This window comes from Streptomyces sp. NPDC002911, from assembly GCF_053591835.1.
The window spans coordinates 1-56572 of record NZ_JBSFUO010000018.1 but is presented as its reverse complement, the minus strand read 5'-3'; the positions used below and the strand labels follow the sequence as shown (position 1 = coordinate 56572).

Sequence of the window (56572 nt, the reverse complement as noted above, 5' to 3'; positions counted from 1 at the left end):
GTTCGGCTCCTGAACGGCCGGCCTGCGCCGCCAGGGGTGCAGAAGGGAGGCGACGATCTCGCCGGTACCTGGGAAGGCCGTGGAATCGCTGAGTCCGACCGAGGCGGGTTCGCGGCCGGGATGCCAGGTGAAGCTGCCGAAGAAGTGGTCCCAGCAGGAGAGATCCGACCCGTAGTGACCGGCTTCGGACAGGTCGGTGCTGTGGTGCAGCCGGTGCTGCTCGGGGCTGACGAGCAGATGGTTGAGCCGTCCGATGCGCACATCGATGTTTGCGTGCACGAAGTAGCCCTGGGCGGCGACGAACAGACCCACCACCAACAGTGCCGACCGGGAGAATCCGACCAGGGCCAGGGCCAGCTGGACGAGCCCCTGAGCCAGCACGATGTCCAGCACGTGATTGACGCCGTTGTTGGCGACGTTGACCTTCTGGGGGACGTGGTGCACACCGTGCAGCCGCCACAGAAGGGTGCTGCTGTGGCTCAGCCGGTGCACCAGGTAACTGACCAGCGAGCCGAGGAACAGGGCGGCAGGGATCTCGGCCCACAGCTGACGGGCCGGCTCCGGGCGGGATATCCAGCCGACTGCGGAGGTGACCAGTAGTTGGGCCAGCCCGCTGCCTGCCATGGTGAGGCAGAAGTAGACGCCGTACCAGCGCCACTCGTCACGTCCGGGGTGCCATTCCCGGTCGTAGGGAATCATCCGCTCCAGAACGGCCAGATAAACGAGCGTTCCGACCAGGAAAAGCGGACTGACCAATGCCGGATCCCAGTGCAGCGACAGGGCCGCCGCGCCGACCGTGACCACCGCCAGCACAAGAAGGGGGTAAGCGGTCGCCCTGAGGACAGCATCCCGGCCATTTCCAGCTGCCCGTTTCCCGCCCGCCTGATTCCCGCGTGGCGGATAAACACCCGAGCGAGCACTCGGCGGAACGCCCGGAACACCCGGTGGAATTTCGCCGTCGGCGAATCGATCGCACCTGTCCATACATGACACCCCCACACACGCTGTGACCCAGAAGAGAACCGGAGAGGAAGAAGCACCGTCTGCCCAGGTCGAGGGATGACGCATCGTGTGCCGCCACCCTCGTGCGGCAGGGGCCGCTGATGCACCGGACGCCTGCGGAGGCCCGGTCGACACCGCCGGTCGAACACAGGACCGAGACCCCCGCCACGCCAGCCCTCACTTCGTTTCGATTTCCCCGGCTTCATCCACCGGGCGCCCCACATAACCCAGAGCGACGCACCGACCGACCGTTGCCCGAGACCATTGAAACGGCATTACCTCACGAACGGAATAGGGAAAGCCCACTGTCGTCAATGTGAGCTAAATAGTATGAGTAATTTACGTGTGGGCGCGGCCGAATACCACCGAAAGACGCCTCCGCGTACGCCGTGGCGCACTTATGCAGGGAAAAGCAGCCGCGAGACACACAATGCGCCGTTCGCGCTCCCCCCGATGTGGTCGAGTGCGCCGTTTCGGTGTGGGGAAGTGCGCTCACGAAATCGACGGCGCGGGGCTTCTTGAAGCGGTCGAGGCACTCGGCGCGGAAGGCGGTCAGTTCGTCGGCGGTGACGCCGGCGCTACCGGGGCCCGGTAGGCCTACGGCCCTGACCGCCTCGCCCCACGTCTCGTCGGGGACGCCGACGCCGCAGGCTTCCCGGACGGAGATCACATCGGACGGGGTCGGTGGAGAGCTCGGTGACGATCGCGAACAAGGTGGTCACCGTCGGCACTGCCATGGTCGGCGGCATCACCGCGTGCGTGGTCTGGCTGTGTGCCAGCCGATTGCTGATCTTGCGCCCGTAGTCGAGATTCCACCCGCCGTTCCGTCAGGATTCCGTCGGCGGCGCCCTGCTCGATCAGTCCGTGCAGCGGCGCTTCCTGCCTGTGTCCGGGATGCGGGGTCAAGGCCGGTCAAGGCCGGTCAAGGCCGGTCAAGGCCGGTCAAGGCCGGTCAAGGCCGGTCAAGGTCCTTCGGGCTTCTACCCCTACGAGTGACCCACCTCAGCCGGTGCGGCGGGCTGCACGGAGGTCCCGGGCAGCCCGCCGCACCGGCATGGACGCTCAGCCGAGCTGCATGTGATGGAGCATCAGCAGCCCGGCCGCCATGTTGGCCGCCGGGATCTCACCGCGCGCCACCATGTCCGGGACGAGTTCGAGCGGGACCCACTCCCGGCGCGAGGACTCGAAGTCGTCCGCCGGATGGCCGGTGTAGGTCGCCTCCCGGGACCAGAAGAGGTGGTGCCGGGCGTCGACGAGGCCGTTGGCCGGTTCCACGGTCATCAGCGGGCGCAGCTCGCCGGGGCGCCAGCCGGTCTCCTCCTCCATCTCCCGCGCCGCCGCGGCGGCGATGTCCTCACCGTCCTCGACCACGCCCGCGGCGAGTTCCCAGCCCCAGCTGTCGGTGATGAACCGGTGCCGCCACAGCAGCAGGACCTCGTTGGCCTCGTTGACGACGGTCGCCGCGGCGACGGCACGGAGCCGGATGAGGAAGTGGTCAAGATGCCGGCCGTCAGGAAGTACGACGTCCGCCAAATTGACCCGGAACCAGCGATTCTCGTACACGGTCTGTTCGCTTGAGTTCGTCCACTGCACAGTTCTGCCACCTTCCGACTGGTCGATGGCAACATCGGAGCAGGGTCCGCCTCTCAGTGGAACGTGTGACGGCTCCTTGGGCGAGGCTCACAGAGGCACGCGCAGCGCCCCGTCGATGAGGCCGGCAGCCGCCTCGGCGTCGGCGCTGCCGCTCGCGGCCAGATGCTCGCTCACGGCGCGCAGCCGGTCCCTGAGCCGCTGGGATTCCATACCCCTGGCGCGTTCCGCCATTTCCGAGGCCGTGCGGGCCGCCTTGTCCGCCTCGCCCTGGAGCAGTTCCAGATGGGTGAGCATGGCGAGCCGGTGCACGGTCCCGCGATCGTGCGCCGGGGAGCGTACGGCCGCCGCCGCGTGCTCCCGGGCTCCGGCGAGATCACCGAGACACAGCAGCGCCTCCGCCACCTGCACGTTGACCAGGCCCGGCTGGACGTACCCCGTCTCGTCCGGTTCGCCCCCGCTCCGGATACGGCCGGCCTGGGCCTCGGCGCGGCCGATGCAGTCCATGGCGACGCGGTGATCGCCGAGCTGGGCATAGGCCTTGGCCTGCATCGCGTGCAGATCGGTGGCCAGCGCCGGGGTGATGTGCGGGCCGGCCGCTCGCAGCGCCGCCTCGGCGAAGGCGACGGCCCGGCGGAATTCGGCCAGGTACAGCGACTGGTTCACGAGCAGCGCGATCACATAGCCGCCGAGCCCCCGGTCCCCGCTGGCCTTGGCCAGACGCAGGGCCTGGTGGAAGTAGCGCTGGGCGAGCCCATGGGCGTCGGAGTCGTAGGCGCAGATGCCCGCCACGGCCACCAGCCCGGCGGTCGCGCGATGGAGCCGGCGACCCGTGGCGTCGCCGTACCCGCCGCGCAGCAGGGGCGCGGTCTCGGCGTTGAGGAAGCCGACGATGCGGGACCTGGTCGCGATGCCGCCCGCCTTCCGGTACATCTGCTCGTAGTGCGCGCGGGCCGCGCGGAGCATCGCGATGTCCGCCGTGGTCACACGGGACGGACCTGGCCGGGAGACATCGGTGTCCTCGGGAGGGTTCTCCCACTCCCAGACGGGCATCACGGCTGTCGTGCCCGTGACGGCGGGCACGGCGGCGAGGTGCGGACGCTGCTGTTCGTCGGAACGCCACAGGGCCGTCGCGTGCTCGACGAACCCGGAGAGGCCTGCGCCCGGGGCGGCCGTGTGCGTCATCCCGGGAATTCCCATGCCGATGTCGTCGAGCGTGACGGGCCGGCCCAGCCGGCCCGCGAGGACCTCGCAGATCAGATCGGGGACCTGCCCGCGCGGGCGCTGGCCCTTGAGCCAGCGGGCGACCGCTGTGTGCTCGTAGCGCAGGTACAGCCCGCGGGCGCGGCCGGTCCGGTTGACGTGGCCGGCGAGCCCGGCACGGGACACACCCGCCTCGTCGATCAGGGATTCGAGCAGGACGTTGGGCTCCATTGCCCCCCCATGTGCGCGTCGCAATGAGCCTAGTGGAGCACGATTCACACGGGGTGTGAACGTAATGCCCGAACCATCCTGCTGTGCGCTCTGCCGCGCCGGGGCACGGCCCGCTTGAATGAGTGCCTCGCAAGGGCGGCCGGGTCGTCGGCTCCCCCTCGTACAGTTCGACGACCCGCACCCGCGCCGTCCGTCCTGTCGGCCTGCCCGACACTCCGTGGCAGGGCGGGCGGCGCCGGATCGCACAGCCCACCGCCCCGATGGCAGGAGGGCCCGTGTGCGGCCCCCGGGCCGTCCGGCGAGAACAGGAAGGGGCGTATCCGCTGTCCTGATACGCCCCTTCTCATCACTCGGGTGCTTACGCGCTACGCGCCGCGCAGCACCGCGCCCGTGCGCTCGGTGGCCAGGGCCACCGCCGTGTCGCGGGCCGCGGAGGCCTCCTCGACGGTCAGCGTGCGGTCCGGGGCACGGAACCGCAGCGCGTACGCCAGGGACTTCTTGCCCTCACCGATCTGCTCGCCGGTGAAGACGTCGAACAGCCGAAGCGATTCGAGCAAATCGCCGGCGCCTTCGAGGAGTGCCTTCTCCACGGCGTCGGCGGGCACGTCCGAGGCGACGACGAGCGCGACGTCCTGGGTCGCCACCGGGAAGGTGGAGATCCGGGGTGCCTGGAGCGCACCGTCGACGGCCTGCTCCAGGACGTCGAGCTCGACCTCCATGGCGCAGGTCCGCTCGGGCAGGTGGAGCTCCTTGACGACACGCGGGTGCAGTTCGCCCGCGTGTCCGAAGAGGGTCTCCTCGCCGTCGACCGTGACGTACAGCGCGGCGCAGCGGCCGGGGTGCCACGGGGCGTGACGGTCGGCGCGGACCGTCAGCTCGACACCCGCCTCACGGGCGACGGAGCGCGCCGCCTCGACGGAGTCCGCCCAGTCGGCGGGGCGGCCCTTGCCCCACCAGCCCGCCTGCTCGCGGGCGCCCGCGAGGACGACGGCGGCACGATGCGGCTGGCGCGGGAGTGCCGCGTCAAGACCGGCGATCTCCTCGTCGGTGGGACGGCGGTCAACTGGCAGCCGTACGGCCTTCGTCTCGTGGCCGGTCGGCCTGAAGACCAGGCCGGTTTCGAAGAGCGCCAGGTCGTGGCTGCCGCGGCCGTCGTTGCGCCGTAGTGTCCCGAGCAGACCCGGCAGCAGCGTGGTGCGCAGGGCGGGCTCCTCGTCGGACAGCGGGTTGACGAGGGTGACCGTACGGCGGCGGGCGTCGTCCTGGTCCAGGCCCAGCTGGTCGAGGACGGCGTCGCCGATGAACGGGTAGCTGAGCGCCTCGACGTAACCGGCACCGGCGAGGGCCCGGCCGATGCGTCGGTGCAGCCGCTGGCGGTCGGTGAGCCCGCGGCCGGACGGCGGCGTCGGCAGGGTGGAGGGAAGGTTCTCGTACCCCTCCAGCCGGATGACCTCTTCGGCCAGGTCGTTCTGCGCGGCGAGGTCGGGACGCCAGGACGGCACCGTGACGATCAGCTCGTCCTGCCCGTAGACGTCGCAGCCGACCTGCTGGAGGCGGCGCACGACGGTCTCGCGGCCGTACGCGACACCGGCCACCCGGTCGGGGTGGTTCGCCGGCATCGTGATGGTGCGGGGTGCGGACGGTGCGGTGATCTCCGTGACGCCGGCCTCGGCCGTGCCTCCCGCGAGGAGGACCAGCAGATCGACCGTGCGCTGCGCGGCAGCGGCGGCGGCCAGCGGGTCGACACCACGCTCGAAGCGCTTGGACGCCTCGGAACTCAGCTTGTGGCGGCGCGCGGTCCGGGCGATGGCGATCGCGTCGAAGTGCGCGGCCTCGATGACGACCTCGGTGGTCCCGGTGTCCTCGGCGACGTCGGCGATCTCCGTATCGGCGCCGCCCATGACACCCGCCAGGCCGATCGGCCCGCGGTCGTCGGTGATGACCAGGTCCTGGGCGTCCAGGACGCGCTTGGCTCCGTCGAGCGTGGTGAGCTTCTCGCCCTGCTGGGCGCGGCGCACCCCGATCGGGCCCTCGACACGGGTGCGGTCGTATGCGTGCAGCGGCTGACCGAGCTCCAGCATCACGTAGTTGGTGATGTCGACGGTCAGCGAGACGGTGCGCATCCCGGCCTTCTGCAGCCTGCGCTGCATCCAGATCGGGGAGCGCGCCTCGTGCCGCAGACCGGTGACCGTGCGCGCGGTGAAGTTGCTGCATCCGATCGGGTCGGACACCTTCACCGGGTAGCCGTGCGCGTTGGGCGGCGGTACGTCCAGCAGCGCCGGGTCGCGCAGCGGCAGCCCGTACGCGATGGCCGTCTCACGGGCGACGCCACGCATCGAGAGGCAGTAGCCGCGGTCCGGTGTGACGGCGATGTCGAGGACCTCGTCGACCAGCTCGAGGAGCTCGATCGCGTCCGTTCCGGGCTCGAACTCCGGCGGCAGCACGATGATGCCGTGCGTGCCGTCGTCGCCCATGCCGAGCTCGTCGGTGGAGCAGATCATGCCGTGCGAGGTCTTGCCGTACGTCTTGCGCGCGGCGATCGCGAAGTCACCGGGCAGCACGGCGCCCGGGAGGACCACGACGACCTTGTCGCCGACGGAGAAGTTACGGGCGCCGCAGACGATCTCCTGCGGTTCACCGGTGCCGTTGGCGGTGCCCACGTCGACGGTGCAGAAACGGATGGGCTTCTTGAAGCCCTCCAGCTCCTCGATGGTCAGGACCTGTCCGACGACCAGGGGCCCCTTGAGGCCGGCGCCGGTCTGCTCGACGGTTTCGACTTCGAGGCCGACGGAGACGAGCTTGGCCTGTACGTCACGGCCGGTCTCCGTCGCCGGCAGGTCGACGTATTCCCGGAGCCAGGAAAGCGGGACGCGCATCAGATCTCCATCCCGAACGGCCGGGTGAACCGGACGTCGCCCTCGACCATGTCTCGCATGTCCTCGACGTTGTGGCGGAACATCAGCATCCGCTCGATCCCGAATCCGAAGGCGAATCCGCTGTACTTCTCGGGGTCCACACCGCAGGCGACGAGCACCTTCGGGTTGACCATGCCGCAGCCGCCGAGCTCGATCCAGCCCTCGCTGCCGCAGGTGCGGCAGGGGCGGTCCGGGTTGCCGACGGACGTGCCGCGGCAGACGTAACAGACCATGTCCATCTCGGCGGACGGCTCGGTGAACGGGAAGAAGTTCGGCCGCAGCCGGGTCTTCATGTCCGGGCCGAAGAGCGCCTGGACCATGTGGTCGAGGGTGCCCTTGAGGTCGGCCATGGTGAGGCCCTCGTCGACGGCGAGCAGCTCGATCTGGTGGAAGACCGGGGTGTGCGTGGCGTCGAGCTCGTCGGTGCGGTAGACCCGGCCGGGGCAGACCACGTAGACGGGGGGCTTGCGGCTGAGCAGCGAGCGGGCCTGGACCGGCGAGGTGTGCGTACGCAGCACGACACCTGACTCGTCGCTCCTGGCACCGTCGGCGCCCTGGACGAAGAAGGTGTCCTGCATCTGCCGCGCCGGGTGGTCGGGCACGAAGTTCAGGGCGTCGAAGTTGAACCACTCCGCCTCGACCTCGGGGCCCTCGGCGATCTCGTAGCCCATGGCGACGAAGACGTCGGCGACGCGCTCCATGATGGTCGTCAGGGGGTGGCGCGCACCGGCCGGGGTGCGGTCGTAGGGCAGGGTGACGTCCACCGCCTCCTCGACCAGCACCCGGGCGTCACGCTCGGCCTCCAGCTCTGTCTGCCGGGCGGCGAGCGCCTTGGAGACGGCGCCGCGGGCCTGGCCCACGCGCTTGCCCGCCTCGGCCTTGGCCTGCGGCGGCAGGGCGCCGATCTCGCGGTTGGCGAGCGACAGGGGCGAGGTACCACCGGTGTGCGCGGTCTTCGCCTGGGCGAGCGCGTCGAGGTCGCCCGCGGCGGCGAAGGCGGCGAACGCCTCGTCCCGCATGCGCTCGATCTCTTCCGGTTTCAGTGCCTCGACCTCGACTGGGTCGTACGACTTGTTCGGTGCCGACATCTCTTCCCGTGCTTCCGATTGGCTGGTGGCGACCCTGGTTCGACGACTGAGGACGCAAAGGTGCCAAAAGTCGAGTCTACGGGCCGCCGGGGGGCGAAGAAGCCCGTGGGCCGCTCAAGCCAGATAGGCCGGCGCGCTCACGGGCAGGATAAATCGGAATTCGGCGCCGCCGCCCGGTGCCCGGTCGACCGTGATGGTGCCGCCGTGCGCCTCGACGATGCCTTTGACGATGTACAGGCCCAGGCCGGTCCCACCGCGCTTGCTTCCCCGCCAGAAGCGGGTGAAGACGCGGGCCATCGACTCCTCGGGGATGCCGGGACCTTCGTCGCTCACGGTGACTGCCGTTCCGGTCTCGTCGCTCTTCCCCGGTGCGGGCGCAGGGGCGACCTCGATAGTGACGGTTCCCTCCCCGTGGCGCACCGCGTTTTCCAGGAGGTTACCGAGGACCTGGTCGACCTTGTCCGGGTCGGCCCAGAGATCGGGAAGCGGATGCCGGGTGCGAACGAGGAACCGGTCGGGCGCCTGGCCGTTCGCGGTGAGGGCCTGGATGTGGCGTTCGACGGCGGCGGAGACGTCCACGGGCTGGCGGCGCAGCTCCAGCCGCCCGGAGTCGATACGGGAGATGTCGAGCAGCTCGGCGATGAGCCGGTTGACGCGGTTGGCGTCGGCGTCGACGGTCTCCAGCATCAGCCGCTTCTGGTCGTCGGTGAACCTCTCCCACTTGGCCAGCAGCGTGGCGGTGAAGCCCTTGACCGAGGTCAGCGGGGAGCGCAGCTCATGGGCGACGGTGGCGATCAGCTCGGCGTGGCTGAGCTCGGTGCGGCGGCGGGCCTCGGTGCCGCGCAGCGAGACGACGAGCCGGCGGACCGGCCCGGTCGGGGTCTCGCGCACGTACCGGGCGGAGACCAGGACCTCACGGCCTCCGGGGAGCAGCAGGTTCCGCTCGGGCTGCCCGACCCTGATGGCGAGCCCGCCGTACGGATCGGTCAGGTCCCACCAGCGTCGCCCTTTGAGGTCCTCGAGGGGCAGTGCCTGGTGCAGGGAGCGGCCGAGTGCGGCGGCCCCTGGCGTGGCGGTGATCCGGGCCGCGGCCGCGTTGAAGCAGATGACCGTGCCGGCCTCGTCGGCGACGACGAGACCGTCGGGCAGATCGTCCGGGTCGATACCCGTCGGGGGGGCCCCGACGGTCCGGCTCGCGGCGGCTCCGTCGGAAAGGGCGCGCACGGCGGCCGTGTGTGTCTCTCGCGGCCTGCTCATGCCGACAGCCATCTTCCCGTACCCCACCTCTCGAACCGGCGCAGTGGGCCCCCGAGTTCGTCCACCCTACTAGGCGCCGGCGGCCGTGCGACACCCTCCGGGCGGGCACCGGCGGCCTGTGGCTCGTATCGATCGGTGGGGCGCCGGCAGGATCAGCCGGTGTGCCGGGGGCGTTGCGCTCGCGCGGAGGCGTAGAGGCACACGGCGGCGGCGGTGGCGAGGTTGAGGCTCTCGGCCTTGCCGTGGATCGGGACCCGGACCACGGCGTCGGCCAGGGCACGCGTCTCCTCCGGGAGACCCCACGCCTCGTTGCCGAACACCCATGCGGTGGGCCCGCCCATGGTGCCCGCGTCGAGTTCGTCGTCGAGGTCGTCCTCGCCGGCACCGTCCGCCGCCAGGATGCGCACACCGGCCTCCCGGAGCCCGCGCACGGCCTGCTCCACGGGTACGCCGACGGTCACCGGCAGATGGAAGAGCGAGCCGACGGAGGCCCGGACCGATTTGGGGTTGTACAGGTCCACGGAGGCGTCGGTGAGCACGACGGCGTCCGCGCCCGCGGCGTCCGCGCAGCGCAGCACCGTGCCCGCGTTCCCGGGGTCGCGTACGTGGGCGAGAACGGCGACCAGGGTGGGCTTCGCCGCGAGGATGTCCTCGAAGGGCGAGTCCAGGAAGCGGCAGACGCCGATCAGGCCCTGCGGGGTGACGGTCTGCGAGACGTCGGCGAGGGTGGCGCCGTCCGCGAGGTGCACACGGGCGCCCGCCGCACCGGCGGCCTCGATGATGTCGGCGTACCGGTCGGCCGCCTCGACGGTGGCGAAGAGCTCGGTCAGCGTGGGTTCGCCGTCGCCGCCCCGGTGCGCGGCGGCCTCCCGCACGGCCTGCGGCCCCTCGGCGATGAACCTGCGCTCCTTGCCACGGAAGTTACGCCTGGCCAGCCGGCGTGCGGCAGCGACTCGCGGCGATCGCGCGGAGATCAGTTCGGGGGTGCCCATGGTCGGCGGCGAGCCTCTCTGCGTAAGTCAGCTTCTCTGCGTACGCGACACGTGGCGCAACGCACCGGACCCGCAGACGGCACACGCCTGCGGGTCCGGCTCGTAGCGCTGGGACGACGGAAGTACTGCCTGGATCAGGCGGCCTTCGGGGCGTTGACGTCGCTCGGGAGGGCCTTCTGGGCCACCTCGACGAGGGCGGCGAACGCGTTGGCGTCGTTGACCGCGAGCTCTGCCAGGATCTTGCGGTCCACCTCGATGTTGGCGGCCTTCAGACCCTGGATGAGGCGGTTGTACGTCATGCCGTTCTGGCGAGCGGCCGCGTTGATGCGCTGGATCCAGAGCTGACGGAAGTCGCCCTTGCGCTTCTTGCGGTCGTTGTAGTTGTAGACCAGGGAGTGGGTGACCTGCTCCTTGGCCTTGCGGTACAGGCGCGAACGCTGACCGCGGTAACCCTTGGCGGCCTCGAGGATCGCCCGGCGCTTCTTGTGGGCGTTTACTGCCCGCTTGACGCGTGCCACTTTTAACTCCTTGCAGCGGGGCCGGGTGGTCGCAGTGAAGACTCACCCGGCCCGGAAACGAATTGGTCCCGGTCGGATCGAGGTCGCGCCTCCGGGTTCACCGGAGGCGGCGCCTCACTTGCCGAGAAGCTTCTTGACCTTCTTGGCGTCGGCCGGAGCCACGACGACCGTGCCGGTCAGCGAGCGGGTCTTCTTGGACGACTTGTGCTCGAGCAGGTGGCGCTTGCCGGCCTTCTCGCGCAGTACCTTGCCGGAGCCGGTGATCTTGAAGCGCTTGCTGGCACCGCTGTGCGTCTTGTTCTTCGGCATCGCGCCGTTGTCTCCTCGTCAGTGGCGCCCCTCACGGTGCGGGCACCGGGCTGCAGGGGCGTCAGATCTTTGGGTGGATTCCGGGGGGCCCGGGGGCGCCTGGGTGGCGACCCCCGGAGGTCACGCCTCGGAAGGTGTCTCGGCCGGAGCCTCGGTCGCTGCGGCCGGAGCCTCAGCGGTGTCACCCTCGGGCTCGGCGTCGTGGGCGTACCCCTGACGCTCCGCCTTGCGGGCGGCCTGGGCCTCGCGGGCCTCGGCCATGGCTTCGGTCTTCTTCTTGTGCGGGCCCAGAACCATGATCATGTTCCGGCCGTCCTGCTTCGGGTTCGACTCGATGAAGCCGAGGTCCTCGACGTCCGAAGCGAGACGCTGGAGCAGTCGGAAGCCCAGCTCGGGACGGGACTGCTCACGACCACGGAACATGATCGTGATCTTGACCTTGTCCCCCTGCTTGAGGAACCGGACGACGTGACCCTTCTTGGTGTCGTAGTCGTGCGGGTCGATCTTCGGCCGGAGCTTCATTTCCTTGATGACCGTGTGCGCCTGGTTCTTGCGCGCCTCACGGGCCTTCATGGCCGACTCGTACTTGAACTTCCCGTAGTCCATGAGCTTGCACACGGGGGGACGGGCTGTCGCCGCCACCTCGACCAGGTCGAGGTCGTACTCCTGTGCGAGCTCCAGGGCCTTGGCAAGCGGGACAATCCCGACCTGCTCGCCGCTGGGACCGACAAGTCGCACCTCGGGAACGCGAATCCGGTCGTTGATGCGGGGCTCGGCGCTGATGGATCCTCCTCGGTAGCACCACGCGACCGCCTGGCGGACAGCCGCGTAACGTCTTATGTATGACCAACCGAGCCGGGAAAACAGAAACGCCCCGGACGGGACACAGGCGGGGCTCCTGGAACTACCGGAACACCGCCGCGTGCAACCGCGGGGCGCAATCGGGCGGCCCCATCGTCCGTACGGAACGATGGCTGCCACCTGACCGGTGACCCGCCGTCCCTGGGGACGGTCAGGTGGGAGATCGGAGCCTCCACTTGTGGGCCGAGCACATAGATGTCCGGCCGGTCGTTACACAAGGTTAGCAGTTCCCCGGGACTACGGCTAACCCGCTGTCCGGGCGGCTCCCGCACGCGGAGCCGCGCCGACGTGGCCTTATCGTGTGGGGCATGAGCGACGCGACCACTCCCAGTACCGAGAACCCCGGCTTCGACGACATGGCCCGCGACATCGCGGAGGTTCCCGCGGTCGAGGTGATCGTGACCGTCGCCGTCAATCTGATGAGCGCGGCAGCCGTGAAGCTCGGCCTGACCGAGGAGGGCGAGCAGCACAAGGACCTGGACGAGGCCCGCAAGCTGGTCCAGGCGCTGGCCGGGCTGCTCGACGCGAGCGCCACCGAGATCAGCACCTTCCACGCCTCGCCGCTGCGCGACGGTCTGAAGTCGCTGCAGCTGGCCTTCCGCGAGGCCTCCCTCGTGCCCGACGAGCCCGGCCAGGGCCCGGGCGAGAAGTACACCGGCCCCGTCTACGGCTGATCATGTGACGGACGCGAGCCCGCTGCCTGTGTCATCAGGCAGCGGGCTCCTGTGCGTCAGCGGCTGAACAGAGGCTCGCCCGGGGCCTCGGTACCGGCCGGAAGCAGCGCGAGATCGATGCCGCGCACCAGCCGGGCGCGCAGCACCTCGCTGGCCGAGAGCGCATCGGCGACCCGGCGGGCGGCCTCCGCCACCACGGCGTCCGGGGCGAGAACCAGGGCGAGGGTGCCGTCGGCCCGGCCGGGGCCGAGGTGGGCGCGCAGCACCGCGGGCTCGGCGGCGACCGCCTCCCGCACCGCGGCGACGACGGCGGGGTCGTCGAACGGGTCCGCGCTGGCGCGGTTCTCGGCCAGGGCGAGCAGCGCCGGGCCGGTCAGCTCGAAGGCGACGGGTCCCGCCAGGTCGAGCACCACCGTGTCCGCCTTCTCGTGCGCGGCGGCCTGCAGTGCCTGGTGCAGGGGTACGGCGACGGGGCGTGCCTCCGGGTCCCAGCGGGCCAGCGAGGCGGTGGAGGTGAAGGCGGGCAGAGCGCGCCGGTCACCGGCCTGCAAGGTCGGCACCGCCATGTCGCTGGTCTTCTCGCGGCGCAGCCCGTTCTCGTCCTCCTCGGCCTCGCCCAGGACGGCGACGACCGGCACGAGCAGCCGGGCGCCGCGGAGCGCCGCGAGGACCGGGCCTACGGCCGTCCGGTCCGCGGCCCATGCCGCGAGGGCTGCCGTCAGTTCGGGCGAGGCAGAGCCGTCGTCGTCGGAGAAACCGGGGTCCGGGATGTTCTTGAGCGCCACATGACGAGCGTAGTGGACCGTCTCTCTCACCTGGGCGACAGGTCGGGCACAGGCTCCTCCCAGGTGTGTGCCCGGCCTCCGGGCCATACTCCGTCACAGAACGCGCAGGACCGCGCTGTCCGGCCTCGTGACCGCCGCAGTCGTGCTGCCGGCCGGTGCCGCCGCGGGAGGTGCGTATCTGGTGGGTCGTCCGCCGGATGCCGCGCCCGCGGCGGTGGCCGCCGTATCATCCGCGTCGAGCCCCCCGGCCGCGGCGGGCCGGAGCGAGGAGCCCGAGGTGGATCTCGACGCGGAGCTGGCCGACGCGCTGGCGACCCTGGCGGACGGCGCCGATGTGTCGGTGGCCGTGCTGGACACGGAGAGCGGCGCCGGTGCCGCGTACGGGAACGGGGCGTACGACACCGCCAGCATCGTCAAGGTCGACATTCTGGCGGCACTGCTGCTCCGGGCCCAGGACGAGGGCCGGGAGCTGAGCGGCGCCGAGCACGCGTACGCGGAGGCCATGATCCGGCGCAGCGACAACACCTCGGCCACCGCGCTGCTCAAGGTGATCGGTGGCGAGGAGGGCCTTGACGCGGCCAACGAGCGGCTGGGACTGACCACGACGAAGGCCGCCCACGCGTGGGGGCTGACCCGGACCACGGCCGCCGACCAGGTGCGGCTGCTGGAAGCGGTGTCCGGGGCGGGTTCGGAGCTGTCGGCTGCCTCGCGCGCGTACCTGACGGGGCTGATGGGCCGGGTCGAGGCGGAGCAGCAGTGGGGGGTGTCCGCGGCGGGCACCGGCGCGGTGCTGAAGAACGGCTGGATGCCCCGCACGACGACGGGGCTCTGGGACATCAACAGCATCGGGCGGGTGGAGAACGGCGGGCGCACCCTGCTGGTGGCGGTGCTGTCGCGGGGGCACGCGACGAAGGAGGCGGGCATCTCTCTGGTGGAGTCCGTCGCGAAGGCGGCGGTCGGTGTGACCGGTGCGGTGGCAGAAGCGGGCTGATCCAGGTGCGGTCAGCGCGGGGGGCCGGCGGGGGACGGCCAGTACCCGGGTCCGGCGCCGGGCCTGGCACCGCCGTTCCTGCTACCGGTGTTCCTGCCCCGCCACAGCACCACGGCCAGGGCGAGGAGTGCGGCCCCGAGGCCGCCCGCCGAGGGTGCCAGCCAGCCGGCCGGGGCCCCGTCGCCCTCCTGGGGGGTGGGGCCGGAGCCGAAGTACTCGTCGCGGTGACCGGACGTGGCGGACTGCGCGTTCATTCCGTCGGGGCGCAGCTTCGCCCCGGCCTCTATCGCGGCGGCGGGGTCGACCATGCCGTAGCCCCTGGCGTCGTCGCGGCCGCCCGAGGGCGCGTCGCCGGCGGTGTCCGCGAGCAACATCTTGATCTGTGCGGGCGAGAGGCCCGGGTGCGCGGCGCGTACGAGCGCCACGGCCCCGGAGACGAACGCCGACGCGGCGGACGTGCCCCACTCGATGTAGTAGTGCCGGTCGGGGTTGGCCACGACGATGTCGACGCCGGGCGCGCTCACGGTGGCGTACCAACGGCGGGTGGAGAACGCGGCGTGTGTGCCGTACCTGTCGACGGCCGCGACGGCGATCACGCCGGGGTAGGCGGCGGGATAGGAGATCCGGTCGCCCTTCTCCCCGCTGTTGCCCGCGGAGGCCACGACGGCGACGCCCTTGCCGAGGGCGTACTGCACGGCGGCGTCCTCACCGGGCTCAGGATGGGCCGACTCGCTGTCGTCACCGAGGGAGAGGTTGATGACGTCGGCGCCCTGGTCGGCCGCCCAGCGGATGCCGTCGGCCAGCGCGGTTCCGCGTGACTCGCGGGCCTTGGTGCGCGACGGATCGCCGGACTCGAGGATCACCCGCACGGGCAGGATCTTCGCTTCCGGGGCGACGCCGAGCACGCCGTCGCCCCGGCCGGGGCCGCTCCCGCGGCCCGCGATGATGCCGGCCATCGCGGTGCCGTGCAGGGCCCAGGAGCGGTCGCCGCTTTCGGCGCCGAAGCCGATGAGGTCCTTGCCCGGTAGCACCTGACCGGCGAGGTCGGGGTGATCGTCGTCGACCCCGGTGTCCAGGACCGCGACCGTGACGCCCTTGCCCATGGTGGTCTGCCAGGCCGTGCCGGTGTGCAGGGCCTCCAGGCCCCACTGCTGGTCGCGGATGGCGTCCGCGTGGGCGGGGACGGCGGGCAGCAGCGTGAAAGCAGTGGCCGTCGCCACGGCGGCGAGCGCCCGGGGCCGGCGGGGGCGGGTCATTCCGGCTTCTCCGTGAGGTCGGTGACGGCCCTGCGCAGGGTGCGCTCCACCCGGTCGGCGACGCCCTTCGCCTCGTGGCCGAGTCCTGCCTGGGCGGGGGCCGTCGTGGCACCGGTCACCATGGCCTCGGCGGCGGGCTGCGGCTCGGAGACCGTACGGCCGTCGGCGAAGCCGGAGACGGCGAACATGACGACGGGCAGCTCGGACAGGACGTGGACCGTCCAGCTGGCGCGCTGCTGGTCGCCGAAGCCGGCGGCCACGGTGCCCTTGACCGGGTAGGTGCGGGGCATCAGGTCGGAGCGGTCGGCGAGGTGCTGGGTGGTGAACCGGGTGCTGAGCGCGCTCATCGCCTCGGGGTCGGCCTCGGTGAAGACCATGCCGACGGTGGTGACGCTGCTGCGGGTGGCGTCGGTGTAGGTGGCGCGCACCAGACGTTCGCAGCCGACCGGGCGGAGCGTCTTGAGCAGCAGCGGGTCCAGGCCCGCCGCGCAGCCGCTGTCGCTCGCGACGGCGACCCTGGTCCAGACCCGGTCGGTGGCTCCCGGGCCCGCTCCGTCGCCCTTGAGGGTGCGGGGGAAGAGGGTGTCGACGAGCACACTGTGCCAGGCGGAGCGGCCCACGGTGTACGCGCCGGCGTCGCCGGGCTCGGCCGCGGAGTCGCTGGTGAGCCAGCTGCCGGTGACCGCGCCGCCCATGAGCCCGAGTCCGAGCACGGCGCAGACCGCCGCCGCCGCGGTCCTGACGGGATGCCGGGCTCTGACGGGGCGGAGCCGGGTGGTGGTCTCTGCGGGCGTCTCGGCGTACCCGTAGTACGTGCCGGGCGGGGCGGGAGCGGCACCGGGGCGCGGTGTGAGGTCGACCGCGCCGACCGGCCTGCGCCGGGTGGCGGCGGGCAGCGGGGGCGGGCCGGGATGGACGGGCGGCGCGGGCGGTACGGGGCGCAGCCGGGCCGTCGTCTCCACCGGCGGCACGGCCTCCGCACGCCAGGCCTGTGGTACGGCCGGCGGGGCGGGGTGCGCACGCGGAGCCGACGGTGCAGGTTCTGCGCGTGGGGCCGGCGGTGCGGGGGCGCTGCCGGGTGCGCGCGGCGGGGTGGTCGGGCGGGGCGGCACGGGAGCGCGCTGCGCCTCGGTACTCATCCGTCCCCCTGGTCCACGTCCCCGTACGGCCCACGGGCCACCGCTGCGCACGGGCCCGTCGGTCGATCGTGTGACCGTCACTCTACGGGGTGGACGACGCCCCGTGGGAACAGGACGGAGGGTGCGGGACGATCTGCACGGAACGTCCCCCTACCCAGTGGTACGGCCGTCTGGCAAGCTGCGGCCATGACTGTCCGCGCCGCTGACCGGACCCGTTACAACCGGGCCACCGCCCATCTCGACGCCCCGGTGGCCGTCGTCGATCTGGAGGCCTTCGACGCCAACGCCGACGACTTGGTCCGCCGGGCGGGCGGGAAGCCGATCCGGGTGGCGAGCAAATCCGTACGCTGTCGTGCCCTGCTGGAGCGGGTGCTCGCGCGTCCGGGCTTCGCCGGGATCATGTCGTTCACCCTCGCGGAGTCGCTGTGGCTGGCCCGCGCCGGATTCGACGACGTACTGCTGGCCTATCCGTCGGCCGACCGGTCCGCGTACGCCGAACTGGCCGCGGACCCCGAGCTCGCCGTGGCCGTGACGGTCATGGTGGACGATCCCGCGCAGCTGGAGCTGATCGACGCGGCGCGGGCCGGCGGCGCCGAGGAGATCCGGGTCTGCCTGGAGTTGGACACCTCGCTGCGGCTGCTCGGCGGCCGGGTCAGGTTCGGCGCGCTGCGCTCCCCCGTCCGCTCCCCCGCCCAACTGGCCGAGCTGGCTCGGTCGGTGGACCGCAGGCCGGGCTTCCGGCTGGTGGGCCTGATGGCGTACGAGGGCCATGTGGCCGGGGTGGGCGACTCGGTGACCGGACGGCCGCTGCGGTCGCGCGCGGTCAGGCTGATGCAGGCGGCCGCGCGCAGGGAGCTCGCGGCCCGGCGCGCGGAGGTCGTACGGGCGGTCCGCGCGGTGGCGCCCGGCCTGGAGTTCGTGAACGGGGGCGGCACCGGCAGTGTGCAGCACACCGCCGAGGAGTCCGCGGTGACCGAGATCGCGGCGGGGTCCGGGCTCTACGTACCGAAGCTGTTCGACAACTACACCTCGTTCACGGGCCGTCCGGCGGCGTTGTTCGCCCAGCCCGTGGTGCGGCGGCCGGGCGTGGGCGTGGTGACGGTGCTCGGCGGCGGCTATCCGGCGTCCGGGGCGGCGGGCGCGGACAGGCTGCCGGTGCCGTATCTGCCCGAAGGGCTGCGCTACGACCCGCAGGAGGGCCCGGGTGAGGTCCAGACACCGCTGCTCGGGGCTCCCGCGGACGATCTGCTGATCGGCGACAAGGTGTGGTTCCGGCACGCGAAGGCCGGTGAGCTGTGCGAGCGCTTCGACGCACTACGGCTTGTCGAGGGCGAGCGGATCACCGCCACCGTGCCGACGTACCGCGGCGAGGGCCGCACGTTTCTCTAGCGCCCCTCAGGGCGCCACGGTGCTGCCCACGCCGCCGCCGGCCGAGTCGCCGATCGGGCGGATGCCCTGGGTGATGGTGTCCATGAGGGGGAGCGGCAGCTCGTCCCGGCCCGCGTCGAAGGCGAAGCGCACGATGACCGGCGTCTCGCTGCCCCCCGCGGAGGGGAAGACGAGCGACTGCACGTATCCGCCGGGGCCCTTGCCGGTGGTGACCTGACGGCGCACCAGGTATCCGGTGCGCCCCGCCACGGTCACGGACTTGGAGGCCAGTTCCTTGTGGGACATGATGCCGCCGTGGATGACGCCGCCGACGGTGTTTTTCCCGTAGGCACGGTCGGCAGCCGTCCCGATGTCCTCTTCGGCCAGCGCCTTCATGGCCGTGAGACCGGTGCCGCCCGCCGCCCGGACCGTGACGGTGCCGTGGTAACAGAAGCTCCCGGAGTCGCCGGGGCAGGTGTAGGAGCCGACCGTACGCATCGTGGAGGCGTTGTCGAGGGTGTGTTCCGGCTTCTCCCAGCCGTCGGGGACCGGGAGCGTGATCCCGTTGAGCTGATCGACCAGCACCGCGGGGTCGTCCTCCGGGCCCTCGGCGGGCGACGGGGTGGCGGCGCCGACGCTGTCCGTGGCGTCGGGCGGCGGCGCGCTGTTGCTGGGCGCGGCCCTCGGGGCCGTGCCGTCGCCGTCGCCCAGCACCAGAATCGAGGTGACGGCTGCGGCGACCGCCAGGCCCGCCACGGTGAGCGTGACGACCCGGGTGGCGCGGCCGCCGCCTCCCCTGACCGGGTCTCCGGGCGGGTGGGGCGCGGACAGCTGCTGGGTGACGGCGGCCGAACGGGTGTACCCGGTCCAGGCCGTGCCGTCCCACCAGCGCTCTGTGCCGGGCACGTTCACGTCCCGGTACCAGCCGGGCGGTGTCGGGTTGCTCATGCCACCACTGTAGGGAGCCTCAGTCGAGCGGAGTCACGTACGCTCCCGAGATTCCGCCGTCGACGAGGAAGTCGGTGGCGTTGACGAACGAGGAGTCGTCGCTCGCCAGAAAGGCGACGGCGGCCGCGATCTCCGTGGCCTCGGCGAACCGGCCGAGCGGAATGTGTACGAGCCTGCGGGCGGCGCGCTCCGGGTCCGTGGCGAACAGCTCCTGGAGCAGCGGTGTGTTGACCGGCCCGGGGCACAGGGCGTTGACCCGGATCCCTTCGCGGGCGAACTGCACCCCGAGCTCCCGGGACAGGGCGAGGACCCCGCCCTTGGAGGCGGTGTACGAGATCTGGGAGGTCGCCGCGCCCATCCTGGCCACGAAGGACGCGGTGTTGATGATCGAGCCACGGCCCTGACGCCGCATGTAGGGCAGGGCGGCCTTGCAGCAGAGGTAGACGGAGGTGAGGTTGACGTCCTGGACACGTTTCCAGGCCTCCAGTCCGGTGGTGAGGATGGAGTCGTCGTCCGGCGGCGAGATGCCCGCGTTGTTGAAGGCGATGTCGACGGAGCCGTACGTCTCGTCCGCCGCCTCGAAGAGCGCGTCGACCTGGCCGGGGTCGGTGACGTCGACGCGTACGAACGTGCCTCCCACCTCGTTCGCGGCGGCCCTGCCCGCGGTCTCGTCGATGTCGCCGCAGATGATGTTCGCGCCTTCCGATGCCAGCCGGCGGGCGGTGGCGAGGCCGATGCCGCTGCCCGCCCCGGTGATGACGGCGGTGCGGCCGGTCAGCCGGCGGCAGATGTTCCCGGAGTCGGTGGTCATGTCTGTTCAGGCCTCCGTGCCGATGAAGACGTTCTTGGTTTCGGTGAAGGCCGCGAGGGCGTCGGGCCCCAGTTCACGGCCCAGCCCGGACTGTTTGTACCCGCCGAACGGGGTCCAGTAGCGAACGGCTGAGTGGGAGTTGACGGACAGGTTCCCGGCCCGGACCGCCTGGGAGACCCGCAGGGCGCGGCCCACGTCGCGGGTCCAGATCGAGCCGGCCAGTCCGTGGTCGGTGGCGTTGGCGAGCCGGACGGCCTCCGTCTCGTCCTCGAAGGGCAGGACGACGGCGACGGGGCCGAAGACCTCCTCCGTGGCGACGGGCGCGTCGGGCGTGATCCCGGTGAGGACGGTCGGCGGGAACCAGAAGCCGGGGCCGGTGGGTGCGCTGCCCCGGATGCCGTCCGCGTCGTCGGGGACGTAGCCGCGGACGCGCTCCAGCTGCGTCCGGGAGATCAGCGGGCCCATCCGGGTCCTCTCGTCCGACGGATCCCCCACGACGACGGAGGCGACGGCCGGGACGAGGAGTTCGAGGAAGCGGTCGTACGCGGACCGCTGGACCAGGATGCGGGTGCGGGCGCAGCAGTCCTGGCCGGCGTTGTCCAGGAAGGACATGGGCGCGGAGGCCGCGGCGGCCTCGATGTCGGCGTCGGCGAAGACGATGTTGGGGCTCTTGCCGCCGAGTTCGAGGGTCAGACGCTTCACCCGATCCGCGCAGCGGGCCATGATCTGCTGGCCGACACGGGTCGAGCCGGTGAAGACGATCTTGGCCACGCCGGGGTGTTCGACCAGGGCGTTGCCTGTCACATCCCCCGCACCGGGCAGCACCTGGAAGAGGTCTTCGGGGAGGCCTGCGTCGAGAGCGAGCCGGGCCAGGCGGAGAGCGGTGAGCGGGGTGGTCTCGGCCGGCTTGAGGAGGACGGCGTTGCCGGCGGCGAGGGCGGGGGCGGCGCCCCAGGCGGCGATGGGCATGGGGAAGTTCCACGGGGCGATCACTCCGACGACGCCCAGCGGTTCGAGGAACGTGAGGTCGATCCCGCCCGGTACGGGGATCTGGCGCCCGGTCAGGCGTTCCACTCCCCCGGCCGCGTAGTCCAGCAGATCCCGGACGTTCGCCGCCTCCCAGCGGGCGTTGCCCAGGGTGTGCCCGGCTTCGGTGACCTCCAGCAGGGCCAGCTGTTCGGCGTGTTCGTCGACGAGGACGGCGAAGCGGCGCAGCAGCCGGGCGCGGTCGGCGGGAGCCAGGGCGGCCCAGGTGCGCTGGGCCGCCGCGGCGCGGACGACGGCGCCGCCGACCTCGGCGGCGGTCGTCGCGGGGACGGTGGCGACGAGCTCTTCGGTCGCCGGGTTCAGGACACGGTGTTCGTGGATCACGGGGTGCCTCACAGGCGTTCGAAGGAGCGGCGGAGCTCCCAGTCGGTCACCGCTGCGTCGAAGGCCTCCAGCTCGACGCGCGCCGTGTTGCGGTAGTGGGCGACGACGTCGTCGCCGAAGGCCTCCCGGGCCACCCCGCTGTTCTCCCAGAGGCCGGCGGCTTCGCGGAGTGTGGCGGGGACCTGGTCGTATCCGGCGGTGTAGGCGTTGCCCTCGCAGGCGTCGGGGAGTTCCAGTTCGTTCTCGATGCCGTGGAGTCCGGCGGCGACGAGGCCGGCGACCGCGAGGTACGGGTTGACGTCGCCGCCGGGCAGTCGGTTCTCGAAGCGCATCGAGCGGCCGTGTCCGACGACGCGCAGGGCGCAGGTGCGGTTGTCGTGGCCCCAGGCGACGGCGGTCGGGGCGAAGGAGCCGGGCTGGAACCGCTTGTAGGAGTTGATGTTCGGTGCGTACAGCAGGGAGAAGTCACGCAGGGTGGCGAGCTGGCCCGCCAGGAACTGCCGCATCACGGGGGACATCGCGCCGCCCTCGCCCGCCATGACGCTGTGCCCTCCGGCGTCCTCGAGCGAGAGGTGTACGTGGCAGGAGTTGCCCTCGCGCTCGTTGAACTTGGCCATGAAGGTGAGCGAGACGCCTTCCTGGGCGGCGATCTCCTTGGACCCTGTCTTGTAGACGGCGTGCTGGTCGCAGGTGACGAGTGCCTCGTCGTAACGGAAGACGATCTCGTGCTGGCCGGGGTTGCATTCGCCCTTGGCGGACTCGACGGTGAGCCCTGCGGCCGCCATCTCGTTGCGGATGCGGCGCAGCAGTGGCTCGATGCGGCCGGTGCCGAGGACGGAGTAGTCGATGTTGTACTGGTTGACCGGGGTGAGTCCGCGGTAGTTGCGGTCCCAGGCCTGCTCGTAGGTGTCCTTGAAGACGATGAATTCGAGTTCCGTGCCGACCTGGGCGGTCAGTCCGTGGGCGGCGAGCCGCTCCAGCTGCCGCCGGAGGATCTGGCGGGGCGCGGCGACGACGGGCGAGCCGTCGTCCCAGGCGAGATCGGCCATGACGAGGGCGGTCCCCTCGTGCCAGGGGATCCGGCGCAGGGTCGTGAGGTCGGGGCGCATCGCGAAGTCGCCGTAGCCGTTGGACCAGGAGGACATGGCGAACCCGTCGACGGTGTTCATGTCCGTGTCGACGGCGAGCAGGTAGTTGCAGCCCTCCGTGCCGTGTTCCAGCACCTCGTCGAGGAAGAAGGACGCCGCGAACCGTTTGCCCTGCAGTCGGCCCTGCATGTCGGGGAAGGCGAGGACGACGGTGTCGACCTCACCCCGTTCCACGAGCACGCGCAGCTCGTCGGTCCCCAGCGGAGGTGTTCGGTCTGCCACGGGTACTCCTCGGTCGGTGTGCCGGAAGGCTCGGACCGACCGGCACATGGGGTGGAAGAAGGAGCGGGGCTGAGTGCGTCCGGCTGCGAGGCGGAGGATCGAGGCCGTTGTGTCTCCCGTTCACGAGCGAAGCCGAGAGCTCGGGGCGGGGGCCGTGGTGGTGGGCGACAACGCCGCAGATACACGTGCTCGGCCCCCGCGACGCCGCCCCTCATGTGCCGGTCGGACTAAGGTATGGGAGAAAACCATAGGGGGGAAGGGAATCCGGACGTGGCGGAAGAGAGTGGGGAGCCCGGGCCCTCCGGCCGGCTGCTGCCCGGGCTGCGGCCGGTCCGCGCGGGCAACGGTTTCGAGGAGGCCCTGGAGCAGATCCTCCAGGTGGTCCGGCTCGGCCTCGTACCCGGCGGCGGGCGGCTGCCGGCCGAGCGCGAGCTGGCCGGGCTCCTCGGAATCAGCCGCGTCACGCTGCGCGAGGTGCTGAAGGTGCTCCAGGACCAGGGTCTGATCGAGGCCAGACGCGGCCGGTACGGCGGTACGTTCGTGCTCCCCCGCACCGGCCCGGCCGACGGCGACGAGCTGCGCCGCCGGGTGGCGGACGTCGACATCGAGGACGTCCTGCTCTTCCGCGAGGTCCTGGAGTCGGGGGCGGCAGGGCTCTGCGCGTCGCGCGGCCTCGACGACGAGGGGGCGGACCGGCTGCGTACGGCTCTGGCGGCGACACACGAGGCACCTCTGCCCGACTACCGCAGGATCGACACCCTCTTTCACCTGACGCTCGCCGAGCTGTCCGGCTCGCCCTCCCTCGCGGTGCGGTACGCGGCCGTACGGGCGAGCGTCAACGACCTGCTGGACTGCATCCCCCTGCTGGTGCGGAACCTCGAACATTCGCAGCGCCAGCACACGACTCTGGTCGAAGCGGTGCTCGACGGCGACGAGGAGAGGGCGCGAGCGGTGACGCACGAGCACTGCGCGGGGACGGCCGCTCTGCTCCGGGGCTTCCTGGCTTGATCTTGCCCTTCCGGATCACCGCCCTTGCGCGGCGGCCCGGTACGAACAAAGGTATGACGCAACACCATTGCACCGGGCCGGCCCGCAGACCGGCCGCCGGAGGGACCGCACCATGCACGAACCGCTCATCGGCGTCACGACCTATATGGAGCCGGCGGCTCGCTGGGGCGTCTGGGAGCTCCCGGCCGCCGTGCTCCCCTTTGCCTACCCTCAGCTGGTCCAGCGGTCCGGCGGACTGGCCGCGCTTCTGCCGCCGGACGATCCGGCGCGGGCGGAGGCCGCCGTGGCCAGGGTGGACGGTCTCGTGATCGCCGGCGGCGCCGATGTCGACCCCGGGCTGTACGGCGCGGAGCGCGACTTCAGGACGGGCCCGCCGGCGCACGAGCGCGACATCTGGGAAGTGGCCCTGCTCCGCGCCGCAAGGGCGTCAGGTACCCCGGTGCTCGGGATCTGCCGCGGCATGCAGCTGCTCAACGTGGCGCTGGGTGGCACGCTGACCCAGCATCTGGACGGCCACACGGGCCCGTTCGGCAAGGCCGGGGTCCTCGGCGAACACGCCGTGACGCCGGTCCCGGGGACGCTGTACGCCTCGCTGGTGCCCGATGAGGCGTCCGTACCGACGTACCACCACCAGGCCGTGGACCGGCTCGCGCCGGGCCTGGTGGCATCCGCGCACGCGGCGGACGGGACGGTGGAGGCGGTCGAACAGCCGGGAGCGCAGTGGGTGCTGGGCGTGCAGTGGCACCCGGAGATGGGTGACGACCTGCGGATCATGCGGGCGTTGGTCCAGGCGGCCCGTACCGCTACGGGAGCGGCTCGCCCGGTCGCGAACCGGGCCTGATCCCCGCAGGACGGCTGTCGCGCCGGCGCGGCGGGGCTGGCCCGGCACACCGGGCTGGACGCGTTCACCTGGCCGGCCGTGGCGCGCTACGCGCTGCTGGTGACCTCCTGGGCGGTCGCCGGCGTACGAACGCTGGGCGGGCTGTTCAGCGGCGTGCTGCTCGCAGGGCGCCGGCCGCTACGGCCGGTGGCGCCGCACCACGTGAGGTGACGCCACTCCCCGTCAGCGGCGCGAGTCGTACGTCGCGTCGATGTGCTCGGCGACCGAGACCACCAGCAGCCGCGTGCCCGGGACGGTCGCCCGCCACCGGTGCCGGACCCCGCCGGAGAGGAAGAGAGAGTCGCCCCTGCCCAGCCGGTGGGCCTGCCCTTCGGCCTCGACCTCGACGGCGCCCTCCACGACGTACATCACCTCGTCGTTGCGGTGCTGGAACTCGCGCCCGAGGTCCTGCTCGCCGATGAACTCCAGCGCGCTGAGCTGGTGGCGTCCGCGCACCAGCCTGCGCACGCCGTCTTCGTCGGCCGCCCGTACGACATCCACGGCGCGTGCCGAGTCCGCCGCGGCCCGCAGCCGCTCGGTCGTGGTCTCCAGCGCCTCCGCCACCCGGCCCAGGGACCGGGGGCTGGGTCTGGCCCGTTCGTTCTCGATCTGGCTGAGGAACGGTACGGACAGCCCGCTGCGCCCGGCCACCGCGGCCAGGGTGAGCCCGAGGGTCCTGCGGCGTCGGCGAACCGCGGCACCCACTCGAAGGGCTTCCTTTTCGTCCATGTCCGGCTCCCTCCCCGGATCGTCATCCTCCCGGTTGCCAGCACCCTACGCATGTCCTTCGCGCGGCGGAGGGGAAGCCGGCGGACGGGGACGGCCGGGACTCTCCGACCAGCCTGAAGGGGACGGCTCCGGTTCGCTACCGGGGCCGTCCCCTTCGTCATGGCGGGGGTGCGTGGATCAGCGGGTCAGCCGACGACGGGGGCCATCTTCGCCACCACGTCCGGGTTGGCGTCCATCCAGCGGCGGGCCGACTCCTTCTCCTTGCCTGCGCCGCCCTTCTGCATCTCCACCTCGAGCGAGGCCAGCTGCGCCTCGCTGAGCTCGAAGTCCTTCAGCCATCCGGTCAGCTCCGGGAAGTCCTTGGCGAAGTCCTTCTTGGCGACCGTGTGGATCTGCTCGCCCTTGCCCCAGGCACCCTTCGGGTCCTCGAGCTTCTTCAGGTCGTGCTGGCCGTAGGCCCAGTGCGGCGACCACAGGGTCACCACGACCGGCTCCTTCTTCTTGATCGACCGGTTCAGCTCGGCCAGCATCGACGAGGTGCTGGAGGAGACCACCTCGTACTCACCGTCGAGGCCGTACTCCTTGAGCACCTTCTTGTTGAGCGTGCCCATCATCCCGGCGCTCGACTCGATGCCGATGATCTTGCCGTCGAACTTCTTGCCCTGGCCCTTGAGGTCCGCCAGCGAGTCGATGCCCTTGACGTACGACGGAACCGTCAGCTCCAGTGAGGTCGGCCCGTACCAGGAACCGAGATCGGTGAGGTTGTTCTTGTACCGGTCCCAGTAGTCCTTGTGCGTGGTCGGCAGCCAGGAGTCGAACTGGACGTCCAGCTGCCCCTGAGCGAGCCCGGTGTAGAGCGGGCCCGGGTCGAGCTGCTTGACGGTCGTCCTGTAACCCCGGTCCTCCAGCACGTTCTGCCAGAGGTAGGTGCTGGCAATGGCCTCGTCCCACGGGAAGTACCCCATGTTGACGGTCTTGCCCGCGTCCTTGCCCTGCTGCTGCGGTCCTCCGGGCAGCGGGGCCAGCCGGTCGACGAGGCCCGGGTTCTTCTTGAGCCAGGTGCGGACGCCGTCCTGCTCCTGGCCCTGGCCCGCTTCCTGGATCTCGTTCTCGAGGCTGGTGAGCTGCTTCTCGGTGAGCTCGAAGTTCTTCAGCCAGTCCGCGACGGCGGGTGCCTTCTCCGCGAAGCCCTTGTGGGCGACGGTGTGCACTTCTTCGCCCTTGCCCCAGGCACCCTTCGGGTCCTCGAGCTTCTTCAGGTCGTGCTTGCCGTAGGCCCAGTGCGGCGACCACAGGGTCACCACGACCGGCTCCTTCTTCTTGATGGAGGCGTTCAGCTCGGCCAGCATCGAGGAGGTGCTGGAGGAGACGACTTCGTACTCGCCCTCCAGGCCGTACTCCTTGAGCACCTTCTTGTTGAGGGTGCCCATCATCCCGGCGCTGGCCTCGATGCCGATGATCTTGCCATCGAACTTCTTGCCCTGGCCCTTGAGGTCCGCCAGCGAGTCGATGCCCTTGACGTACGACGGAACCGTCAGCTCCAGCGACGTGGGCCCGTACCAGGCGCCCAGGTCGTCCAGGTCGTCGCTGTACTTGTCCCAGTAGTCCTTGTGCGTCGTCGGCAGCCAGGAGTCCGTCTGGAAGTCGATGTCACCGCGGGCGACGCCGGAGTAGAGCGGACCGGCGTCGAGCTGGGTGATCCCGGTCTCGTACCCGCGCTGCTCCAGGATCTCCTTCCACAGGTAGGTGGAGGCGATGCCCTCGTCCCAGGGGATGTAGCCCATGTTGATCTTCTGGCCCTTGCCGACGTCCGCGCTGTCGGCCTGAGCGGCCTTCGAGTCGCCGGAACCGGCGATGTTGAGGCCGCCCGCGACGAGCGCGAGGACGACGACACCGGTCATGGCGACGGCGGTTCCCGGCTTGTAGTGCGCGAACTTGAGCCGCCGCGCACCGGCGGCGACCTTGGCGGCGGCGCGGCGGCCGAGCGGTGAGACCCGCTCGTTGAGCGCACCGGTCATCCGGTCCAGGTACATGGCGAGGATGACGACGGCGATCCCGCTCTCGGCGGCGAGGCCGACCTGGAGCTGGGTGATCGCCGCGTAGACCTTCTCACCGAGGCCGCCGGCGCCGGCCATGCCGCCGATGACGACCATCGACAGGGCCAGCATGATGACCTGGTTGATTCCGGCCATGATCGTCGGCAGGGCGAGCGGCAGCTGCACCCGGGTAAGGGTGTGCTTGGGCGTGGTGCCGAAGGCCTGGGCCGCCTCGACCAGCTCGCCGTCGACCTGGCGGATGCCGAGCTCGGTCATCCGGACGCCGGGCGGCATCGCGAAGACGATGGTGGCGATCACGCCGGGGGTGACGCCGACGCCGAAGAACATGACGCCCGGGATCAGGTAGACGAAGGCAGGCATCGTCTGCATGACGTCGAGCACCGGCCGCAGCGCGGCGCTGACCCTGTTGTTGCGCGCCGCCCAGATACCGGTGGGCACCGCGATCACGATCGTGATGACGGCTGCCACGACCACCAGCGAGAGGGTGGCCATCGCCTCGTCCCAGAGGGCGAGGGAGTCGATGAGCGCGAAGCCGGCGAAGGTGAGCACGGCGGGGAACACGCCGCGCAGCCAGAACGCGATGACGGCGAAGATCCCGGCCATCAGCAGGGGCTCACCGCCGCTCAGTACGGCGTTCACACCGTCGTACATGCCGCCGAGCACGGTCTTGATGGCGTCGAAGATCCAGGTGAGGTTCGACTGGAGCCAGTCGACCGCGTCCTCGACCCACGCACCGAAGGAGAGCCTAGGCACCGGCGTTCACCTTCTTGATGTCGCGCTGGGCCGGGACCGCGGCCTCGACCTGCGGTTCCTCGCCGAGCGCGGCGAGCAGCCGGCTGCGCGGCACGACACCGATGACGCCGCCGTCCTCGTCGGTGACGGCCACGGCGACCCCACTGGTGGAGCAGGGGGTGAAGAGCTCGGCTATGGGCGTGTCGGCGGACACCGTCGCGGGAGCGTCGGCCATCAGGTCCTCGTCGGAGCGCCCGGCTTCGGGCGCCTCCATGATCGAGCCGGCGGTGAGCACCCGGGAGCGGTCGACGTCCTGGATGAAGGACGCGACGTAGTCGTTGGACGGCCGGACAAGGATGTCCTCGGCGGTGCCCTGCTGGACGATATCGCCGTCCCGCATCACAGCGATACGGTCGCCGAGGCGCATGGCCTCGTTGAGGTCGTGGGTGATGAAGACGATGGTCTTCTTCAGCCGCTTCTGGAGTTCGAGGAGCTGGTCCTGCATGTCGCGCCGGATCAGCGGGTCGAGCGCGCTGAAGGACTCGTCCATCAGCAGCAGGTCTGCGTCGGTCGCGAGCGCGCGGGCCAGGCCCACACGCTGCTGCATGCCGCCGGACAGCTCGTCGGGCCAGGACTTCTCCCAGCCGGCGAGTCCGGTCATCTGCAGCGCCTCGGCGGCGCGTGCCTCCCGCGCGACACGCGCGACGCCCTGCACCTCGAGGCCGTACGCGGCGTTCTCGAGCACGCTCCTGTGGGGGAACAGCGCGAAGTGCTGGAAGACCATGCTGATCTTGGTGGAGCGGACGGTGCGCAGCTCACGGGGGCTGAGGGCGGTCAGGTCCTGACCGTCGAACAGCACCCGGCCGGCAGTCGGCTCCAGCAGACCGTTGAGCATCCGCAGCAATGTGGACTTTCCCGATCCGGAGAGTCCCATGACGACGAAGATCTGGCCCGGTTCCACGGTGAACGAGGCGTCGATCACCGCTGCGGTCGTTCCGTCGGCGCGCAGTTCGTCGCGGTGGGTACCGTTCTCCAGCTTCTGCACGGCTTGATCGGGTCGTCTGCCGAACACCTTGTACAGGTGTTCCGCTTGCAGCCTTGACACATACACCTCACGCGTTGAACCGAAACGGTCTGCCACCGCCTCCGGCAGACCGTGGAGCGGTGCGGAGTCGGTCCGCAGAGCACGTGCACCCGTTGCGAAATGGACGTGGTCCGCTCCGGTGCCGCGCCTGCCCCCGCTTACGCAAACCAAACACTTGTGTGACCCAGTTCACTTCGGAAGCCCATGAACACGGGAACCGCACGCCCGTCGGCCCGGGCGTGTCGGTGGGGTGCGGCATGATCGGGGTGTGACGCGACGCCTGATGCTCCTCGACACCGCTTCCCTCTACTTCCGCGCCTATTTCGGCGTCCCGGACTCGGTGCGCGCACCGGACGGCACCCCGGTGAACGCCGTGCGCGGCCTGCTCGACTTCATCGCCAGACTCGTGCAGGACCATCAGCCGGACGACCTGGTCGCCTGCATGGACGCGGACTGGCGCCCTCAGTGGCGGGTCGACCTGATTCCGACCTACAAGGCGCACCGGGTGGCCGTCGAGACCGCCGGAGGGCTGCCCGACGAGGAGGAGGTCCCCGACACCCTCTCCCCGCAGGTCCCGGTGATCGAGGACGTGCTGGACGCCCTCGGCATCGCCCGGGTGGGCGTCTCCCCGTACGAGGCGGACGATGTGATCGGCACGCTGGCCGGGCAGGCCACCGGCCCCGTGGACATCGTGACCGGCGACCGCGATCTGTACCAGCTGGTCGACGACGCCCGCGGGGTGCGCGTGCTCTACCCGCTGAAGGGCGTGGGGACGCTCCAGGTGACGGACGAGGCCTGGCTGCGCGGGAAATACGGCGTGAACGGCAGCGGGTACGTCGACCTGGCCCTGCTGCGCGGCGACCCGAGCGACGGACTGCCGGGGGTACCCGGCATCGGCGAGAAGACGGCGGCGAAGCTGCTGGACGCCTTCGGCGACCTGGCCGGGATCATGGCAGCGGTGGACGATCCCGCCGCCCGGCTGACCCCGTCCCAACGCAAGCGACTGGACGAGGCCAGGGCCTATGTGGCGGTCGCCCCGAAGGTCGTCCGCGTCGCCGACGACGTCCCCCTTCCGGGGTTCGACCCCGCACTCCCCCGCGAACCGCGCGACCCGGCGGCCCTGGAGGCCCTCGCGACACGGTGGGGACTGGGGAACGCACTGCAGCGCCTGCTTCTCACACTCCAGACATGAAGGTGCTAGCTTAGGTAACCCTAACTACGTAGTACGTTCCATGTGCCGACAGCAGGGAGACCCTCGTGGCAGAGCGGCCGCAACGCCGGACACCGAAGGCACAGGGGGCGCAGGTTCTGCGCACCGAGCAGATCACCCCGCACATGGTGCGCGTGATCCTCGGTGGCGACGGCCTGGCCGACTTCACCCTCGCGGGCTACACCGACCACTACATCAAGCTGTGCTTCGCCCCGGAGGGCGCGGACTACGGCCACCCCTTCGACATGACCAGGATCCGCGAGGAGTACCCGCGTGAGCTGTGGCCCACCACCCGCACGTACACGGTGCGCTCCTGGGACCCCCGCGCCCGGGAGCTCGCGGTCGATTTCGTGGTGCACGGCGACGAGGGCCTGGCGGGCCCCTGGGCGGCGCGTGCCCAGCCCGGCGACCAGGTGACGTTCCTGGGGCCCGGCGGCGGTTACGTGCCGAAGGCCTCGGCCGACTGGCATCTGCTGGTGGGCGACGAGAGCGCCCTGCCCGCCATCGCCGCAGCGCTGGAACACATGCCGGAGGGCGCGCCGGCGCACGCCTTCGTGGAGGTGCCGGATGCCGCGGAGGAGCAGAAGCTCGTGACTCCGGAGGGTGTGTCGGTCACCTGGCTGCACCGCGGTGACCGCCCGGTCGGTGAGTCTCTCGTCGCGGCGGTGAGCGGGCTGGAGTTCCCCGAGGGCGAGGTGCAGGCCTTCGTCCATGGCGAGGCCGGTTTCGTGAAGGAGCTCCGGCGCCACCTTCGACTGGAGCGCGGCATCCCTCTCCAGCAGCTGTCGATCTCGGGTTACTGGCGCCTGGGCCAGAACGACGACACGTGGCGCGCGGTCAAGCGCGAGTGGAACGAGCAGGTGGAGCGCGAGCAGGAGAGCGCCGCATAAGCCCTTCGCGCCCCCGGAACCCGGTCGCCGCCCTGGACGACGACCGGGTTTTGCGCATGTCCCCCGTAGAGCCCCGGCCGACTCAAGCCGGCAACGTCCCGACCGGAGAAGCCCGGACCCCGGGGCTCGCACTGTCGGCGCGGTCGAGGGGGCTCGATGGAAGCGCAGGATTTAGCCGACCGGAAAACTACACATAAGGGGCATATAAGAGCACACTGGTCGGGAGAGCTGATGACCGTGACTCCCGAACGCGGTCGCTCCAGCAAGTGCGAAGGAGAACATCCTCATGAGCAACATCTCGCACACCGGAAGGGACATCTCCGGTCACCCCGATGCCGAAGAAATGAGGGCGCGCCACGACCGCGTGGTCGGCGGTCGCCGTACCACGGCGGGTGCGGACGCACCGCTGTTTCTGCTCGGCCTGTACTGCGCCGTCTCGCCATGGGTGCTTGACTTCACCGCGAGCCAGCCCTCCCTGGTGACACACAACCTGGTCATCGGAATCGCGATAGCCGTGCTGGCGCTCTGCTTCACCGCCATGCCCGAACGGATGACCGGGATGAGCATGGCCATCGTCGCCCTGGGCGCATGGCTCATCGTGTCGACGTGGGTCGTGGGACAGAGCCCGGACACGGGCGTCATCCTCAACAACGTCATCGTCGGTGGTCTGGCGATCGTGCTGGGGGCAGCCTGCGCGGGACTCTCGATCATGAACAACAAGAAGACCTGACGGGAGGATCTCAGGAGTGGCCACAGGCACTTGTTCGCCTGTGGCCACTCGTCGGCTCACGTCATCCGGTCACCCTGCGCCCTCTCACCCCACGGAGCTGTACGCCACCACGCCCCGCAGCACCGCGTCGACGGCCTTGTGGGCGTTCTTCGCGACCGAACTCCCGTCCCGGGGCGCGGCGGCCGCGATCTGGCCGAGTACGTCGATCACCTGCTTGCACCACCGCACGAAGTCGCCGGCCGGCATCTCCGCCTCGCGCAGCACCTCGTCCAGCGTCCGCCCGGAGGCCCACATGTAGACCGCCCAGGCGAAGCCGAGGTCGGGCTCGCGCTGGCCGACCCCTTCCGTCTGGCTGATCTTGAAGTCCTCCTCCAGGGCGTCGAGGCGACCCCAGATGCGGACCATCTCGCCCATCGCGGCCTTCGCCGGCCCGGAGGGCAGCTTGGGTGCGACCGCGTCGTCGGCCTGGCGCGCCTCGTAGACCAGCGCGGACACGCACGCGGCGAGTTCGGCGGGGTTGAGCCCTTCCCATACGCCGTCCCGCAGGCATTCGCTGGCCAGCAGGTCGAGCTCTCCATAGAGCCGTGCCAGTCGCCGGCCGTTGTCGGTGACCTCGTTGCCCCGCAGATAGTCGAGCTCGGTGAGGAGCGCGACGATACGGTCGAAGGTCCGGGCGATGGTGTTCGTCCGGCCCTCGATGCGGTTCTCCAGCTGCCGGGTGTCGCGCTGCAGCCGGTGATAGCGCTCGGCCCAGCGGGCGTGGTCCTCGCGCTCGTCGCATCCGTGGCAGGGGTGGGCGCGCAGCTCCGTGCGGAGCCGGGCGATCTCCCGGTCATCGGCCGCGGCGGCCCGCTGCTTGCGGTGCCGTCCCGGGTCGATGTGCCCCGCCTTGCTCCGCAGGGCGGAGGCCAGGTCGCGGCGGGACTGGGGTGAGCGCGGGTTGAACGACTTGGGCACCCGCATTCGCTCCAGCGACTCGACCGGCACCGGGAAGTCGATCTGGGCCAGCCGCTTGACCTGCCGCTCGGCGGTCAGCACCAGCGGACGCGGCCCGTCGTGGTACTCCAGCCCGCGATGGCCGTTCGTCCGCCCCGCCGGCAGCCCCGGGTCGAGGACCAGCGCGAGTCCGGCGAATTTGCCGGTGGGCACGTGGATGACGTCACCCGGCTTCAGCTTCTCGAGGGACGAGGCCGCGGCGACCCGCCGCTGAGCCGCGCCCTGCTTGGCCAGCTCCGTCTCGCGGTCCTTGAGGTCGCGGCGCAGCCGCGCGTACTCCTCGAAGTCACCGAGATGACAGGTCATGCCCTTCCTGTAGCCGGAAAGGCCCTCCTCGTTGCGCTGGACCTGGCGGGAGATCCCGACGACGGACCGGTCGGCCTGGAACTGCGCGAAGGAGGTCTCGAGCAGCTCACGCGAGCGATGCCGGCCGAACTGTTGCACGAGATTGACGGCCATGTTGTACGAGGGCCGGAAGCTGGAGCGCAGCGGATACGTACGCGTCCCCGCGAGTCCGGCGAGCGCGCCGGGGTCCATGCCTCGCTGCCACAGGACGACTGCGTGGCCCTCGACGTCGATGCCACGGCGACCGGCCCGCCCGGTCAGCTGGGTGTATTCGCCGGGCGTGATGTCGGCGTGCTGCTCGCCGTTCCACTTGACGAGCTTCTCGAGCACCACGGAACGCGCGGGCATGTTGATGCCGAGCGCCAGCGTCTCGGTCGCGAAGACCGCCTTGACCAGACCCCGGACGAACAGCTCCTCCACGACCTCCTTGAAGGTCGGCAGCATCCCGGCGTGGTGCGCGGCGATGCCCCGCTCCAGACCTTCGAGCCACTCGTAGTAGCCGAGGACGTGCAGGTCCTCGCCGGGGATGGACGCGGTCCGCTCCTCGACGATCTCCCGCACCAGACGGCGTTTGTCCTCGTCGTTCAGCCGCAGCCCGGCCTGCAGGCACTGCTGCACGGCCGCCTGACAGCCGGCCCGGCTGAAGATGAACGTGATGGCGGGCAGCAGCCCTTCGGCATCGAGCCGGTCGATGACCTCGGGCCGGGACGGGGTCCAGATCCGGCTGCGCTGACGCCGCTCACGCTCCCGGTCCGCCTCGCGGACCATCTTCCCCCGCCGGCGCTCGCGCGGGTTGTATCCGCGCTGGTTCTCCATCCGGGCGAGCCGGACGAGGTCGGGGTTGACCTCGCGCCGGCCGGTGCCCCGGCCGCCGTGGTCCGTCTCCTCCTCGAAGAGGTCGTACATCCGGCGTCCGGCCATGACGTGCTGCCACAGCGGCACGGGCCGGTGCTCGGAGACGATCACCTGGGTGTCGCCGCGGACGGTGTCCAGCCAGTCGCCGAACTCCTCGGCGTTGGACACGGTGGCCGACAGCGACACCAGCGTCACGGACTCCGGCAGGTGGATGATCACTTCCTCCCACACGGCGCCCCTGAAGCGGTCGGAGAGGTAGTGCACCTCGTCCATGACCACATGGCCGAGGCCGATGAGGGCCTGGGAGCCCGCGTACAGCATGTTGCGCAGGACCTCGGTCGTCATCACGACCACGGGTGCGTCCGCGTTGACACTGTTGTCACCGGTCAGCAGGCCGACCTTGTCCGCGCCGTAGCGCCGGACGAGATCGGTGAACTTCTGGTTGGACAGGGCCTTGATGGGCGTGGTGTAGAAACACTTGCGGCCCTGCAGCAGGGCCAGGTGTACGGCGAATTCACCGACGATCGTCTTGCCCGACCCGGTGGGGGCCGCGACCAGCACCCCCTTGCCGGCCTCCAGGGCCTGACATGCCTCGATCTGGAACGGGTCCAGTCCGAATTCGTACATCTCGCGGAAGAGCCCGAGGGCCGTGGCCTGCTCGGCCGCACGGACCCGGGACGCCTGGTATCGCTCAGCTGGTGAGAGGTCCTCTGTCATCTTGATACGAGCCTACCCGCCTCGTATGACAGTCAGCCCGATCTTTATTTCACGGTGCAAGGACCCGGACCGCGCCGGGTACGCAGGTCGCGTCGATCGGCAGCGCGCCGAGCGGCTCACCGTCCGCGTAGGCCGTGACACCGGCTGCGGCCAGCTCTATCGAGGACACCTGGTGCACGGTGACCTTCGGGTGCCCGAGGTGCGTCCCCCTGTACACCTTGGGGAAGACCTTGAGCAGGGTGGCCCGGCTGCAGTCACCGACCACGGTGACGTCGAAGAGCCCGTCGTCCATGACCGCGTCGGCGCAGATCCGCATGCCACCGCCGTACGTCGTCCCGTTGCCCACGGCGATCAGTGCCGCCTCGATCTCGGCCACCGGGCCGCCGTCCAGCCTGACGCGGTACGGGATCGGCCGGAAGGCGGCCAGCTCGGCGAGGATCGCGAGGTCGTACTTGAAGCGCCCGCCGACCCGGCGCATCCGGTTCCCCCGGTCGTTGACCCGCGAGTCGAAGCCCGTGGCCAGCACGGAGCCGAACCATCGCTCTCCGACCCGCCCCAGGTCGATCGCGCGCACCGTCCTGGCCTTGAGCGCCTCGGCGGCCAGCCGTCCGGCGGCGGCCGGATCACGGACCGGCAGTCCGAGGGCACGGGCGAAGTCGTTGCCGGTGCCCACGGCCACGACGCCAAGGGGTGTCGAGGTACCGGCAACGGCCTGCAGGGCAAGGGACATCATGCCGTCCCCGCCCACGGCTATCAGCGCTCCGGTCCCGGCCGCCACGGCCTCGCGGGCCCGCCGCAGGGCGTCGTCGGCGTCCTCGCCCAGAACCGTCCGTACGGAGAAGCCGGCGTCCCGCAAAGCGGAAGCGGCCGGCTGCGCGGCACGCGCGCCCCGGCCGCCTGCCGCGGTGGGATTGACGAAAAGGGTGATCTCTCTGGTCACCCGCGGGACCTTACAAGGTCAGGTGATGTCGTCGTAACCATTGAGCCGATGCGACCGGCCGCCGTCCGCGTCACCGCCGGCCTGCTCGGGAAGCGCCGCCCGGGTGGGCACCGGCGCGATCTCACCGACGGCCTCGGGGGTGAGGTCCAGCTTGGACGCCTCGTCGTCGTCGAGCTCGGCGTCCGGGTTGCCGCGCCGCCTGCGCTTGTCGTTGAGCAGGGAGAAGCCGACGGCGACGAAGTAGAGCACCGCGAGCGGACCCGCGAGCAGCAGCATCGAGATGGGCTCGCCGCCCGGCGTGGCGATGGCCGCGAACCCGGTCAGCCCGACGATCATCCCGCGCCACCAGCGCAGCATGCGGGCACCGGACAGGACGCCGGTCATGTTGAGCAGGATGAGCAGCAGCGGCAGTTCGAAGGCCAGCCCGAAGACGAGCACCATGCGGGTGATCAGGTCCAGGAAGTCGTCCAGCGGCAGCAGGTTCTTCACGTTGTCGGGTGTGAAACCGAGCATGATCTCGGCGGTCTGCGGCAGGATCGTGTACGCCAGGTAGGCACCGGCCACGAAAAGCGGGACCCCGGCCGCCACGAAGGCGACGGAGTAGCGCTTCTCCTGCTTGTGCAGGCCGGGGGCGACGAACCCCCACAGCTGGTACAGCCACACCGGGGTGGCCACCAGCACGCCTGCCATCAGGGACACCTTCAGCGCGATGGTGAACGGCGACAGCAGACCGTTGGTGGTCATCTCCGCGCAGGGGCGACCGTTGATCATGGTCACAGCGCCGTTCTTGCAGCCGACCGAGTCCAGGATCGGCTTCATCAGGAACTCGAAGATCTCCTTCTGGAAGAACGCCGCCACGATCACGGCGATCACGATCGCCAGGACCGACTTCAGCAGCCGGTTGCGCAGCTCACGCAGGTGATCGAGGAGGGGCATGCGTCCCTCGTCGTCCTTCTCCTGCTTGCGGGCGGACTTGAGCAACCCACTTCCCTCGTCTCGTGCGGCAGCGTCCGGTGGTACGGGTCAGCTGTCAGCTCTGGGTGGTGGGCTTGGCCTCGCTGACCGGACGGGAGCTGGTGACGTCTCCCGGAGCGGCCTGGATCGTGCGCGCGGTGGCCGCGGGTGCGGTGGTGTCCGCGACGGTCTCGGTGGTGGGCGCCGCAGGCTCCGCGTCGTCCTTCTTCATGGCCTTGGCCTCGCTCTTGAGGATGCGGGCCGACTTGCCGAGCGAACGCGCCATGTCGGGAAGCTTCTTGGCACCGAAGAGCAGCAGGATGACAGCGATGATCAGAACGATCTCGAGGGGCTTCAGATTGCCGATCATGTGCTACTTCCTTCTCACTGAGGCGTCTGGAGGGTGGGTTCGCTATCCGTCCGACCGGACAGATGTCCGACCTTCGCGCTGGCAGCGATCGTAACCCGCAGGGGTAAACGCGAGGCAATGCCCGTGCGTACTCCCGCTTGCGGCCCACACCTCCCTGCCTGGGCCGCTCCAGCAGCGTACCCCCCGAAACGATGAATCAGGAGGCCGCGCACTGCTATCGCAGGGCCTCACCCGTATCGGCGAGGGTGGCGGCCGCTCGTTCGAGATCCTCTGCCGCTCGGTTGATCTGCCGCGTGGTCGCGGCGACCTGTCCCGCGAGCCGCTGTGCTTCGACGAAGACCTTGACGGCCAGCACGCCGAGCACGGCCAGGCCGGCGAATCCCAGAGCGATGGCGAACATGGGCCAGAACATGGGCGGATCCTCGATGGTTCTCGTCACCGCAGGGCGGTGTGCAGGCGCAGCGTCCGCACCCCGCCGCCGCTGAGGAGCTCGATGATGCGCTCCCCGGCAGGCTTGCGGACCGCGGAACCGCACGCAGGGCAGGTGAAGGAGTAGAAGGTCGTACGGCGGCTGGCTCCTATCGCCAGCCGCAGCGCTCCCGCCCCGAGCTCGAACCGCTCACGGCAGTCCGGGCAGGCGGCCCGGAAGCGTACGGCGTCGGGTACGGGGACCGTGACGGGTCCGGTCTTCGTGCCCGATATCGCGGTCATATGACCTCTGTCTCCTCGCTGCACCGGTGGCCGCCTCTCAGAACGCGCCGTCGTAGGCGGCCAGTGCGTCACGCGCCGCCAGCCGGGCGCTCTCGGCCAGGTCCGGGGGCGAGGTGATGCGTCCTTCGCCACCCAGCCGCAGGGCGAGCCTGCGCAGGGAGGCCGGGTCGGGGGTGCGGAGCGTGATCCGTAGACCGCCGTCGGGAAGTTCCTCCGCGCTGTCGTGCGGGTAGTACTCGGCGACCCACCGGCCGCCGGGACCGACCTCGATCACGACCTCCGGATCCTCGGCGGCGGGCTGCACCAGCCCCTCGGAGAGGTCGCGCAGCTCCAGCTCGGGCGGGGCGGACGGGGCGTCGAGGAGCCTGATCTCGGCGACCCGGTCGAGCCGGAACGTACGCCGCGCCTCGGTGAGCCGACACCAGCCCTCCATATAGGTGTGGCCCACGGCGAACAGCCGGATCGGGTCCACCTCACGCTCGGTCAGCTCGTCACGCGCGGGCGAGTAGTAGCGCAGCCAGAGCCTGCGCCGCTCGGAGATCGCCCGGTCCACGTCGGCGAAGACACCCCCCTCGGACTCGAAGGTGACCGAGAGCCGCGAGCTGGCGGCCCCCACCTCGCCCGCCGCCGTCTCCAGCTTCGCGGTCGCGCGCACCAGCGCCTGCCGGTCGCTCTCACGCAGGCCGGGCAGCGTGGCGACGGCGCGGGCCGCGACGAGCAGGGCGGTCGCCTCGTCGGCGGCGAGCCGCAGCGGCTCGGCGACGTCGTCCGGGTTGTGCCACCAGATCCGGTCGCCGTCGGTGTCGATGTCCAGCAGGTCACCACCGCGGAAGCTGGTTCCGCACATGGGAAGCACGTCGAGGTCGGAGATCAGTTCGTCCTCGGTGATCCCGAAGGCCCGGGCCACGTCCTGGACGTGGGCGCCGGGGCGCTCACGCAGATACGTGACGAGGGAGAGCATCCGCCGGGTCTGGTCGATCGCGTTCGTGGCCACGAGTACGGCTCCCCCTCAGTCCTTGGCCACGGCGCGCAGCCGGTCCATCACGTCGGCCCGCAGATCGGCGGGCTCACTCACGATCACGTCGGGTCCGAACTCCACGAGCCAGGCGTCCAGCCCGTGTCCGTACGGAATCTCCAACTCGTCCCAGCCGTCGCCGAGTTCCCTCACGGATATCGCACGGGAGCGCAGCGGGTAGCCGGAGCCGGTACGCAGTCTGATGCGGGCGGTCCTGGTTGCGGTCTCCCCCGCCCAGCTCTCCACGGTCTCGCGGACGGTGACGGCGTCGGGGACCGGGGCCGTGAAGACACCCGCGCGCGAGCGGACCCGGCCCGAGATCCGGGACAGCCGGAAGACGCGCTCGGCGCCCCGGCCGCGGTCCCAGCCGGCCAGATACCAGTGGCCGCGCCAGCACTCGAGCGTCCAGGGCTCGACCTGGCGCTGCTCGGGGCGGGCGGAGTTGCCCTTGCGGTAGTCGAAGGTGACCGGGCGGCGGTCCCGGCAGGCGAGCATCAGCGGCTCGAAGGCTGCCTCGTGGACCGGAATACGGGGCTCGAGGGCGCTGTGCACCTCGTAGGCGTCCTCGGCCTCCGGCATGCCGGCGGCCCGCAGCTTCTGCAGGGCGCCGCTGGCCGCGCCCGCGAGCCGGGCCTGCTGCCAGACCTTGGCGGCGAGGCCGAGGGCAGCGGCCTCCTCGGCGTCCAGGGTGATGGGTGGCAGCCGGTTGCTGTCACGGCGGGCCAGGTACCCGGTGTCGCCGTCCAGGTTCTCCACGGTTTCGATGATCAGGCCGAGTTCGCGCAGATCGTCCTTGTCGCGCTCGAACATCCTGTTGAAGGATTCGTCGGAGCCCGCCTCCAGGTAGGCCTCGATCGATCCGCGGAGCTCACGCTTGCTGAGCGGGCGCCGGGTACCCAGCAGACACAGTGCCAGATTCATCAGCCGTTCGGCCTTGGCAATCGCCATCGACGCCCTTTCTCGACATGCTCTCCGACCGTCGACCGTACCGCCCCGGGGTGTCCGGACCAAAGCGAGGGCCCGTGCCTTGCGGCACGGGCCCCGACTGCTGTAAACGGACGGATCAGACGCCGACGAGGTCGCAGACGAAGATCAGCGTCTCGCCCGGGGCGATGGCGCCGCCGCCCGCGCCGCGGTCGCCGTAGGCGAGGTGCGCGGGGATGGTCAGCTGGCGACGGCCGCCCACCTTCATGCCCTGGACGCCCTTGTCCCAGCCGGCGATGACCTGACCGGCACCGAGCTGGAACTGCAGCGGGGTGCCGCGGTTCCACGAGGCGTCGAACTCCTCGCCGGTGGAGAAAGCCACACCGACGTAGTGCACGGAGACGGTCTGGCCCGCCTGGGCAACCGGTCCGTCGCCCTCCCAGATGTCCTTGATCTCCAGGTCGGCCGGCGGCTCGCCACCCGGGAAGTCGATCTCGGGCTTCTCGATGCTCACTGAACTGCTCCTCTTACCGATGAACTGGGCAACCGGGACAGTCTTACACCTTTGCCAGGATGTCCATGGTCCATACGAGCGTCGAGTTGGCGGGGATGGTCTGCTGGGCCTGGTCACCGAAGGCCTGGTCCGGCGGGATGACGAGCAGGACGCGGCTGCCGATCTTCTTGCCGGCCAAGCCGCTCTTGAGCCCCTTGACGTTGATCTGGGCCAGCGGGAAACCCACCGCCTTGCCCGCCTTGTAGGTGCTGTCGAACTGCTTGGCACCCTTCCACAGGTACGCCTCGTATTTCACGACGAGGGTGTCGTTCTCCCCGACGGCCTTCCCGTCGGACTCGATGATGTAGCTGGAGACCAGCTTCTTGGGCGGGTCGCTCTTGGGGATCGTGACCTCGGGCGCCTTGCCGTCGGTGTTGGCACCGATCTTCGGCAGGTCGATGTTGTCCTGGGCGACCGTGCTGCCCTTCGCGGACTGCGGGATCGTCTTCCCGCTCACCACGTCCACGACGAAGACGAGGGTGGCGTTCGGCTTGATGTCCCCTTGGCCCTGCGCGCCGTAGGCGAGGTCCGGCGGGATGACCAACTGCACACGGCTGCCGACCTTCTTGCCGACCAGCCCCTGCTCCCAGCCCTGGATGACCATTCCGGTACCGAGAGCGACCCCTTGCAGCTGCTTGCGGTCGTAACTGTTATCGAACGGTTCGGTGGAGTCCCACGCCTGCCCGAGGTAGTTGACCTCGGCCGCGTCGCCGGTCTTCAGCGTCATGCCGTCCCCCTCGCTGATGACTTCGGTCTTCAGCTTCGTGGGTGGTTTACCCTCACCCTTCGCGAGAGTGGGCTTCTCGCCGAACTTCGCTCCCGCGGTGATCGCGGGAAACCCGTTCTTGGAGGCGGAGTCGGAGGCCTTGTCGTCGCCGCACGCCGCCGTGGACAGCAGCAGCAGGGGGACGACGAGAAGGCCGGCAAGTCGGCGCACTGGTTCCTCAGATCTCAGACGGCACGTGATCGGTCCCCGACACTCTAGGCCGCTGGAAGGGCCCCGTACGCGGAACGTACGGGGCCCTGTCAGCTACGGGGCGGGACATTCCTGTTCCCGCATCACATGCCCGCGATCAGCTTCTCCACCCGGTCGTCGACGGAACGGAACGGGTCCTTGCACAACACGGTGCGCTGCGCCTGGTCGTTGAGCTTGAGATGGACCCAGTCGACGGTGAAATCCCGCCGCTGTTCCTGGGCCCGGCGGATGAAGTCGCCGCGCAGCCGCGCCCTGGTCGTCTGCGGGGGCACCGATTTGCCCTCGAAGATCTTCAGGTCGTTGCAGATCCGGGTGGCCTGGCCCTTGCGCTCCAGGAGGTAGTAGAGCCCGCGCCGCCGGTGGATGTCGTGGTAGGCGAGGTCTATCTGAGCGACCCTCGGATTCGACATGGTCATGTTGTGCTTCGCCCGGTACCGCTCGATGAGCTTGTACTTCATGACCCAGTCGATCTCGGTGCCGATCCGGTCGAGGTCCTCGGCCTCGATGGCGTCCAGCGTGCGGCCCCACAGCTCGAGGACCTGGTCGACGGTGCCGGTGCGGATGCCACGGCGTTCGACGAAGTCGACGGCCTTCTCGTAGTACTCGCGCTGAACCTCGATGGCGGACGCCTCTCGGCCGCTGGCGAGGCGCACCTTGCGCTGCCCCGTGATGTCGTGGCTGACCTCGCGGATGGCCCGGATCGGGTTCTCCAATGTCAGGTCACGCATCACCGTGCCCGCCTCGATCATGCGCAGCACGAGGTCGGTGGCGCCGACCTTGAGGAGCATGGTCGTCTCGGACATGTTGGAGTCACCGACGATGACGTGGAGGCGGCGGTACCGCTCCGCGTCGGCGTGCGGTTCGTCCCGGGTGTTGATGATCGGACGGGAGCGCGTCGTCGCGGAACTGACGCCCTCCCAGATGTGCTCGGCCCTCTGGCTCACGCAGTAGACGGCTCCGCGCGGCGTCTGCAGCACCTTGCCGGCACCGCAGATCAGCTGACGGGTGACGAGGAACGGAATGAGGATGTCCGCGAGCCGGGAGAATTCTCCGTGCCGGGCCACGAGGTAGTTCTCATGGCAGCCGTAGGAGTTTCCAGCCGAGTCGGTGTTGTTCTTGAAGAGATAGACGTCGCCCGCGATTCCCTCCTCGTGCAGGCGGCGTTCGGCGTCGACGAGCAAACCCTCGAGAATGCGCTCGCCGGCCTTGTCGTGCGTGACCAGTTCGGTCACGTTGTCGCATTCGGGTGTCGCGTATTCCGGATGCGATCCCACGTCGAGGTACAGGCGGGCGCCGTTCCGCAGGAAGACATTGCTGCTGCGGCCCCATGACACAACACGGCGGAAGAGGTAGCGCGCCACTTCGTCAGGTGACAGTCGGCGCTGTCCCCTGAACGTGCACGTGACGCCGTACTCGTTCTCCAGCCCGAAAATGCGGCGGTCCATGACTGAACATTACGCCTTATGGCCTGAGCTGAAACCGGGTTCGGCAGCACCGTTTCGATCATTTTCCGAATTGGCCACAACTGCGGGCGTATGCCCGGGAGCTGCGAGTACCCTTCCGGTGGCCAGCAGGACCAGCAGCGCCGCCACTCCACCGGCCCCGGCTACGGCGAAACTCCACGCCGTCCCGCCGATCTCCACGGCCGGGCCGGCCACCGCCGTCCCGGCCGCCGCGCCCACCCCGAAGGTCGTCACGAGCCAGGAGAACGCCTCGGTCACCGTGCCCCGTGGCGCGTGCCGGTCCACCACGATGAACGAGCAGGCGATCGCCGGGGCCAGGAACACCCCGGCGAGCGCCGCCAGTGCGGTCATGGCGGGCACACCGGGCACCAGCATCAGCGGCAGGTAGCCCAGGGCCAGCAGCGCGACGATGACCCGCAGCCTGCGCTCGGGCGCCCCGGCCCACTGCCGCGCCCCGTACACCCCGCCGCCGATCAGCGCGCCGAGGCCGAGCGCGGCCATCAGCCAGCCGTACACGGATTCCCGGCCGTGATCGTCGGCGTACGCGACGCCGGCCACCGTGATCGACCCGAGCGCGACCCCGACGAAGAAGAAGGCGCCCAGCAGGGCGAGCAGCCCCGGCGAGCGCAGTGCGCCGAGCCAGTGCGCCTCGCGGGGTGCCGAACGCCATGCCCTGGAGGGTTCGGACAGGACGACGGACAGCGCCCCCAGGACCCCGATGGCGTTGATGACCAGGAGGGCCGCGGCCGGCGACCAGAGGGACACCAGGACCGTCACGAGGAGCGGCCCCACCGTGAACATGATCTCCTGGGCCACCGCATCCATGGCGTAGGCCCGGTGCACCTTGTCCTCGCGGCCGAGGACCGTCGGCCACAGGGCGCGCAGACCGCCCTCCAGCGGAGGCGTGAACAGGCCGGCCACGACGACCGCCACGTACGCGGCCGGGAGCGAGCCGAGGCCCGCCAGGGCGAGAGCGGCCATGCCCAGCGCGGAGACGACCGCCGCGGGAAACTGGACGCGCGGCTGTCCGTACAGGTCCACGGCCCGGCCCAGCAGGGGCTGCCCCACCGCTGTGGCGAGACCGTACGCCGCCGCAAGGGCGCCGGCCAGGGTGTAGCTGCCGCCTTCGGCACGGGTGAACAGGACGATCGCGATGTGGGCGGTGCCGTTCGGCAACCGGCCCACCAGCGTTCCCGCCAGCAGCCTGCCGGCGTGCCGCGCCCGGAGGATGTCCAGATATCCCGCGGCCATGTCCGCCCCTCTCCCCCGACGGTGTCACGACCTCGGAGTTTTACGTATAACGTCAGTGTTCATACGTACCATGTGGGCAGCTCGGGAGTCCATCCCCCGCATCCGACCGGAGACCAGCACGGAGGCACGAGTGAGCAGCGCGCGGCAGCCCGCCCCACCCCGGCCCACCAGCCGTGACGTGGCACGAGCCGCGGGCGTCTCCCAGGCCACCGTCTCGCTCGTACTCGGAGACAAATGGCGGGGCCGGGTGTCGGCGGCGACCGCCGGGCGGGTCCGCGACCACGCCCGGGACCTCGGCTACCGGCCGAATTTCGCCGCCCGCAGTCTCCGGCTGGGCCGCACCCGCACCGCCCTGCTCGTCGTCCCCGCGCTCACCAACGAGTTCTTCGCCCGGGTGTACACCGGCGCCGCGGCCGTCGCCGCCGAGCACGACTTCGGCGTGGTCCTCTACCCGTCCCCCGACGGCACCGGTCCCGCCAGGGATCCGTTCGCCTCGGCCCGTGCGGCGCTCGACGGGGTGATCGCCTCATCGATGGCGGCGGACGCGCTGGGGGCGCTGCGGGGCGCGGACCTGCCGTTGGTGATGCTGGACAGCGACCCTGAGGGTCACGGAGCGGCGGCGCGCGTGAATCTCGACATCGCGGACGGCATGCGTCAGGTGTCCGGCCATCTGCTGGGCCTCGGCCACCGCCGGATCGTGCACCTCGCGTCCGCCGTGGACACCTGGACCTTCACGGTGCGCGCCCGGGCGCTGCGGGAGGCCGTGCGGGACGTCCCCGGCGTCGTCCTGCGTACCGTGACCGCCCCCCTGGACGTACGGGCCGGGCGCGAGGCGGCCGAGACGGTCCTGGCCTCCCCCGGCCCCTTGCCCACGGCCATCGTCTGTGACGACGACATCCTGGCCGCCGGCGCCTGCAAGGCGGTGCGCGGACGGGGGCTGCGGGTGCCCGACGACATCTCCGTGACCGGCTTCGACGACCTGGCGCTCGCCACAGCGGTGGACCCGGAACTCACCACGGTGCGCCTCCCGGCCGAACAGGTGGGCGAGCGGGGCATGAGGGCGCTGTTGGACGTCCTGGAGGGCCGCACGGCGGCCCACAGCGATCTCCCCGTCCGTCTGGTGGTACGGGGTTCCACCGCACCCCCGCGCACCGCATGACCGTGCCCTCCGGCCGCCGCGTGCGGCGGCCGGAGGGCACGACCTCGGAACATCTCCGGAGCCGACTACTCCTTCGTGGCCTCGCCCGAAGCCTCGTCGGGGCCGTCGGCACCCTTCGCGGGGGCGTCGGTACCAGCGGCGGCCGGTGCGTCGCCGCCTTCGGGCTCCTCCGTGTCGGACGGAGCGTCCGTCGGGGTCGCACCGGCGCCGTCGGCGTCCAGCAGCCTGGTCAGCTGCCGGCCGATGATCCGCTTGAACTTGCGCTGCTGCGGCCTTGTGCGGTCCAGGACCGCGACCTCGAGCCGCTCGGCGGGGATCTCCCGCTCGTTGCCGTTGGCCTCGCGGGACAGTGCCTGCACGGCCAGTTTCAGCGCCTCGGCGAGCGACATCCCGTCGCGGTGGCGCTGGTCCAGGAAGTTGCTGATCTGTTCGGCGTTCCCGCCGACCGCGACCGAGCCGTGCTCGTCCACGATGGATCCGTCGTGCGGCAGCCGGTAGATCTGGTCACCCTCGGGCCCGGCGCCGACCTCGGCGACCACCAGCTCCACCTCGTACGGCTTCTCCGCCGCGCTGGAGAAGATGGTGCCGAGCGTCTGCGCGTAGACGTTGGCCAGTCCACGGGCCGTCACGTCGTCGCGGTCGTAGGTGTATCCCCGCAGATCGGCGTAGCGGACTCCGCCGATGCGGAGGTTCTCGTACTCGTTGTACTTGCCGGCGGCGGCGAAGCCGATCCGGTCGTAGATCTCGCTGAACTTGTGCAGCGCGCGGGACGGGTTCTCGCCGACGAACACAATGCCGTCGGCGTACTGCAGCACAACCAGGCTGCGACCACGGGCGATGCCCTTCCGGGCGTATTCCGCCCGGTCGGCCATGGCCTGCTGAGGTGAGACATAGAACGGCGTCGACACCGGCTATCCGTCCCTTTCTGTCAGTGACGAGTGCATCGGAGAAGCATCGGGCCGGTCAGAGCAGCGCGGCGCGGGGGCCGTCGGGCTGCTCGAGCCGGCGCTCCAGGATCGCGCGCGCGATCTCCGCGGATTCCGTGTCGTTCAGCTTGCGGAAGCCCTCGTCGGTGATGACGGTGACGATCGGGTAGATCCGGCGGGCCACGTCCGGGCCGCCGGTCGCCGAGTCGTCGTCGGCCGCGTCGTACAGCGCCTGTACGACCAGGGTGAGAGCCTGCTCCTCCGTCAGGTCGTCGCGGTACAGCTTCTTCATCGACCCGCGCGCGAAGACGGAGCCGGAGCCGGTGGCCGCGTAACCGTGTTCCTCGGAGCGCCCGCCGGTGACGTCGTAGGAGAAGATCCGGCCCTCCTCGCGGTCGACGTCGTATCCGGCGAAGAGCGGGACGACCGCCAGGCCCTGCATGGCCATCGCCAGATTGCTGCGGATCATCGTGGAGAGCCGGTTGGCCTTGCCCTCCAGGGAGAGCGTGGCACCCTCGACCTTCTCGAAGTGCTCCAGCTCCAGCTGGAACAGCTTGACCATCTCCACGGCGAGACCGGCCGTGCCGGCGATCCCCACCGCGGAGTACTCGTCGGCCGGGAACACCTTCTCGATGTCGCGCTGCGCGATCATGTTGCCCATGGTCGCCCGTCGGTCACCGGCGAGGACCACTCCGCCGGGGAACGAGGCCGCGACGATGGTCGTGCCGTGCGGTGCCTCGATAGCGCCCTGCATCGGCGGCAGGCTGCGATTGCCGGGAAGGATCTCGGGTGAGTGGTCGGACAGGAAGTCCATGAACGAGGACGAACCCGGCGTCAGGAAGGCAGCTGGTAGACGCCCGGTGCTACGAGTGTTGGCTTCCACGCGTTTCCCTCCAGGTATGCGATGGCCCTGCGCAAGGAGTCAGGATCATCCCCCAACTTGCCACTGGCCGAATTGCAGTTGCAGCAGTACGCCACGGACCCTACCCGCCCTGTGACGGCGATCAACATGATCCCGGGTCCGGAGAAGCGCTTCCGTGGGACGCCCCGGTACGGGCGAGGGCATCCCACGGAGGCGCCGGCCAACGGTACGAGCTCGTCGGCGAGTGGTCCGAAACGGGTCTCCGGCTGCTACTCGCCGCCCTTTTGCACGAACGAACGCACGAAGTCCTCAGCATTGGACTCGAGTACGTCGTCGATCTCGTCGAGGACGTCGTCGACGTCGTCGCTGAGCTTCTCCTGCCGCTCCTTGAGGTCCTCGGACGCCTGCGCGTCCTGCGCCTGCTCCTCGGTCGTCTCTGTGGAACGTGTCGCCTTCTGCTGTCCGCCGCCGGTGTCCTTGGTCGCCATATAGCTCACCCCGCTCGGTTCGAAGCACTTGATCAGACCCTACCTACGGGGTCCGACATCGGCCCGCTACTTTCCTCAACGTCCGGAGGTCATCTGATTGATTCCCAGCCGGAGGGCCTTTCAGCCCCCCGTCAGCGTCCGGACCAGCTCTTCCGCGGTGCGGCAGCGGTCCAGGAGCTCCTTGACGTGCGTACGTGTACCCCGCAACGGTTCCATCGTCGGCACCCGTTGCAGCGAGTCACGATCGGGCAGATCGAAGATGACCGAGTCCCAGGAGGCAGCGGCGACGTCGTCCGCGTACTGCTCCAGGCAGCGGCCCCGGAAATAGGCCCTGGTGTCCTCGGGAGGCTTCGTACGGGCCCGCTCGACGTCGCTCTCGTCGAGCAGCCGCTTGATCTTCCCGCGGGCCGCCAGCCGGTTGTACAGGCCCTTGTCGGCCCGTACGTCGGCGTACTGGAGGTCCACCAGGTGCAGGCGGGGAGCGTCCCAGTCCAGGCCGTCGCGGCGCCGGTAGCCCTCCATGAGCTCCCGCTTGGCGATCCAGTCCAGCTCGCCTGACAGGCTCATCGGGTCGTTCTCCAGGCGATTCAGGGTGTCCTCCCAGCGGACCAGGACATCCCTGGTCTGTTCGTCGGCGTCGGCCCCGTAGCGCTCCTCGACGTACTTGCGGGCCAGCTCGAAGTACTCCATCTGGAGCTGCACCGCGGTGAGTGTCCGGCCGCTACGGAGCGTGACCAGTTGTTTCAGGGACGGATCGTGCGAGACCTGGTGGAGCGTGCGGACGGGCTGGTCGACCGCCAGGTCGACCTTGATGAAACCGTCCTCGATCATGGCCAGGACCAGCGAGGTGGTGCCGAGCTTGAGATAGGTCGAGATCTCGGAAAGGTTCGCGTCGCCGATGATCACGTGCAGCCTGCGGTACTTCTCGGCGTCGGAGTGCGGTTCGTCGCGGGTGTTGATGATGGGGCGCTTGAGCGTGGTCTCGAGGCCGACCTCGACCTCGAAGTAGTCGGCGCGCTGGCTGATCTGGAATCCGTGCTCGTGGCCGTCCTGTCCGATGCCGACCCGTCCGGCACCGGTGACGACCTGACGGGAGACGAAGAACGGCGTCAGATGGCGCACGATGTCCGAGAAGGGGGTCTCCCTCTTCATCAGGTAGTTCTCGTGCGTGCCGTAGGACGCGCCCTTGTTGTCGGTGTTGTTCTTGTAGAGATGGATCGGCTGGGCGCCCGGGATCGCGGCGGCCCGCTCGGCGGCCCTCGCCATCACCCGTTCGCCGGCCTTGTCCCAGAGCACCGCGTCCAGCGGATTGGTGATCTCCGGCGAGCTGTATTCGGGGTGCGCGTGGTCGACGTACAGCCGCGCACCGTTCGTGAGGATGACATTGGCCAGGCCGATGTCCTCGTCGGTGAGCTGGCTGGAGTCCGCGGTCTCACGGGCGAGGTCGAAGCCTCGCGCGTCACGCAGCGGGTTCTCCTCCTCGAAGTCCCAGCGGGCGCGGCGCGCCCGGTGCATCGCCGCCGCGTAGGCGTTGACGATCTGGGACGAGGTGAGCATGGCATTGGCGTTGGGTTGACCGGGAACGGAGATCCCGTACTCCGTCTCGATGCCCATCACTCGCCGTACGGTCATGCGGCCCTCCTTGCCCGGCGTCGCTCCCGTCCGGGAGCGGCGCTCAAGTACCGCTGCTGGTCCGCGGTGCCCGTCCCCGCACTGCGCGACTCGGCGGTACGGCTGAGCCTAGAGCGCTCCTGCGCCTGGTGGGGAGATCAAGCACGTCATTGTTCGGGTGCGGCCGGAGCTGCCGGGAAAACGGCCGGCTGCGGATGCCCTTCCGGGTATCCGCAGCCGGTCTGCGTTTTACAGGTACTGTCCGGTATTTGCCACCGTGTCGATGGAGCGGCCGGTGTCTGCGCCCTGCTTTCCGGTGACGAGCGTGCGGATGAACACGATCCGCTCGCCCTTCTTTCCGGAAATCCTGGCCCAGTCGTCCGGGTTGGTGGTGTTGGGCAGGTCCTCGTTCTCCTTGAACTCGTCCACGCATGCCTGGAGGAGATGGGAGACACGCAGGCCCTTCTGGCCCTGCTCGAGGAAAGCCTTGATGGCCATCTTCTTTGCCCGGTCCACGATGTTCTGAATCATCGCTCCGGAGTTGAAGTCCTTGAAGTACAGGACTTCCTTGTCGCCGTTCGCGTAGGTGACCTCGAGGAAGCGGTTCTCGTCGGATTCCGTGTACATCCGCTCCACGACGGACTGGATCATCGCGTGGGCGGCGGCCTCCTTCGAACCGGTGTGCTCGGCCAGATCGTCCGAGTGCAGCGGAAGCGAAGGCGTGAGGTACTTCGCGAAGATGTCCTTCGCGGCCTCCGCGTCCGGACGCTCGATCTTGATCTTCACATCGAGACGGCCGGGCCGCAGGATCGCGGGGTCGATCATGTCCTCACGGTTGGAGGCACCGATGACGATGACGTTCTCCAGGCCCTCCACACCGTCGATCTCTGCGAGCAGCTGGGGGACGATGGTGTTCTCCACGTCCGAGCTGACTCCGGACCCACGGGTGCGGAAGAGGGATTCCATCTCGTCGAAGAAGACGATGACGGGTGTGCCCTCGCTCGCCTTCTCCCGGGCACGCTGGAAGACGAGGCGGATGTGCCGCTCGGTCTCACCGACGTACTTGTTGAGGAGCTCGGGGCCCTTGATGTTGAGGAAGTAGCTCTTCCCCGCGGGCTGTCCGGTGACCTCGGCGACCTTCTTGGCCAGCGAGTTGGCGACGGCCTTGGCGATGAGTGTCTTGCCGCAGCCGGGAGGGCCGTAGAGCAGGATGCCCTTCGGCGGACGCAGTTCGTGCTCCTTGAAGAGGTCGGGGTGGAGGTACGGGAGCTCGACCGCGTCGCGGATCAGTTCGATCTGGTCCCCCAGACCGCCGATCTTGTTGTAGTCGATGTCCGGGACCTCTTCGAGAACGAGCTCCTCGACCTCGCTCTTGGGGACCACTTCGTAGACGTAGCCGGACCTGGGTTCGAGCAGGAGGGCGTCGCCGGGACGGATGGTGATGTCCAGCAGGGGCTCGGCGAGCCTCACCACCCGCTCCTCGTCGGTGTGCCCGACGACCAGGGCGCGCTCGCCGTCCTCAAGGATCTCCTTGAGGGTGACGATGTCCCCGGCCCGCTCGTATTCCATGGCTTCGACCACGTTGAGCGCTTCGTTGAGCATGACTTCCTGGCCTCGCCGGAGGCCTTCGAGCTCGACGCTGGGGCTGACGTTCACCCGGAGCTTGCGGCCCCCGGTGAAGATGTCGCAGGTGTCGTCCTCGTTGGCCTGCAGGAAGACACCGAAGCCGGCCGGCGGCTGCGCGAGCCGGTCGACCTCCTCCTTGAGCGCCACGATCTGGTCGCGGGCCTCCCGGAGTGTGCCGGCGAGCCGCTCGTTCTGCGCGGACACGCCTGACAGGCTGGTCTGCAACTCGACGATCCGCTCTTCGAGAATCCTCGTATGACGCGGAGAGTCGGCGAGCTTACGTCGCAGGACGGCGATCTCCTGCTCAAGATAGGCAACCTGGCCGGCTGGGTCTTCTGACCCCCGCCCGGGCCGGATGCCGCGGTTGATGTCGTCGTCGTGGGCTGCCACGGTCCTCACCTCCTCCAAGGGGAGCTGGACGCTTCCTGACCCTACCTGGGTGGGTGATGATTGAAACCCCTAGATCACAAAGACCCGGAAGTGTGTCCGATCTTCACCCTTGCGCTCTCCCTCACGCCAAGGGAATACCCACCCTTCGGCAGGGGAAAGCAGCCGGTTGTATCGTCGAACCGTTCAACACCCGTCAGGGCTGGCTTCAATTGGTGCAGATACGCAGGGAACGGCAGGACACATGACCGTGCAGCAGGACGCTCCGAGCGACCGTGACACACAGGACCTCGAGGTCTGGATCGACCAGGATCTCTGTACGGGCGACGGCATCTGTGTGCAGTACGCACCCGAGGTCTTCGAGCTGGACATCGACGGTCTGGCCTATGTGAAGAGCGACGAGGACGAGCTCCTCCAGGACAAGGGCGCCACCACACCGGTGCCTTTGCCCCTTCTCCAGGACGTGGTGGATTCGGCCAAGGAATGCCCGGGCGACTGCATTCACGTACGTCGCGTTTCAGACAATGTGGAAGTCTTCGGGCCCGACGCGGAGTAGACGGAGTTACGGGCTCAGACTCCTCGTGCGGTGCTCCCGGCAGGGCCGGCGGACTTGATGAACGCGTTGCCCTTCCATTGCCAGGTGGCGCTCTCCAGCTCGTCGGGGCAGCAGCGCGGTACGTCTGCCGAGGAGTAGCCGAGGAGGGTCGCCGAGACCCGGCCGTCACGGACGGTGAAGCCGGTGACGGCAAGTTTCTGAGCGGGGTCCACCAGGGTCGCCACGACCCGGGGTGCGGCCCCGCTCTGCTGTGTCACGACGTAGATGCCACTGGGCGGAGTGCCGGACCCCGCGGCACAGCGGACGACGGCCACGGTCTCGGGCCCCCCGTCCCCGTCGAGGTCTCCGGCAGCGCTGTCGGCAACGGTCCGCCCGGCGGCGCCGCAGTCGAGCGGGTAGGCGACTCCCGCCGGGTCGGGCGCGGTCGCCGCGGGGGCGCTGCCGTGCTGTGTGGTGACGCCGTGCTCGGACGCGGAGGCCGTGGCGGTGGCCGCCTCGGGCTGGAGCAGCCCCGCGAGTGCGACGACGGCTGCCATCGCCGTGGCCGTGGCGAGCCAGTGCACCGGCTTGGCGTCGGTGTGCGCGAGGTCCGGGAGTGCGGAGGTCTGCACGCGGTATGTCTCCTGTGGTTCCTGGAGGCCTGGATGGGCGGTGCCGAAGTGACGTCTGCGGGCGAGGGGTGGCCAGCATCGTGCCACACCTCACACCCGAGGGGAACGGCGGGGGCCGTCCCTGGGCGACGGAAAACGCCGCCGCCGAGCTCCCGGGGGCCGGGAACTCGGCGGCGGCGCCTGCGCGTTGTGCGGGCTCAGTCGCCGGTGGCGGCGGAGCCGCTCCGGCTGCCGGGACCTTTGTAGTCTTCGCCGTAGGCGCCCTTGGACGGGCGGCGGCGGCGCAGCGGCGGCTCGACGCCGTCCGCGAGACGGCGGGCGGTGACGAGGAAGCCGGTGTGGCCGATCATCCGGTGGTCGGGCCGCACGGCCAGGCCTTCCACGTGCCAGTTGCGGATCATCGACTCCCAGGGCTGCGGTTCGGCGAAGCAGCCGATCTCACGGATGGACTCGACGGTCCGCGAGAGCTGGGTCGTGGTCGCGACGTAAGCGCAGAGGATCCCGCCGGGCACCAGGGCCTTGGAGACGGCCTCGAGGCATTCCCACGGGGCGAGCATGTCGAGGACGACGCGGTCGACGTCGGTGTCCGAGAGGTTGTCCTGGAGGTCGCCGACGGTGAGCTGCCAGGCCGGGTGCGGCGAGCCGAAGTAGCGCTCGACGTTCTGCTGGGCGATCTCGGCGAAGTCCTCGCGGCGCTCGTAGGAGTGCAGCATGCCCTGCTCGCCGATGGCGCGCAGCAGGAAGGTGCTCAGCGCACCCGAGCCGACGCCGGCTTCGACGACGCGCGCACCGGGGAAGATGTCACCGAAGGCCAGGATCTGGCCCGCGTCCTTCGGATAGACCACGGCGGCACCGCGGGGCATGGACAGGACGTAGTCGGGGAGCAGGGGGCGCAGCGCGAGATAAGCGACGTTTCCCGTGGTACGGACAACACTGCCCTCGGGAGCACCGATCAGCTCGTCGTGCGGGAAAGAACCCTTGTGGGTGTGGAAGTTCTTTCCGGCCTCGAGCGTGAAGGTGTAGTGGCGTCCCTTGGGGTCGGTGAGCTGGACCTGGTCCCCGACTTTGAATGGGCCGCGACGGCGGGCGGCACCGGTCGGTTCGGACATGTGAACAGCCTACCGGTATTTCGGGGGCCGTTTCCCGGGCGTCAGGCCGACGGACGGGCCATGGCCTTGATGAAGGCGCGCTCGACATCGGCGGTGGAGAGGACGCCGTAGATCTCGCCGGTGTCCTCGACGACCAGGTACTCGGTGGCCGGGGAGGCCTTCAGCCGGTCCAGGAGGGCCTCGCCCGCCAGTTCGGCGGGGACCTTCATGCCGTCGGTGAGGTCCTGGGCGAGACCACTGACGGCCACCCAGGGACGGCGGTGCTCGGGAACCCCGACGATGGCCGCCTCCCGGACGACGGCCTTCGGACTGCCCTGCCCGTCGACGACGACCAGAGCACGGGCGCCCGCCTCGTTGGCGCGGCGGAGGGCCTCGGAGAGCGGGGTGGCGGCCTCGACGGGCACCGCGCGCCGGGTGAGGGTGCGGGCACGCAGTTCGGGGAGGTGTTCGCGGAGCCGGGCCGTCCGCAGGCTGTTCCCCGCCCCGGTCCAGATGATCGCGGCGAGGATCGCCGCGAGGAGCGCGTCGGTGACGGTCTCGAACCCGCTGATCTCACCGGTGGCGCTCCCGAGGGCGCCCGTGTGGGTGAGCAGCGGGAGGCCGACGAAGACGGTGATGGCCAGGCCCCGGCCGACCCATGCGGCGGCGACGGTGCCGCTCATCGGCTTGCCCGTGATCTTCCAGACGACGGCGCGGAGCATGCGGCCGCCGTCCAGGGGCAGGCCGGGCAGCAGGTTGAAAGCGGCGACGATGAGGTTGGAGATCATCAGCCCGGCGAGCAGCACGCCGGGGACGGTGCCCGCTTCGACGAACTGGAGCGGGATGTAGAAGACACCGCCGAGGACGAGGGAGAGCAGGGGCCCCACGAAGGCGAGGACGAACTCGCGGCCGGGGGTCTCCGTCTCTTTCTCGATCTCGGAGACACCGCCGAAGAACTGGAGCTGGATGCGGCGCACCGGCAGTTTGTAGCGCAGGGCGGCGACGGTGTGGGCGAGCTCGTGCACGAGCACGGACGCGTAGAAGGCGATCGCGAAGAAGAGCGCGACCAGGTAGCGGGCTCCGCCGAGTTCCGGCAGGACGCGGTCGAGCTGGCCGCCGAAGACCCAGGTGATCAGGGCCGCGACGACGAACCAGCTGGGGGCCACGTACACCGGCACGCCGAAGGGGCGGCCCATGAGGAGACCGCCTCCCGGGTCTGCCGGGCGTCGCGGCTTGCCCTTGTCCGGTTCGGTGCCGGGGTCCGAACCCCCTGCGCCTGCGCCGGGCTGCGGGCGCCCGCTGTCGCCGCTCTCGTCCACGGGGTCCCTTCGGTCGGTGGCTGCTGCCACGATCGTGCTGTGCGAGCTCTGGCGTCGATGGTATGCCGATGGGTGTCGGTGGCGGGCCGTAGGGTCTGCGACATGACGTCCGAACCGCGCCCGCCTCAGCCACCCTCGTCCCTGTCGCCGTCGCGCGCGAACGATTTCATGCAGTGTCCCCTGCTGTACCGGTTCCGGGTCATCGACAAGCTGCCTGAGAAGCCCAGTGAGGCTGCTACCCGGGGCACGCTGGTGCATGCGGTGCTTGAGCGTCTGTTCGACGCCCCGGCGGCGGACCGTACGGCTCCGAAGGCCAAGGCGCTGATCCCCGGCCAGTGGGACCGGCTGCTGGAGTCGAAGCCCGAGCTGACCGAGCTGTTCGAGGGGGACCCTGGGGGAGAGCGGCTCGCGGGGTGGCTGGGCGAGGCGGAGCGGCTCGTGGAGCGGTGGTTCTCACTGGAGGACCCGACCCGCCTCGAGCCGGCCGAGCGGGAGCTGTTCATCGAGACGGAGCTGGATTCGGGACTGCGGCTGCGCGGGGTGATCGACCGCGTCGATGTCACCCCCACGGGCGAGGTCCGCATCGTGGATTACAAGACCGGCAAGGCGCCGCGGCCGGAATACGCGGAGGGCGCGCTCTTCCAGATGAAGTTCTACGCCCTGGTGGTGTGGCGCCTGAAGAACGTGGTGCCGCGCCGGCTCCAGCTGGTCTATCTCGGCAGCGGTGACGTGCTGACGTACGACCCCGTCCCGGCCGACCTCGAGCGGGTGGAACGCAAGCTGCTGGCGCTGTGGGACGCGATCCGGCTGGCCACCGAGACGGGCGAGTGGCGGCCGAGGCCGACCAAGCTGTGCGGCTGGTGCGATCACCGGGCGGTCTGTCCCGAGTTCGGCGGGACTCCCCCGGTCTATCCGCTGTCCGTGCGCCCGGCCGAATCGGTGGAGGCTGCGCAGGGCAGAATGGAGCCGGTCCGGTCCGAGGCCGGTCGACCGGCGGTTATCGAAGGCCCTTGACACGAAGGCCCTTCTCGACTTCTCGAAGGCCCTGAAGGAGATTACGTGGCTATCCGCGTCCTGCTCGTCGATGATCAACCACTGCTGCGCACCGGTTTCCGGATGATCCTGGAGGCGGAAGGCGATCTCGCGGTGGTCGGTGAGGCGGGTGACGGCCTGCAGGCCATCGATCAGGTGCGGGCGTTGCAGCCGGATGTCGTGCTCATGGACATCCGGATGCCGCGGATGGACGGGGTCGAGGCGACCCGCCAGATCACGGGTCCCGGACGGGACGGCCCGGCGAAGGTCCTGGTGCTGACGACGTTCGATCTCGACGAGTACGTGGTGGAGGCGCTGCGCGCCGGCGCCAGCGGCTTCCTGCTGAAGGACGCGCCGGCCAACGAGCTGGTGCAGGCCATCCGGGTGGTGGCCGCCGGAGAGGCGATGCTGGCGCCCAGCATCACGCGTCGGCTGCTCGACAAGTACGCCGACCATCTCCCCTCGGGCGAGGAGTCCGTCCCGGATGCCCTGCACACCCTCACCGAGCGTGAGGTGGAGGTGCTGAAGCTGGTGGCACGGGGGCTGTCCAACGCCGAGGTCGCGGCCGACCTGTTCGTGAGCGAGACGACGGTCAAGACGCATGTGGGCCATGTACTGACGAAGCTCGGCCTGCGCGACCGCGTACAGGCCGCCGTCTACGCGTACGAGAGCGGGCTGGTGCGTCCCGGCGCCCAGTGAGACGGGACGAGGGCGCAAGCGGCGCGGGCCGGGGCCGATCGGCCCCGGCCCGAACCAGATCGACTTTCCCCAGCCTCTCGTGGCCACCCCCCACGCGTCGGCGAGCATCTCCATCAGCACCAACCCCCGGCCGCTGGAC

Annotated in this window: 53 protein-coding genes and 2 pseudogenes (1 of these 55 cut by a window edge); 13 read left to right on the top strand and 42 right to left on the bottom strand. The window is 70.2% G+C overall.

Translation table 11 applies throughout. The annotated features are described in order from the left end of the window. The 11 genes from ACWD04_RS24300 to infC form a co-directional block, all read right to left on the bottom strand. A protein-coding gene (locus tag ACWD04_RS24300) for a sterol desaturase family protein (protein ID WP_451135205.1) crosses the window boundary here: on the bottom strand, positions 1–984 show its 5' portion. The gene continues 3 nt to the left of window position 1, outside the view; 984 of the gene's 987 nt are visible here — the first part of the coding sequence; it begins with the start codon at positions 982–984; its stop codon lies beyond the left edge, outside the window. A gap of 298 nt (positions 985–1282) precedes the next feature. Beyond that, on the bottom strand, positions 1283–1672 hold the full coding sequence (locus tag ACWD04_RS24295) for an AMP-binding enzyme (RefSeq protein WP_451135203.1): 390 nt from the start codon (positions 1670–1672) through the stop codon (positions 1283–1285). A 392-nt stretch (positions 1673–2064) separates the two neighbouring features. Next, positions 2065–2595, bottom strand: coding sequence for an NUDIX hydrolase (locus ACWD04_RS24290; protein ID WP_451135201.1), 531 nt, complete (start codon positions 2593–2595; stop codon positions 2065–2067). 87 nt (positions 2596–2682) lie between these two features. Continuing rightward, positions 2683–4026, bottom strand: a complete 1344-nt coding sequence (locus ACWD04_RS24285) for a transcriptional regulator (RefSeq protein WP_451135199.1) — start codon at positions 4024–4026, stop codon at positions 2683–2685. Positions 4027–4391: 365 nt separating this feature from the next. Beyond that, on the bottom strand, positions 4392–6902 hold the full coding sequence (pheT, locus tag ACWD04_RS24280) for a phenylalanine--tRNA ligase subunit beta (protein ID WP_451135197.1): 2511 nt from the start codon (positions 6900–6902) through the stop codon (positions 4392–4394). Then, positions 6902–8029 (bottom strand): phenylalanine--tRNA ligase subunit alpha, encoded by a 1128-nt coding sequence (pheS, locus tag ACWD04_RS24275; protein WP_451135195.1) that lies wholly within the window; start codon positions 8027–8029, stop codon positions 6902–6904. The genes pheT and pheS overlap by 1 nt, the downstream gene beginning before the upstream one ends. A gap of 114 nt (positions 8030–8143) precedes the next feature. Then, a complete protein-coding gene (locus ACWD04_RS24270) occupies positions 8144–9298 on the bottom strand; it encodes an ATP-binding protein (RefSeq protein ID WP_451135193.1) in 1155 nt (384 codons plus the stop codon). A 140-nt stretch (positions 9299–9438) separates the two neighbouring features. Then, positions 9439–10278: a TrmH family RNA methyltransferase gene (locus tag ACWD04_RS24265; protein ID WP_451135191.1), complete on the bottom strand. Its 840-nt coding sequence runs from the start codon at positions 10276–10278 to the stop codon at positions 9439–9441. Between the two features lie 134 nt (positions 10279–10412). Then, positions 10413–10796: a 50S ribosomal protein L20 gene (rplT, locus tag ACWD04_RS24260; protein ID WP_007457565.1), complete on the bottom strand. Its 384-nt coding sequence runs from the start codon at positions 10794–10796 to the stop codon at positions 10413–10415. Between the two features lie 114 nt (positions 10797–10910). Then, entirely contained in the window at positions 10911–11105 is a 195-nt protein-coding gene (rpmI, locus tag ACWD04_RS24255) for a 50S ribosomal protein L35 (RefSeq protein ID WP_099176763.1), read from the bottom strand. Between the two features lie 120 nt (positions 11106–11225). Then, positions 11226–11945: a translation initiation factor IF-3 gene (infC, locus tag ACWD04_RS24250; RefSeq protein ID WP_451135301.1), complete on the bottom strand. Its 720-nt coding sequence runs from the start codon at positions 11943–11945 to the stop codon at positions 11226–11228. Between the two features lie 329 nt (positions 11946–12274). Between infC and ACWD04_RS24245 the strand changes: the two genes are divergently transcribed. After that, positions 12275–12640, top strand: coding sequence for a DUF1844 domain-containing protein (locus tag ACWD04_RS24245; protein WP_031097477.1), 366 nt, complete (start codon positions 12275–12277; stop codon positions 12638–12640). Between the two features lie 56 nt (positions 12641–12696). Here ACWD04_RS24245 and ACWD04_RS24240 read toward each other — a convergent pair whose 3' ends face one another. Beyond that, positions 12697–13425 (bottom strand): SseB family protein, encoded by a 729-nt coding sequence (locus ACWD04_RS24240; protein WP_451135188.1) that lies wholly within the window; start codon positions 13423–13425, stop codon positions 12697–12699. 127 nt (positions 13426–13552) lie between these two features. Here ACWD04_RS24240 and ACWD04_RS24235 point away from each other — a divergent pair, with 127 nt between their 5' ends. Then, positions 13553–14416, top strand: coding sequence for a serine hydrolase (locus tag ACWD04_RS24235; RefSeq protein WP_451135186.1), 864 nt, complete (start codon positions 13553–13555; stop codon positions 14414–14416). Positions 14417–14427: 11 nt separating this feature from the next. Here ACWD04_RS24235 and mycP read toward each other — a convergent pair whose 3' ends face one another. Continuing rightward, positions 14428–15672 (bottom strand): type VII secretion-associated serine protease mycosin, encoded by a 1245-nt coding sequence (mycP, locus tag ACWD04_RS24230; protein WP_451135184.1) that lies wholly within the window; start codon positions 15670–15672, stop codon positions 14428–14430. After that, the gene (locus tag ACWD04_RS24225; RefSeq protein ID WP_451135299.1) at positions 15669–16568 is read right to left on the bottom strand and encodes a hypothetical protein; all 900 of its coding nucleotides are present in this window, start codon (positions 16566–16568) and stop codon (positions 15669–15671) included. The genes mycP and ACWD04_RS24225 overlap by 4 nt, the downstream gene beginning before the upstream one ends. Positions 16569–16997: 429 nt before the next feature. Here ACWD04_RS24225 and ACWD04_RS24220 point away from each other — a divergent pair, with 429 nt between their 5' ends. Continuing rightward, positions 16998–18200, top strand: coding sequence for an amino acid deaminase/aldolase (locus ACWD04_RS24220; RefSeq protein WP_451135182.1), 1203 nt, complete (start codon positions 16998–17000; stop codon positions 18198–18200). Positions 18201–18206: 6 nt separating this feature from the next. Here the strand turns inward: ACWD04_RS24220 and ACWD04_RS24215 are convergent, their stop codons facing one another. Genes ACWD04_RS24215 through ACWD04_RS24200 form a run of 4 tightly spaced genes read right to left on the bottom strand, consistent with a single transcriptional unit; the run spans position 18207 to position 22679 of the window. Then, positions 18207–19127: a DUF2510 domain-containing protein gene (locus ACWD04_RS24215; RefSeq protein ID WP_451135180.1), complete on the bottom strand. Its 921-nt coding sequence runs from the start codon at positions 19125–19127 to the stop codon at positions 18207–18209. Positions 19128–19146: 19 nt separating this feature from the next. Then, entirely contained in the window at positions 19147–19938 is a 792-nt protein-coding gene (locus ACWD04_RS24210) for a 3-oxoacyl-ACP reductase (RefSeq protein WP_451135178.1), read from the bottom strand. Between the two features lie 6 nt (positions 19939–19944). Further along, positions 19945–21309, bottom strand: coding sequence for an aldehyde dehydrogenase family protein (locus ACWD04_RS24205; protein ID WP_451135176.1), 1365 nt, complete (start codon positions 21307–21309; stop codon positions 19945–19947). A gap of 8 nt (positions 21310–21317) precedes the next feature. Then, entirely contained in the window at positions 21318–22679 is a 1362-nt protein-coding gene (locus ACWD04_RS24200) for a glutamine synthetase family protein (RefSeq protein WP_451135174.1), read from the bottom strand. 234 nt (positions 22680–22913) lie between these two features. On the opposite strand from ACWD04_RS24200, the gene ACWD04_RS24195 reads away from it, so the two are divergent. The 3 genes and pseudogenes from ACWD04_RS24195 to ACWD04_RS24185 all read left to right on the top strand — a co-directional run. Further along, positions 22914–23687, top strand: coding sequence for a FadR/GntR family transcriptional regulator (locus ACWD04_RS24195; protein WP_451135173.1), 774 nt, complete (start codon positions 22914–22916; stop codon positions 23685–23687). 112 nt (positions 23688–23799) lie between these two features. Continuing rightward, the gene (locus tag ACWD04_RS24190; RefSeq protein ID WP_451135171.1) at positions 23800–24528 is read left to right on the top strand and encodes a gamma-glutamyl-gamma-aminobutyrate hydrolase family protein; all 729 of its coding nucleotides are present in this window, start codon (positions 23800–23802) and stop codon (positions 24526–24528) included. Between the two features lie 15 nt (positions 24529–24543). Then, a pseudogene (locus tag ACWD04_RS24185) lies at positions 24544–24738 on the top strand (C4-dicarboxylate ABC transporter); the annotation flags it as partial. 12 nt (positions 24739–24750) lie between these two features. Here ACWD04_RS24185 and ACWD04_RS24180 read toward each other — a convergent pair. The 3 genes from ACWD04_RS24180 to ACWD04_RS24170 form a co-directional block, all read right to left on the bottom strand. After that, positions 24751–25296 (bottom strand): helix-turn-helix domain-containing protein, encoded by a 546-nt coding sequence (locus ACWD04_RS24180; protein WP_451135169.1) that lies wholly within the window; start codon positions 25294–25296, stop codon positions 24751–24753. Positions 25297–25481: 185 nt separating this feature from the next. Beyond that, complete coding sequence (locus ACWD04_RS24175) at positions 25482–28106, bottom strand: ABC transporter permease/substrate binding protein (protein WP_451135167.1); 2625 nt, start codon at positions 28104–28106, stop codon at positions 25482–25484. After that, a complete protein-coding gene (locus ACWD04_RS24170) occupies positions 28099–29190 on the bottom strand; it encodes a quaternary amine ABC transporter ATP-binding protein (RefSeq protein ID WP_451135165.1) in 1092 nt (363 codons plus the stop codon). The genes ACWD04_RS24175 and ACWD04_RS24170 overlap by 8 nt, the downstream gene beginning before the upstream one ends. 262 nt (positions 29191–29452) lie before the next feature. Here ACWD04_RS24170 and ACWD04_RS24165 point away from each other — a divergent pair, with 262 nt between their 5' ends. From ACWD04_RS24165 to ACWD04_RS24155, 3 genes are all read left to right on the top strand, one after another. After that, on the top strand, positions 29453–30361 hold the full coding sequence (locus tag ACWD04_RS24165; RefSeq protein ID WP_451135297.1) for a 5'-3' exonuclease: 909 nt from the start codon (positions 29453–29455) through the stop codon (positions 30359–30361). A gap of 65 nt (positions 30362–30426) precedes the next feature. Next, positions 30427–31269, top strand: a complete 843-nt coding sequence (locus tag ACWD04_RS24160; protein WP_451135163.1) for a siderophore-interacting protein — start codon at positions 30427–30429, stop codon at positions 31267–31269. 286 nt (positions 31270–31555) lie between these two features. Then, positions 31556–31999 (top strand): SPW repeat protein, encoded by a 444-nt coding sequence (locus tag ACWD04_RS24155; RefSeq protein WP_451135161.1) that lies wholly within the window; start codon positions 31556–31558, stop codon positions 31997–31999. 84 nt (positions 32000–32083) lie between these two features. Here the strand turns inward: ACWD04_RS24155 and ACWD04_RS24150 are convergent, their stop codons facing one another. The 12 genes from ACWD04_RS24150 to ACWD04_RS24095 form a co-directional block, all read right to left on the bottom strand. Further along, positions 32084–34912: a DEAD/DEAH box helicase gene (locus tag ACWD04_RS24150; RefSeq protein ID WP_451135159.1), complete on the bottom strand. Its 2829-nt coding sequence runs from the start codon at positions 34910–34912 to the stop codon at positions 32084–32086. Between the two features lie 49 nt (positions 34913–34961). Further along, positions 34962–35852 (bottom strand): YegS/Rv2252/BmrU family lipid kinase, encoded by an 891-nt coding sequence (locus tag ACWD04_RS24145; RefSeq protein WP_451135157.1) that lies wholly within the window; start codon positions 35850–35852, stop codon positions 34962–34964. Positions 35853–35870: 18 nt separating this feature from the next. Beyond that, the gene (gene tatC, locus ACWD04_RS24140; protein WP_451135155.1) at positions 35871–36833 is read right to left on the bottom strand and encodes a twin-arginine translocase subunit TatC; all 963 of its coding nucleotides are present in this window, start codon (positions 36831–36833) and stop codon (positions 35871–35873) included. Between the two features lie 49 nt (positions 36834–36882). Next, a complete protein-coding gene (tatA, locus tag ACWD04_RS24135; protein WP_451135153.1) occupies positions 36883–37176 on the bottom strand; it encodes a Sec-independent protein translocase subunit TatA in 294 nt (97 codons plus the stop codon). 214 nt (positions 37177–37390) lie between these two features. After that, complete coding sequence (locus ACWD04_RS24130) at positions 37391–37588, bottom strand: hypothetical protein (protein WP_451135151.1); 198 nt, start codon at positions 37586–37588, stop codon at positions 37391–37393. A 23-nt stretch (positions 37589–37611) separates the two neighbouring features. Next, positions 37612–37887 carry a hypothetical protein gene (locus ACWD04_RS24125; protein ID WP_451135149.1) on the bottom strand — a complete coding sequence of 92 codons (276 nt, stop codon included), beginning with the start codon at positions 37885–37887 and terminating at the stop codon, positions 37612–37614. Positions 37888–37924: 37 nt separating this feature from the next. Further along, positions 37925–38881 (bottom strand): helix-turn-helix transcriptional regulator, encoded by a 957-nt coding sequence (locus ACWD04_RS24120; RefSeq protein ID WP_451135147.1) that lies wholly within the window; start codon positions 38879–38881, stop codon positions 37925–37927. A 15-nt stretch (positions 38882–38896) separates the two neighbouring features. Beyond that, a complete protein-coding gene (locus tag ACWD04_RS24115; RefSeq protein ID WP_451135145.1) occupies positions 38897–39850 on the bottom strand; it encodes a helix-turn-helix transcriptional regulator in 954 nt (317 codons plus the stop codon). Between the two features lie 115 nt (positions 39851–39965). Next, on the bottom strand, positions 39966–40340 hold the full coding sequence (locus ACWD04_RS24110) for an FKBP-type peptidyl-prolyl cis-trans isomerase (protein WP_356740094.1): 375 nt from the start codon (positions 40338–40340) through the stop codon (positions 39966–39968). 43 nt (positions 40341–40383) lie between these two features. Beyond that, complete coding sequence (locus tag ACWD04_RS24105) at positions 40384–41316, bottom strand: FKBP-type peptidyl-prolyl cis-trans isomerase (RefSeq protein WP_451135143.1); 933 nt, start codon at positions 41314–41316, stop codon at positions 40384–40386. A 122-nt stretch (positions 41317–41438) separates the two neighbouring features. Next, positions 41439–42800, bottom strand: a complete 1362-nt coding sequence (gene pafA, locus ACWD04_RS24100; RefSeq protein ID WP_073751411.1) for a Pup--protein ligase — start codon at positions 42798–42800, stop codon at positions 41439–41441. 9 nt (positions 42801–42809) lie between these two features. Then, a complete protein-coding gene (locus ACWD04_RS24095; RefSeq protein ID WP_451135141.1) occupies positions 42810–44069 on the bottom strand; it encodes an MFS transporter in 1260 nt (419 codons plus the stop codon). A gap of 130 nt (positions 44070–44199) precedes the next feature. On the opposite strand from ACWD04_RS24095, the gene ACWD04_RS24090 reads away from it, so the two are divergent. Further along, on the top strand, positions 44200–45228 hold the full coding sequence (locus tag ACWD04_RS24090; RefSeq protein ID WP_451135139.1) for a LacI family DNA-binding transcriptional regulator: 1029 nt from the start codon (positions 44200–44202) through the stop codon (positions 45226–45228). A gap of 65 nt (positions 45229–45293) precedes the next feature. Here the strand turns inward: ACWD04_RS24090 and prcA are convergent, their stop codons facing one another. The 6 genes and pseudogenes from prcA to arc form a co-directional block, all read right to left on the bottom strand. After that, positions 45294–46136: a proteasome subunit alpha gene (gene prcA, locus ACWD04_RS24085; RefSeq protein ID WP_451135137.1), complete on the bottom strand. Its 843-nt coding sequence runs from the start codon at positions 46134–46136 to the stop codon at positions 45294–45296. A 55-nt stretch (positions 46137–46191) separates the two neighbouring features. Beyond that, positions 46192–47037 carry a proteasome subunit beta gene (gene prcB, locus ACWD04_RS24080; RefSeq protein ID WP_451135135.1) on the bottom strand — a complete coding sequence of 282 codons (846 nt, stop codon included), beginning with the start codon at positions 47035–47037 and terminating at the stop codon, positions 46192–46194. Further along, positions 46989–47166: pseudogene (locus ACWD04_RS24075) on the bottom strand (endonuclease domain-containing protein); the annotation flags it as partial. The pseudogene ACWD04_RS24075 and the gene prcB, both read right to left, overlap by 49 nt. Before the next feature lie 119 nt (positions 47167–47285). Then, complete coding sequence (locus ACWD04_RS24070) at positions 47286–47504, bottom strand: ubiquitin-like protein Pup (RefSeq protein WP_359477102.1); 219 nt, start codon at positions 47502–47504, stop codon at positions 47286–47288. Between the two features lie 120 nt (positions 47505–47624). Beyond that, positions 47625–49136 (bottom strand): depupylase/deamidase Dop, encoded by a 1512-nt coding sequence (dop, locus tag ACWD04_RS24065; protein WP_451135133.1) that lies wholly within the window; start codon positions 49134–49136, stop codon positions 47625–47627. A 228-nt stretch (positions 49137–49364) separates the two neighbouring features. Continuing rightward, complete coding sequence (arc, locus tag ACWD04_RS24060; protein WP_451135131.1) at positions 49365–51131, bottom strand: proteasome ATPase; 1767 nt, start codon at positions 51129–51131, stop codon at positions 49365–49367. A 241-nt stretch (positions 51132–51372) separates the two neighbouring features. On the opposite strand from arc, the gene ACWD04_RS24055 reads away from it, so the two are divergent. After that, a complete protein-coding gene (locus tag ACWD04_RS24055) occupies positions 51373–51684 on the top strand; it encodes a ferredoxin (protein WP_451135129.1) in 312 nt (103 codons plus the stop codon). Between the two features lie 14 nt (positions 51685–51698). Here ACWD04_RS24055 and ACWD04_RS24050 read toward each other — a convergent pair whose 3' ends face one another. The 3 genes from ACWD04_RS24050 to ACWD04_RS24040 all read right to left on the bottom strand — a co-directional run bounded on the left by ACWD04_RS24050 (position 51699) and on the right by ACWD04_RS24040 (position 54702). After that, positions 51699–52295, bottom strand: a complete 597-nt coding sequence (locus tag ACWD04_RS24050) for a hypothetical protein (RefSeq protein WP_451135127.1) — start codon at positions 52293–52295, stop codon at positions 51699–51701. A 197-nt stretch (positions 52296–52492) separates the two neighbouring features. Then, a complete protein-coding gene (locus ACWD04_RS24045; protein WP_451135125.1) occupies positions 52493–53404 on the bottom strand; it encodes a tRNA (adenine-N1)-methyltransferase in 912 nt (303 codons plus the stop codon). A gap of 41 nt (positions 53405–53445) precedes the next feature. Continuing rightward, a complete protein-coding gene (locus ACWD04_RS24040) occupies positions 53446–54702 on the bottom strand; it encodes a site-2 protease family protein (RefSeq protein ID WP_451135295.1) in 1257 nt (418 codons plus the stop codon). A 168-nt stretch (positions 54703–54870) separates the two neighbouring features. On the opposite strand from ACWD04_RS24040, the gene ACWD04_RS24035 reads away from it, so the two are divergent. Continuing rightward, complete coding sequence (locus ACWD04_RS24035; RefSeq protein ID WP_451135293.1) at positions 54871–55716, top strand: RecB family exonuclease; 846 nt, start codon at positions 54871–54873, stop codon at positions 55714–55716. A gap of 45 nt (positions 55717–55761) precedes the next feature. Beyond that, positions 55762–56433: a response regulator gene (locus tag ACWD04_RS24030; protein WP_451135123.1), complete on the top strand. Its 672-nt coding sequence runs from the start codon at positions 55762–55764 to the stop codon at positions 56431–56433. Positions 56434–56572 lie beyond the last annotated feature (139 nt).

Excerpts from the sequence above, each read along its gene's own strand:
- ACWD04_RS24180 (WP_451135169.1), bottom strand. The coding sequence starts at position 25,296 with ATGGACGAAAAGGAAGCCCTTCGAGTGGGTGCCGCGGTTCGCCGACGC.
- ACWD04_RS24195 (WP_451135173.1), top strand. The coding sequence starts at position 22,914 with ATGGGAGAAAACCATAGGGGGGAAGGGAATCCGGACGTGGCGGAAGAG.
- ACWD04_RS24125 (WP_451135149.1), bottom strand. The coding sequence starts at position 37,887 with ATGACCGCGATATCGGGCACGAAGACCGGACCCGTCACGGTCCCCGTA.
- pafA (WP_073751411.1), bottom strand. The coding sequence starts at position 42,800 with ATGGACCGCCGCATTTTCGGGCTGGAGAACGAGTACGGCGTCACGTGC.
- ACWD04_RS24155 (WP_451135161.1), top strand. The coding sequence starts at position 31,556 with ATGAGCAACATCTCGCACACCGGAAGGGACATCTCCGGTCACCCCGAT.
- rpmI (WP_099176763.1), bottom strand. The coding sequence starts at position 11,105 with ATGCCGAAGAACAAGACGCACAGCGGTGCCAGCAAGCGCTTCAAGATC.
- ACWD04_RS24070 (WP_359477102.1), bottom strand. The coding sequence starts at position 47,504 with ATGGCGACCAAGGACACCGGCGGCGGACAGCAGAAGGCGACACGTTCC.
- pheT (WP_451135197.1), bottom strand. The coding sequence starts at position 6,902 with ATGCGCGTCCCGCTTTCCTGGCTCCGGGAATACGTCGACCTGCCGGCG.
- ACWD04_RS24245 (WP_031097477.1), top strand. The coding sequence starts at position 12,275 with ATGAGCGACGCGACCACTCCCAGTACCGAGAACCCCGGCTTCGACGAC.
- ACWD04_RS24130 (WP_451135151.1), bottom strand. The coding sequence starts at position 37,588 with ATGTTCTGGCCCATGTTCGCCATCGCTCTGGGATTCGCCGGCCTGGCC.
- tatA (WP_451135153.1), bottom strand. The coding sequence starts at position 37,176 with ATGATCGGCAATCTGAAGCCCCTCGAGATCGTTCTGATCATCGCTGTC.
- pheS (WP_451135195.1), bottom strand. The coding sequence starts at position 8,029 with ATGTCGGCACCGAACAAGTCGTACGACCCAGTCGAGGTCGAGGCACTG.
- ACWD04_RS24285 (WP_451135199.1), bottom strand. The coding sequence starts at position 4,026 with ATGGAGCCCAACGTCCTGCTCGAATCCCTGATCGACGAGGCGGGTGTG.
- ACWD04_RS24190 (WP_451135171.1), top strand. The coding sequence starts at position 23,800 with ATGCACGAACCGCTCATCGGCGTCACGACCTATATGGAGCCGGCGGCT.
- mycP (WP_451135184.1), bottom strand. The coding sequence starts at position 15,672 with ATGACCCGCCCCCGCCGGCCCCGGGCGCTCGCCGCCGTGGCGACGGCC.
- ACWD04_RS24035 (WP_451135293.1), top strand. The coding sequence starts at position 54,871 with ATGCAGTGTCCCCTGCTGTACCGGTTCCGGGTCATCGACAAGCTGCCT.
- ACWD04_RS24115 (WP_451135145.1), bottom strand. The coding sequence starts at position 39,850 with ATGGCGATTGCCAAGGCCGAACGGCTGATGAATCTGGCACTGTGTCTG.
- ACWD04_RS24055 (WP_451135129.1), top strand. The coding sequence starts at position 51,373 with ATGACCGTGCAGCAGGACGCTCCGAGCGACCGTGACACACAGGACCTC.
- ACWD04_RS24150 (WP_451135159.1), bottom strand. The coding sequence starts at position 34,912 with ATGACAGAGGACCTCTCACCAGCTGAGCGATACCAGGCGTCCCGGGTC.
- dop (WP_451135133.1), bottom strand. The coding sequence starts at position 49,136 with ATGACCGTACGGCGAGTGATGGGCATCGAGACGGAGTACGGGATCTCC.
- ACWD04_RS24210 (WP_451135178.1), bottom strand. The coding sequence starts at position 19,938 with ATGACCACCGACTCCGGGAACATCTGCCGCCGGCTGACCGGCCGCACC.
- ACWD04_RS24045 (WP_451135125.1), bottom strand. The coding sequence starts at position 53,404 with ATGTCCGAACCGACCGGTGCCGCCCGCCGTCGCGGCCCATTCAAAGTC.
- ACWD04_RS24165 (WP_451135297.1), top strand. The coding sequence starts at position 29,453 with ATGCTCCTCGACACCGCTTCCCTCTACTTCCGCGCCTATTTCGGCGTC.
- ACWD04_RS24095 (WP_451135141.1), bottom strand. The coding sequence starts at position 44,069 with ATGGCCGCGGGATATCTGGACATCCTCCGGGCGCGGCACGCCGGCAGG.
- ACWD04_RS24215 (WP_451135180.1), bottom strand. The coding sequence starts at position 19,127 with ATGAGCAACCCGACACCGCCCGGCTGGTACCGGGACGTGAACGTGCCC.
- ACWD04_RS24265 (WP_451135191.1), bottom strand. The coding sequence starts at position 10,278 with ATGGGCACCCCCGAACTGATCTCCGCGCGATCGCCGCGAGTCGCTGCC.
- ACWD04_RS24220 (WP_451135182.1), top strand. The coding sequence starts at position 16,998 with ATGACTGTCCGCGCCGCTGACCGGACCCGTTACAACCGGGCCACCGCC.
- ACWD04_RS24270 (WP_451135193.1), bottom strand. The coding sequence starts at position 9,298 with ATGGCTGTCGGCATGAGCAGGCCGCGAGAGACACACACGGCCGCCGTG.